This is a genomic window from Pseudomonas sp. Marseille-QA0332 (assembly GCF_054950175.1).
The window spans coordinates 3,259,926-3,317,596 of the sequence record NZ_CM143106.1 but is presented as its reverse complement, the minus strand read 5'-3'; the positions used below and the strand labels follow the sequence as shown (position 1 = coordinate 3,317,596).

The window sequence follows — 57,671 nt, the reverse complement described above, 5'->3', positions numbered from 1 at the left end:
ATGTAGCCGCGCGCCTGGGCAATGTCCGCGCCGTCCAGACGTGGAATGGACTGACGCAGGGCCTCGGTTTCCAGAATCATCCGCAACCCATAGCTGTCGACGGCGTCTTCGCCGATCAGTGGCGCGACCACCGCGCCCTTGTGCATGACCACCTGCAACAAGGACTGCGCTTCGAGCTGGCGCAATGCTTCACGCACGGGCATGCGGCTGACGCCGAACAGGGTGGCCAGCTCCTGCTGGCGCACGGCGGTGCCCGGTGGCAGGCGCCCGTCGAGAATGGCATTGCGCAAGCGCTCTTCGATCACGCTGCGTGCCAGGTGCGGCGGGACCTGTTCGCTGCCCAGTACGGCACTCAGGAGTTTGGGTTTGTTGGCCACTGAACGTATGCCTTGATGCTAAGTTATATTGGATCCAATACCGTAGGCGCGGACCTGCTGCTTGTCAAACGACGACGGGCATGGCAGTGGCGCCAGTACGAAAGGTTCTATCGTGAAGCAAGTCGCAGGCCTTGAAAAGCAGGCATACTGCCACCTGATCGCAGGCTGACTGCAGTATGTCGGCATGATCGCAAGGTGCCATTGTCTTTTCCCGCCGGAGGTCGCACCATCGCCGTTTTCGACAGGTCTTCTCGAGCATTGGCCGTGGCGATACCCCGGTTCTTCAATCTGACCCTGCGACGCGTTGGTCAAGCCGTATTGCTGGGCTTGCTGCTGCTGGGCGGCCTGCATGCCGATTGGGATTTTTCCCAGATCAGTCGTCGTGCGCAAGCCTTGTATGGTTCGCTGGGCACTGGCCAGGCACGCATCGACGCCTGGCAGAGCCTGCTCGCCACCCAGAACCAGGGCAGCGAGCTCGACCGCCTGCAGGCCGTCAACCGATTCTTCAACCAGCAGCTGCGCTATGTCGAGGACATCGATCTCTGGCACGAAACGGATTACTGGGCCACGCCCATCCAGGCGCTGATCAAGGGCGCGGGAGACTGTGAAGACTACGCCATTGCCAAGTATTTCAGCCTGCGACGCATGGGAATAGCCAGCGAGAAGCTGCGCATCACCTACGTCAAGGCATTGCGTCAGAACCGTGCCCACATGGTGCTGACCTACTATTCCAGTCCCGAGGCCATGCCACTGGTCCTCGACAGCCTGATGGAGGCCATCCGGCCGGCCAGCCAACGCCCGGACCTGCTGCCGGTCTATGCCTTCAATGGCGAGGGCCTGTGGCTGACGGGCAGCGCCGGCAACAGGAAAGTCGGTGACACCAAGCGTCTTTCGCGCTGGCAGGATTTGCTGAAGAAAATGCAGGCCGAAGGATTTCCGGCCGAACCGGTCTACTGAGGAGCACAGATGTCACTGTTCAAACAATTGCTGCTGGCTATTTGCCTGTTCCTGGTGGTGGCCTTCGCCGGCAGCTTCATGGTCAGCCTGGAAAGCTCACGCAACCAGTATGTCAACCAGCTGCGTTCCCATGCCCAGGATGCCGCCACGGCGCTGGCGCTGTCGCTGACTCCGAACATCGATGACCCGGCCATGGTCGAGCTGATGGTCAGCTCGATCTTCGACAGCGGCTACTATTCGAGCATCAAGGTCGTCGATCTTGCCTCCAATGCGGTGCTGGTGGAAAGGCATGCCGAGCCTGGCAGCAATGGCGTCCCGAGCTGGTTCATCCGGCTGACCGGCCTCGGCGCCGCCGGCGGCGACGCGATCGTCAGCCGCGGCTGGCAACAGGCCGCGCGGGTAGAGGTGGTCAGCCATCCCATGTTCGCACTGGCCAAACTCTGGCAAAGCGCGCTCGGCAGCCTGGGCTGGCTGCTGCTGTGCGGGGCGGTCAGTGCCGTACTAGGAGCCTTGCTGCTGCGCCGCCAGCTCAGGCCGCTGGACTACATGGTCGCGCAGTCCCATGCCATTGCTCGGCGCGAGTTCCTGAGCCTGCCGGACCTGCCGCGCACGCCGGAATTGCGGCGGGTGGTCCAGGCGATGAACCAGATGGTCGAGAAGCTCAAAGCGCTGTTCCAAGAACAGGCCGAGCGCAGCGAGCGGCTGCGCGTGGAGTCCTACCAGGACAGCCTGACCGGCCTGGCCAATCGCCGTTATTTCGAGATGCAACTGGCGGCGCGGGTCAGCAACCTCGAAGAGGCACGCCAAGGCTACCTGCTGCTGCTGCGGGTCAAGGACCTTGCCGGCCTCAACGCCCGGCTCGGCGGACAACGTACCGACCAGTTGCTTCAGGCTGTCGGCGAGCAACTGCGGCGTACCTGCGCGAACTATCCGGAAACTAACGACCTGATCACCCGTAGCCGTGGTGGCGAGTTCGCCGTGCTGGCGCCCGGCATGGTCCACGACGAGGCGATACAGCTCGCCCAGGCCCTGGAGGTGACCCTGCACAGCCTGCACGAGACCGGTGCCAGCGATGTTACCCCTGTCGCCTGCATCGGCATGGCTCCGTTCAATCCAGGCGATGCGCCGCAGGCATTGTTGAAGCTGGCCGACGAAGCGCTGGCCCGGGCCGAGAGCCAGCCCACGCCAGGCTGGGTATGCCTGGAGCAGGGCATCGCGCCTCAGGCAGTCGACAGTCATCACGAATGGCACACACGTCTGGACCAGGCGCTGAGCAACGGACAGTTCCAGCTGTTCTTCCAGCCCGTGGTCGCCAGCCGGGACCCTGCCAAGCTGTTGCACTACAAAGTCATTTCTCGCCTGCAAGACAGCGACGGCCAGGCGCTGGCGGCCGGACGCTTCCTGCCCTGGCTGGAGCGTTTCGGCTGGTCGTCGCGGCTGGACTTGCTGATGCTGGACAAGGTGCTTGGCCATCTGCACAAGCACCAGCAGCCTCTTGCGCTGAACCTGTCGGCAGCTACCCTGGCCGACCCCGGTGCATTGCAGAAGGTCTACGACCTGCTCGGCCAGCACCGCGCCGCGGGTTCACGGCTGACCTTCGAGCTCGGCGAAGAGCAACTGCCTGACCAGGCCACGCTCGAACAATTGACTCGACGCTTGCGCGCGCTGGGCTTCAGCCTGGCGCTGCAGCGCTTCGGCGGACGCTTCAGCATGATCGGCAACCTGGCCCACCTGGGCCTGGCCTACCTGAAGATCGATGGCAGCTACATTCGCAACATCGACCAGGAACAGCACAAGCGGCTGTTCATCGAAGCCATCCAGCGGGCAGCGCACAGCATCGACCTACCGCTGATCGCCGAACGGGTCGAAACCGAAGGCGAGCTTGAGGTGCTGCGGGAGATGGGCGTGCAGGGGATCCAGGGCCAGCTGGTCGGGGCACCTTCGCCCTGGCGGTGAACAGCGGGCGGTTCAGATCAGGCCGCCTTCGCTGTCCTCTTCGATCAGGTTGTTCAGGCCGCCCAGCGCCTTGCGCGCCGTGGACCGATTGAGCAGCTTGGCCTGGGCGCCAGGGGGCAGGTCGGTGATCTTGAACACGCCCTTGGCCGTGAGCACCTCGATGAGATCCTCGAGCACCCGGATCATGTCCAGGTCGCTTTGCTTGAGTTGCCGGAGGCTGTTTTCCACGGCATCGTCGGCGAACCAGGTCTGGATCTCGGCGTTGTCGGCCGGCAGTATTTCCGTATATTCGGCGTACGGCGCTGCTTCCACCCGCAGCAACTCGCCTTGGGCGCCGCGTTGCACGTAGAACATGGCATCGTTCCTCGTCACATGATTTCCCTTGATCGACTGACAGCAGCATAGGCGAAAGTTCACCGGGCCGAGTAGCCCGGCGAACCAGTATGCGCCGTGGAAAGGCAGCTGGGGAAGCCCTGGCTCCGCGGCGGCCGATGTCGGCTACCGGAGAGCCGGGCCATCAGCTGTCGTTGTTGTGAATCTTGATGGTCGGGTCGGCACCGCTGATCAACGAATTGATGGTGGTGTTGGACCAGTTCACGCCCTCCAGCTTGATGGTCACGTCGGCATTGGCGAGCCCGCCGGCGGCATTGAGCTTGCCTTCGGAACTGACCTGCAAGGTCGTGTCGCCACCTGCCGTGGTGATCTTCAGGAAGTTGTCGATGGTGCTGGCCTTCTCGCCCTGCAGCAGATCCTTCAGGTCGAGGCGATCACCTTCACTGGCCTTGAAGTCCTTGATCACGTCGCTACCGGTATCGCCGGCCTTCCACACGAAGGTGTCGGCGCCACTGCCACCGGTCATGGTGTCGTTGCCCTTGCCACCGATCAGGATGTCGTCGCCTTCGCCACCGAGCAGGGTATCGCTGCCCGCGCCGCCGAGCAGGATGTCGTTGCCCTTGCCACCGTCGAGGTAGTCGTTGCCACCTTGGCCGAAGATGATGTCGTCGCCATTGCCACCGTTGAGGATGTCGCCGCCGTCGTTGCTACGCGAGACATCGAACTCGGTGTAATGCTCGGAAACGTACTGGTGCATCGTTCGCGCATCGACACTGCCTGCGTCCACGCCCAGCTTGGCCGCGACGTAGCCCTGGACCGCCTCGACACCGGTGCCCGCCACGGAGCTGAAGGTGACCAGGTCGCCGAACAGGATGTCGTTGCCATCGCCGCCGTTGATCGTGTCGTTGCCCGGCACGGTGGTTTCGGTATGGCCGAGGATGGCATCGGCCAGCTTGCTCGGGTCGATGTTGGTCTGCGGCTTCTGGTCGGAGTCGTAGGCCTTCAGGTCGTTGGCGCTGATGTCGCTGTTCAGGCCGATCGCCTCGACATTGGACAGGCCCGAGAGCAACTTGAAGCTGCTCAGCGAGTTGCTCAAGGTCGCATCGTCGGTGGAGCTGCCCGTGCCGTAGCGGCTGGACAGTTCATAACCGCCGTTGCCTTCGGCGTGGATTTCGCCAGTCAGCACGGTTTTCATGTAATAGCCGGTCCAGAAAGACCAGGTTTTGGTGCTGACCGACAGGACACCGTTGTCGACACTTACGTAGGTATTGCTATCGAGATAGCGGCCCGCGATCGATCCCCCCGATTGATAGCCATAGCTGCTCAGGTAGGCGTCCATCGTGACACCGGACGAACCGAGCGTCGGATTGGTATTTTCATTGCTCTGATAGAACGTCGGCTGCCCATCCGTGACGAAGTAGGTCTGGTTGCTACCCGAGTTACCGGCGTCCTTGAGGTTCTGGAACCAGTTCGCCGTAGTCTTGAAGGCATCCTCGTAGTTGGTACCGCCGCCCGCGCTCATGGTCGAGAGGCTGTTGAGCAGGGTCTTGAGCCCCGCATCGTTCAGCGTGACCGACACATTGCTCTTCACCTGGCTGGCGAAGTCCACCAGCAGAACGTTGACGGTCCCCGACATGGAGCCCTTCACGCTGGCCGCCAGGGTCTTGAACACCGACTCGAGCGAGCTTTTCGCTGCGTTCACGCCAGCGCTGCCCATGCTGCCGGAGGTGTCGACGATGAAGGCGATGTTGTAGTCCTTGCCCGCTACCACATGCAGACCGGTGACGTCGGCCACGATGATGTCGCTGCTCGTGCCGCCGGTGTAGGTGTCGCTCTCGGAGGTCAGGTTGGTCGTGGTGTAGCTGTCCGGGTAGACCGTGACCTTGAGCGTCCCCTCGCTGCTGGCCGTGCTGCCGCCGACGCTTTCCGAGGAGGTCGCGGAAACCTTCACGTCGAACTGGCCGTAGTAGTAGGCCGGTGGCTTGATCGCCAGGCTGCCCAGGTTCCAGCCGGTCACGTCCACCGCGCTCGCGCCGACGGTGACACTGTGGCCGGCATTGTCGCTGAGCACCGAGCCCGAAGGGATGCCGCCAAGCTTGACGCTCAGGCTCTCGGAGCCATCGGTATCGGTCAGCGCGGAACTGATGCCGACCAGCTTGACGCTGCCGTTCTCCGGACCTTCGTTGAGCTTGTAACCGTCGTAGTAGGTCTGGCCATTGCCGTTGGTATGCGCGTCCGAAGGCGTCAGGCCCGCCCCGGTCATCTCGCCCAGGCTCTGGTACATCGGGAAGTTGGCGCTGTTCAGGTCGGTGACCGCGCCATTGCCTACCTTGACATTCAGGTCATAGCTGCCTGGACCGGACTGGTTGGCATGATAGACCTCGATGGGGTAGTAGCCACTGGTCGCCGGAGTGAAGCTGCCGGAGATGGAGCCACCGGCACCCCATGTGGCCGTGACGACCGACTTGCCACCGAGGGTCACGTACAGGCTGTCATCGGCCGTACCGCTGAAGGTATAGACCTTGCCAGCCTCCAGGTAGATCAGGCCCGAGGTCTTGGAACCGGTCTGGGCCGTCACGCTGCTGTCGGACTGCACATTGGTGGTGGTTTCGCTCTTGCTGGCACTGCCGGAGTTGGCGAACACGGTCTTGAGCGCTTCGCCGGTAAGGCCGTTGCCGTTGGTCCCCAGCCCGTTGAGGCTGGTCCAGGTTTCCTTGGTCAGCCCGAGCGAATTGACGGTGTTGCTGGCAATGTTCAGGGCCGGCTGGTCGGCCACCGGCGCGATATCGATCTTCAGCGTCGCCTCGGCACCCAGGTTGGTACCGTCGTTGGGCTTGAACTTGACCTGCGCATAGTCGGCCTGCTTGTTGCCGACGCCCGAGCCACCATAGCCATCCACGCCGGACTGGTTGGCCAGCGGGACGAACTTCAGGTAACCCTTGCCGATATCCGCCTGGCTGACCGTCTGGTTCAGCGAAACGTCCACCCAGGCGCTGCCATTGAAGAACTTCAGCGAGCCGAGGTCCGGCAGCTTGGTGATGGTCACGTTCAGGCCGGTATTGCCATCGGCATCGGTGACCTTGAAGTTGTCCCAGGTGAAGACGTAGTCGGTGTCTTCCTTGCCCGTGACCGCGCCGCCGGTAGAGACTGGAGCATTGTCGTTGTCGATGATCGTGGTGGTGACGCTGGACTTGCCGGCGTCCATGGCCAGGTTCTCGAAGTTGCCACCGGTAGCGCCGGCGATCTTGACGACGAAGTTCTCCGAGCCTTCGACCAGTGGGTCGTCGATGGTCTTGATGTCGAAGCTGGCGCTGCTGGCATTGGCCGGGATCTTCACGGTGGTCACACCGGTATAGTCCTGGCCGTTGCTGGCGGTGCCGCTGTAGCTCAAGGTAACGGTAACTTCGCTCTTGGCCGGGTTGCTCAAGGTGAGCGTGTAGTGCGCCGTGGCACCTTCGATTACCGAGCTGTCGCCGGTGATGGCCAAGGTGGTCAGATCGCCCTGGCCAGCCGCCTCATCGGTCACGCTGGTCGTGCGCGTCTCGCCGCCGAGGGTGAGCTTTTCGAAATTCTCGCCGCCACTGACCGAGACCAGCTTGTTGACGATATCGGCCTGGCCACCGGTGTAGGCATCGTCCTTGACCGTGATCGTCGCGCTGCCACTGGTGCTGCCTGCGGCCACCTTGACCAGCGTGCCGTCGCTCAGCGTGAAGCTCAGGCCGTTGTGGCCGCCAACTGGCAGGCCTTGGGCATTGCTCAGGTTCACGGTGTAGGTCAGCTGACCGCCTTCGGTGACCGTGGTCTTGTCGGCGGTCAGGGTCGCCACCACTTCGTTGATGGTGTCGCTGATCTGCACCGTGGCGCTGCTGTTGATATCGAGGTTCTCGAAGGACTTGCCGACCACTGCGGCATCCTGGACGCTCAAGGTCAGCGAGCCGGCATCCTTGAACACGTCCTCGCCCTGCACGGGTGCCTTGTACTCGACCTGGGTCTGGCCAGCCTCGATGACCACCTGCGCGCCATTGCTGAGCGTGACGGTGAGCGGCTGGTCGAGCTTCTGGCTGACCTTGACGGTGAATGAAGGCTGCTGGGCTTCGGTGACATCGCCATTGCCGACGATCGAGACCGACACCTTGTCGCCCTGGTTGCCAGCGCCTGGTACGCCACTGCCGGATTCATCCTTGACGGAGGTGAAGACCTCGTCCTGGCTCATCGTCAGTTTTTCGAAGATATCGCCACCCGCCACGGTGACCAGCTTGTTGACGATGGTGGCGTGACCACCGATGAACACGTCGTCAGGCGCGGTCACCGTGGCGCTGCCCGAAGCGCTGCCTGCGGCGATGGCGACCTTGGTGCCGTCGGACAGGGTAAAGGTCAGGCCATTGTGGCCAGTGACCGGCAGGCCCTGGGCATTGGTCAGGGTGACGGTGTAGGTGAAGGTGTTGCCTTCGATCACCGAGGCCTTGTCGGCACTGAGGGTCGCGATCACTTCGCTGGTCGTGTCGCTGATCTGGACCGTGGCGGCGCCGCCGAGCTGCAGGTTCTCGAATGCCTTGCCAGTGACGGCGGCATCCTTGATGCCGACCGTCAACGAGCCGGCGTCCTTGAACACGTCCTCGCCCTGCACGGGCGCCTTGTATTCGACCTGCGTCTGGCCTGCGGCAATGACGACCTTGGCGTCGTTGCTGAGCGTGACGGTAAGGTCCCGGTCGAGCGCCTGGTTGACCTTGACGGTGAACGAAGGCTGCTGGGCTTCGGTGACATCGCCATTGCCAACGATGGTGACCAACACCTTGTCACCCTGGTTGTTGCTACCTGGAACTCCCGAGCCTGGCTCGTCGATGACGACGGTGGTGCGCGTCTCGCCGCCGAGGGTGAGCTTCTCGAAGCTCTCGCCGCCGCTGACCGAGACCAGCTTGTTGACCATGTCGGCCTGGCCACCGGTGTACACATCGTCCTTGGCCGTGACGACCACGCTACCGCTGGCGCTGCCGTTGGCGATCAGTACCTTGCTGCCATCGCCGAGCGTGAAGGTCAGTCCGCCATGGCCGGTGACTGGCAAGCCTTGGGCGTTGCTCAAGGTCACGGTGTAGGTGACCTGGCCGCCTTCGGTGACGGTGCTCTTGTCGGCAGTCAGGGTGGCGACCACCTCGTTGGTGGTGTCGAGCACTTGCAGCGAAGCCTTGGTGGCATCGATCTGCAGGTTTTCGAAGCTCTTGCCACCGACATCGACGGCGCTCTTCACGCCGAGCTGGAGGGTTTCGCCGTCCTTGAACACGTCCTCGCCTTGGGCCGCCAGGGTATAGCGCGCAGTCGTCTCGCCGGCCTTGACCGTGACGACCGAGCCGTTGGTCAGGGTGACGGTCAGGTCGCGCTCCAGCGCGCGGTTGAGCGTCACGGTGAAGGTGGCCGGCTTGTCTTCGGTGACCGAAGGCTGGTCGGCGGCGATGCCGACCGTGACCAGGTCGCCGCCGTTCGGCGTGCCCGTGCTGCCTGGGTTGTTCGGGGTACCGAGTTCGTCGGTGACGATGGTGCAGGTACTGCCCGAGGTCGAGAGCTTCTCGAACACGTTGCCGCCGGTGATCCCGGTGATGGACTTGACGATGCTCGCCTGGCCGCCGACATAGACATCGTCGGCCGTGGTCAGCACATAGCTGCCGCTGGCCTTGCCGGCTTCGATGGTTACCACGCCACCACCTTCGAGGGTGAAGGTCATGCCCTTGTGACCGGTGACCGGCAAGCCATCCTTGCTGACCAAGGTCACGGTATAGGTGACCTGGCCACCTTCGGTGACGGCGGTCTTGTCGGCGGTGAGCTTGGCAACCACTTCGTTGACGGTGTCTTCGATGGCCAGCGACGCCTTGGTCGGGTCGATCTGCAGGTTCTCGAAGCCCTTGCCGCCAACGTCGACAGCGGTTTTCACGCCAAGCTCAATGGTCTGGCCATCCTTGAACACGTCCTCACCCTGGGCTGCCAGGGTATAGGTCGCGGTGAGCGCGCCGGCCTTGACCGTGACGCTGTCGCCGTTGGTCAGGGTGACGGTCAGGTCGCGCTCCAGCGCGCGGTTGAGCGTTACGGTGAAGGTGGCCGGCTTGTCTTCGGTGACCGAAGGCTGGTCGGCGGCGATGCCGACCGTGACCAGGTCGCCGCCGTTCGGCGTGCCCGTGCCACCCGGATTGTTCACAGTACCCGCTTCATCGATGACGGTGGTGGTGACGTAACCCGAAGTCGAAAGCTTCTCGAACACGTTGCCGCCGGTGATTCCGGTGATGGACTTGACGATGCTCGCCTGGCCGCCGACATAGACATCGTCGGCCGTGGTCAGCACATAGGTGCCGCTGGCCTTGCCGGCTTCGATGGTTACCACGCCACCACCTTCGAGAGTGAAGGTCATGCCTTTGTGGCCGGTGACCGGCAGGCCGTCCTTGCTGATCAAGGTCACGGTATAGGTGACCTGGCCACCTTCAGTGACGGTGGTCTTGTCGGCGGTGAGGGTGGCAACTACCTCGTTGATCGTGTCGTTGATCTGCAGCGAAGCCGGCGTGGTGTCGATCTGCAAGTTCTCGAAGCTCTTGCCGCCAGCGTCCACGGCGTCTCTTACGCCAAGCTGCACGGTCTGACCGTCCTTGAGCACGTCCTCGCCCTGGGCCGCCAACGTATAGGTACCGGTCAGGGAACCGGCCTTCACGACGGTGGTGTCACCGTTGCTCAAGGTGACGGTAAGGTCGCGCTCGAGGGCGCGGTTGAGCGTGATGGTGAACGTGGCCGGCTGGTCTTCGGTGACCGAAGGCTGGTCGGCAGCGATGGATACGGTAACCGCATCCCCGCCGTTCGGAGTGCCAGGGGTGCCCGGATTGCTCGGGGTGCCGGTCTCGTCGGTGATGGTGGTGCTGGTGCTGCCGGTGGTGACCAGGTTCTCGAACCGCTCGGTTCCGGTCACGCCGGTGATGCTCTGGGCGATGGCCGGTTGCCCGCCTACGAACACGTCGTCAGCCACGGTGATGGTGGCGGTGCCGGTGGCGCTGCCTTTGGTAATTTCCACGACGGTGCCATCGGTCAGGGTGAAGCGCAGGCCATCGTGACCGGTCACCGGCAAGCCGTCCGCATTGCTCAGGGTGACGGTGTAGGTGATCTGACCGCCTTCGGTAACGGTGGTCTTGTCAGCGGTCAAGGTCGCCACGACATCGCTGATGGTATCGGCGATCTGTACGGTGGCCGAACCACCGAATTGCAGGTTCTCGAAGCTCGCACCCTCGACAGTGGCTTCGCGCACGCCGAGGGTGAGCGAGCCGGCGTCCTTGAACACATCGTCGCCCTGGGCGTCGGCGCGGTAGACCGCTTCAGTCTGGCCGGCCGCGATCACCACCTTGGCGCCATTGGTCAGGGTAACGGTGAGGTCGCGGTCCAGGGCCTGGTTCACGCGCACGGTGAAGGCGGGCTGCTGGGCTTCGGTGACATCGCCATTGCTGGCGATCGAGACGGTGACTGTATCGACACTATCGTTAATGGAAGTGCTGATCGGCGCCAGATTCGGTACCAGGTTCTCGAAGTTGCCACCGGTCGCACCTGTGATCGACGTGGTCACCGTGCTGCCGTTGACATAGACGTCGTTGGCTGGGGTCTGGAAATCGACGCTGCCAGTGGTCTGGCCGGCAGCGACAGTGATGGTCTGGCCATTGGACAGGGTGACGGTGACGGGGGTCTGCGCCGGGTTGCCCAGGGTGACGGTGTAAGTGATCACACCACCTTCGGTGACCGAAGGCGTAGCGGTCAGGGTCGCCGTGGTGGTATCGATCGAGTCACCGATGGCGGTGCTGACCGGCGCCGGGTTCGGCACCAAGTTCTCGAAGTTGCCACCCGTCGCACCCGTGATCGACGTGGTCACGGTACTGCCGTTCACATACACATCATTCGCTGGCGTCTGGAAGTCCACGCTGCCAGTGGTCTGGCCAGCATTAACCGTAATGGTCTGGCCATTGGACAAGGTGACGGTCACCGGGGTCTGCGCTGGGTTGTCCAGGGTCACGGTGTAAGTGATCACACCACCTTCGGTGACCGAAGGTGGGGCGGTCAGGGTCGCCGTGGTGGTGTCGATCGAGTCACCGATGGCGGTGCTGACTGGTGCCGGGTTCGGTACCAAGTTCTCGAAGTTGCCGCCGGTGGCGCCAGTGATGCTGGTCGTGACCGTGCTGCCGTTGACATAGACGTCGTTGGCTGGCGTCTGGAAATCGACGCTGCCAGTGGTCTGGCCGGCATCGACGGTGATGGTCTGTCCGTTGGACAGGGTGACGGTGACCGGCGTCTGCGCCGGATTGTCCAGGGTGACGGTGTAGGTAATGACGCCGCCTTCGGTGACGCTCGGGGTAGCTGTCAGCGTGGCGGTGGTGGTGTCGATCGAATCGCCGATGGCGGTGTTGACCGGCGCCGGGTTCGGTACCAGGTTCTCGAAGTTGCCGCCGGTGGCGCCGGTGATGCTGGTCGTGACCGTGCTGCCGTTGACGTAGACGTCATTGGCCGGGGTCTGGAAGTCCACGCTGCCGGTAGTCTGGCCAGCACCGACCGTAATGGTTTGGCCATTGGACAAGGTGACGGTCACCGGCGTCTGCGCCGGATTGTCCAGAGTCACGGTGTAGGTGATCACGCCACCCTCGGTCACGCTCGGGGTAGCCGTCAACGTGGCCGTGGTGGTGTCGATCGAGTCACCGATGGCGGTGCTGACCGGCGCTGGGTTCGGTACCAGGTTCTCAAAGTTGCCGCCGGTGGCGCCAGCGATTGACGTGGTCACCGTGCTGCCATTGACGTACACGTCGTTGGCTGGGGTCTGGAAGTCCACGCTGCCAGTGGTCTGGCCAGCACCGACGGTAATGGTCTGGCCGTTGGACAGGGTCACGGTCACCGGCGTCTGCGCCGGATTGTCCAGAGTCACGGTGTAGGTGATCACGCCACCCTCGGTCACGCTCGGGGTAGCCGTCAACGTGGCCGTAGTGGTGTCGATCGAGTCACCGATGGCGGTGCTGACTGGTGCCGGATTCGGTACCAAGTTCTCGAAGTTGCCGCCGGTGGCGCCCGTGATCGACGTGGTCACGGTGCTGCCGTTGACGTAGACGTCGTTGGCCGGGGTCTGGAAATCGACGCTGCCGGTAGTCTGGCCGGCATCGACCGTAATGGTTTGGCCATTGGACAAGGTGACGGTCACCGGCGTCTGCGCCGAATTGCCCAGGGTCACGGTGTAGGTGATCACGCCGCCTTCGGTGACCGAAGGTGTGGCGGTCAGGGTCGCCGTAGTGGTGTCGATCGAGTCACCGATGGCAGTGCTGACCGGTGCCGGGTTCGGCACCAGGTTCTCGAAGTTGCCACCCGTCGCGCCCGTGATCGACGTGGTCACGGTGCTGCCGTTGACGTAGACGTCGTTGGCCGGGGTCTGGAAATCGACGCTGCCGGTAGTCTGGCCGGCAGCGACGGTGATGGTCTGGCCGTTGGACAGGGTCACGGTGACCGGCGTCTGCGCCGGATTGTCCAGGGTGACGGTGTAAGTGATCACACCACCTTCGGTGACCGAAGGTGTGGCGGTCAGGGTCGCCGTGGTGGTGTCGATCGAGTCACCGATGGCGGTGCTGACCGGCGCCGGATTCGGTACCAGGTTCTCGAAGTTGCCGCCGGTGGCGCCGGTGATACTGGTCGTGACGGTGCTGCCGTTGACATAGACGTCGTTGGCTGGGGTCTGGAAGTCCACGCTGCCAGTGGTCTGGCCAGCACCGACCGTAATGGTCTGTCCGTTGGACAAGGTGACGGTGACCGGCGTCTGCGCCGGATTGTCCAGGGTGACGGTGTAAGTGATCACACCACCTTCGGTGACCGAAGGTGTGGCCGTCAGCGTGGCGGTGGTGGTGTCGATCGAGTCGCCAATAGCGGTGTTAACCGGCGCCGGATTCGGCACCAGGTTCTCGAAGTTGCCGCCGGTGGCGCCGGTGATGCTGGTCGTGACCGTGCTGCCGTTGACGTAGACGTCGTTGGCTGGCGTCTGGAAATCGACGCTGCTAGTGGTCTGGCCGGCAGCGACGGTGATGGTCTGGCCGTTGGACAGGGTGACGGTCACCGGGGTCTGCGCCGGATTGTCCAGGGTGACGGTGTAAGTGATCACACCACCTTCGGTGACCGAAGGTGTGGCCGTCAGCGTGGCGGTGGTGGTGTCGATCGAGTCACCAATGGCAGTGCTGACCGGTGCCGGGTTCGGCACCAGGTTCTCGAAGTTGCCGCCTGTCGCACCCGTAATCGATGTGGTCACGGTACTGCCGTTGATGTAGACGTCGTTGGCCGGCGTCTGGAAGTCCACGCTGCCGGTAGTCTGACCGGCACCGACCGTAATGGTCTGGCCGTTGGACAGGGTCACGGTGACCGGGGTCTGTGCCGGGTTGCCCAGGGTCACGGTATAGGTAATGACGCCACCTTCGGTCACGCTCGGGGTAGCCGTCAGCGTGGCGGTGGTGGTGTCGATCGAGTCACCGATGGCAGTGCTGACCGGTGCCGGGTTCGGCACCAGGTTCTCGAAGTTGCCACCCGTCGCGCCCGTGATCGACGTGGTCACGGTGCTGCCGTTGACGTAGACGTCGTTGGCCGGGGTCTGGAAATCGACGCTGCCGGTAGTCTGGCCGGCAGCGACGGTGATGGTCTGGCCGTTGGACAGGGTCACGGTGACCGGCGTCTGCGCCGGATTGTCCAGGGTGACGGTGTAAGTGATCACACCACCTTCGGTGACCGAAGGTGTGGCGGTCAGGGTCGCCGTGGTGGTGTCGATCGAGTCACCGATGGCGGTGTTAACCGGCGCCGGATTCGGTACCAGGTTCTCGAAGTTGCCGCCGGTCGCGCCGGTGATGCTGGTCGTGACCGTGCTGCCATTGACGTAGACGTCGTTGGCCGGAGTCTGGAAGTCCACGCTGCCGGTAGTCTGGCCAGCACCGACCGTAATGGTTTGGCCATTGGACAAGGTGACGGTCACCGGCGTCTGCGCCGGGTTGCCCAAGGTCACGGTATAGGTAATGACGCCACCTTCGGTGACCGAAGGCGTGGCGGTCAGGGTCGCCGTGGTGGTATCGATCGAGTCGCCAATGGCAGTGCTGACCGGCGCCGGGTTCGGCACCAGGTTCTCGAAGTTGCCGCCGGTGGCGCCGGTGATACTGGTCGTGACGGTACTGCCGTTGACGTAGACGTCGTTGGCTGGGGTCTGGAAGTCCACGCTGCCAGTGGTCTGGCCAGCACCGACGGTAATGGTCTGGCCGTTGGACAGGGTCACGGTCACCGGCGTCTGCGCCGGGTTGCCCAGGGTGACGGTGTAGGTGATGACGCCGCCTTCGGTCACGCTCGGGGTAGCCGTTAGCGTGGCGGTGGTAGTGTCGATCGAATCGCCAATGGCAGTGCTGACCGGCGCCGGGTTCGGCACCAGGTTCTCGAAGTTGCCGCCGGTGGCGCCGGTGATGCTGGTCGTGACGGTACTGCCGTTCACATACACATCATTGGCTGGCGTCTGGAAGTCCACGCTGCCGGTAGTCTGGCCAGCACCGACCGTAATGGTTTGGCCATTGGACAAGGTGACGGTCACCGGCGTCTGCGCCGGATTGCCCAGGGTGACGGTGTAAGTGATCACACCACCTTCGGTGACCGAAGGTGTGGCGGTCAGGTTCGCCGTGGTGGTGTCGATCGAATCGCCGATGGCAGTGCTGACCGGCGCCGGGTTCGGCACCAGGTTCTCGAAGTTGCCGCCAGTCGCACCCGTAATCGATGTGGTCACGGTACTGCCGTTGACGTAAACGTCGTTGGCCGGGGTCTGGAAGTCCACGCTGCCGGTAGTCTGGCCAGCACCGACCGTAATGGTTTGGCCATTGGACAAGGTGACGGTCACCGGCGTCTGCGCCGGGTTGCCCAAGGTCACGGTATAGGTAATGACGCCACCTTCGGTGACCGAAGGCGTGGCGGTCAGGGTCGCCGTGGTGGTATCGATCGAGTCGCCAATGGCAGTGCTGACCGGCGCCGGGTTCGGCACCAGGTTCTCGAAGTTGCCGCCGGTGGCGCCGGTGATGCTGGTCGTGACCGTGCTGCCGTTGACATAGACGTCGTTGGCTGGCGTCTGGAAGTCCACGCTGCCAGTGGTCTGGCCAGCACCGACGGTAATGGTCTGGCCGTTGGACAGGGTGACGGTGACCGGGGTCTGCGCCGGATTGCCCAGGGTGACGGTGTAAGTGATCACACCACCTTCGGTGACCGAAGGCGTGGCGGTCAGGGTCGCCGTGGTGGTGTCGATCGAGTCACCAATGGCGATGCTGACCGGCGCCGGGTTCGGCACCAGGTTCTCGAAGTTGCCGCCAGTCGCACCCGTAATCGATGTGGTCACGGTACTGCCGTTGACGTAAACGTCGTTGGCTGGCGTCTGGAAGTCCACGCTGCCGGTAGTCTGGCCGGCACCGACCGTAATGGTTTGGCCATTGGACAAGGTGACGGTCACCGGCGTCTGCGCCGGGTTGCCCAAGGTCACGGTATAGGTAATGACGCCACCTTCGGTGACCGAAGGCGTGGCGGTCAGGGTCGCCGTGGTGGTATCGATCGAGTCGCCAATGGCAGTGCTGACCGGCGCCGGGTTCGGCACCAGGTTCTCGAAGTTGCCGCCGGTGGCGCCGGTGATACTGGTCGTGACCGTGCTGCCGTTGACATAGACGTCGTTGGCCGGAGTCTGGAAGTCCACGCTGCCAGTGGTCTGGCCAGCACCGACGGTAATGGTCTGGCCATTGGACAGGGTCACGGTGACCGGGGTCTGTGCCGGGTTGCCCAGGGTGACGGTGTAGGTGATCACGCCGCCTTCGGTCACGCTCGGGGTAGCCGTCAGCGTGGCGGTGGTGGTGTCGATCGAGTCACCGATGGCGGTGCTGACCGGCGCCGGATTCGGTACCAGGTTCTCGAAGTTGCCGCCGGTGGCGCCGGTGATACTGGTCGTGACGGTGCTGCCGTTGACGTAGACGTCGTTGGCCGGGGTCTGGAAGTCCACGCTGCCGGTAGTCTGGCCGGCACCGACGGTAATGGTTTGGCCGTTGGACAGGGTCACGGTCACCGGCGTCTGCGCCGGGTTGCCCAGGGTGACGGTGTAGGTGATGACGCCGCCTTCGGTCACGCTCGGGGTAGCCGTTAGCGTGGCGGTGGTAGTGTCGATCGAATCGCCAATGGCAGTGCTGACCGGCGCCGGGTTCGGCACCAGGTTCTCGAAGTTGCCGCCGGTGGCGCCGGTGATGCTGGTCGTGATTGTACTGCCATTACCATTGACGTAGACGTCATTGGCCGGGGTCTGGAAGTCCACGCTGCCGGTGGTCTGGCCAGCACCGACGGTAATGGTCTGGCCATTGGACAAGGTGACGGTCACCGGGGTCTGCGCTGGGTTGTCCAGGGTAACGGTGTAGGTAATGACGCCACCTTCGGTCACGCTCGGGGTAGCCGTCAGCGTGGCGGTGGTGGTGTCGATCGAATCGCCAATGGCAGTGCTGACCGGCGCCGGGTTCGGCACCAGGTTCTCGAAGTTGCCGCCGGTGGCGCCGGTGATACTGGTCGTGACCGTGCTGCCGTTGACATAGACGTCGTTGGCTGGCGTCTGGAAGTCCACGCTGCCAGTGGTCTGACCAGCACCGACGGTAATGGTCTGGCCGTTGGACAGGGTGACGGTGACCGGGGTCTGCGCCGGATTGCCCAGGGTGACGGTGTAAGTGATCACACCACCTTCGGTGACCGAAGGCGTGGCGGTCAGGGTCGCCGTGGTGGTGTCGATCGAGTCACCAATGGCGATGCTGACCGGCGCCGGGTTCGGCACCAGGTTCTCGAAGTTGCCGCCAGTCGCACCCGTAATCGATGTGGTCACGGTACTGCCGTTGACGTAAACGTCGTTGGCTGGCGTCTGGAAGTCCACGCTGCCGGTAGTCTGGCCGGCACCGACCGTAATGGTTTGGCCATTGGACAAGGTGACGGTCACCGGCGTCTGCGCCGGGTTGCCCAAGGTCACGGTATAGGTAATGACGCCACCTTCGGTGACCGAAGGCGTGGCGGTCAGGGTCGCCGTGGTGGTATCGATCGAGTCGCCAATGGCAGTGCTGACCGGCGCCGGGTTCGGCACCAGGTTCTCGAAGTTGCCGCCGGTGGCGCCGGTGATACTGGTCGTGACCGTGCTGCCATTGACGTAGACGTCGTTGGCCGGAGTCTGGAAGTCCACGCTGCCAGTGGTCTGGCCAGCACCGACGGTAATGGTCTGGCCATTGGACAGGGTCACGGTCACCGGCGTCTGCGCCGGATTGCCCAGGGTGACGGTGTAGGTGATGACGCCGCCTTCGGTCACGCTCGGAGTAGCCGTTAGCGTGGCGGTGGTAGTGTCGATCGAATCGCCAATGGCAGTGCTGACCGGCGCCGGGTTCGGCACCAGGTTCTCGAAGTTGCCGCCGGTGGCGCCGGTGACGCTGGTCGTGATTGTACTGCCATTACCATTGACGTAGACGTCATTGGCCGGGGTCTGGAAGTCCACGCTGCCGGTGGTCTGGCCAGCACCGACCGTAATGGTTTGGCCATTGGACAAGGTGACGGTCACCGGCGTCTGCGCCGGATTGTCCAGGGTAACGGTGTAGGTAATGACGCCACCTTCGGTCACGCTCGGGGTAGCCGTCAGCGTGGCGGTGGTGGTGTCGATCGAATCGCCAATGGCAGTGCTGACCGGCGCCGGGTTCGGCACCAGGTTCTCGAAGTTGCCGCCGGTGGCGCCGGTGATACTGGTCGTGACCGTGCTGCCGTTGACATAGACGTCGTTAGCTGGCGTCTGGAAGTCCACGCTGCCGGTAGTCTGGCCGGCACCGACCGTAATGGTTTGGCCATTGGACAAGGTGACGGTCACCGGCGTCTGCGCCGGATTGTCCAGGGTAACGGTGTAGGTGATCACGCCACCTTCGGTCACGCTCGGGGTAGCCGTCAGCGTGGCGGTGGTGGTGTCGATCGAGTCACCGATGGCGGTGCTGACCGGCGCCGGATTCGGTACCAGGTTCTCGAAGTTGCCGCCGGTGGCGCCGGTGATACTGGTCGTGACGGTGCTGCCGTTGACGTAGACGTCGTTGGCCGGGGTCTGGAAGTCCACGCTGCCGGTAGTCTGGCCGGCACCGACGGTAATGGTTTGGCCGTTGGACAGGGTCACGGTCACCGGCGTCTGCGCCGGGTTGCCCAGGGTGACGGTGTAGGTGATGACGCCGCCTTCGGTCACGCTCGGGGTAGCCGTTAGCGTGGCGGTGGTAGTGTCGATCGAATCGCCAATGGCAGTGCTGACCGGCGCCGGGTTCGGCACCAGGTTCTCGAAGTTGCCGCCGGTGGCGCCGGTGATGCTGGTCGTGATTGTACTGCCATTACCATTGACGTAGACGTCATTGGCCGGGGTCTGGAAGTCCACGCTGCCGGTGGTCTGGCCAGCACCGACGGTAATGGTCTGGCCATTGGACAAGGTGACGGTCACCGGGGTCTGCGCTGGGTTGTCCAGGGTAACGGTGTAGGTAATGACGCCACCTTCGGTCACGCTCGGGGTAGCCGTCAGCGTGGCGGTGGTGGTGTCGATCGAATCGCCAATGGCAGTGCTGACCGGCGCCGGGTTCGGCACCAGGTTCTCGAAGTTGCCGCCGGTGGCGCCGGTGATACTGGTCGTGACCGTGCTGCCGTTGACATAGACGTCGTTGGCTGGCGTCTGGAAGTCCACGCTGCCAGTGGTCTGGCCAGCACCGACGGTAATGGTCTGGCCGTTGGACAAGGTGACGGTCACCGGGGTCTGCGCCGGATTGCCCAGGGTCACGGTGTAGGTGATCACGCCGCCTTCGGTGACCGAAGGTGTGGCGGTCAGGGTCGCCGTAGTGGTGTCGATCGAATCGCCGATGGCGGTGTTGACCGGCGCCGGGTTCGGTACCAGGTTCTCGAAGTTGCCGCCGGTGGCGCCGGTGATGCTGGTCGTGACCGTGCTGCCGTTGACGTAGACGTCATTGGCCGGGGTCTGGAAGTCCACGCTGCCGGTAGTCTGGCCAGCACCGACCGTAATGGTTTGGCCATTGGACAAGGTGACGGTCACCGGCGTCTGCGCCGGATTGCCCAGGGTCACGGTGTAGGTGATCACGCCGCCTTCGGTGACCGAAGGTGTGGCGGTCAGCGTGGCGGTGGTGGTGTCGATCGAGTCGCCAATGGCGGTGCTGACTGGTGCCGGGTTCGGTACCAGGTTCTCGAAGTTGCCGCCAGTCGCACCCGTAATCGATGTGGTCACGGTGCTGCCATTGACGTAGAAGTCGTTGGCTGGCGTCTGGAATTCCACGCTGCCGGTGGTCTGGCCAGCATTAACCGTAATGGTCTGGCCGTTGGACAAGGTGACGGTGACCGGGGTCTGCGCTGGGTTGCCCAGGGTCACGGTATAGGTGATCACGCCGCCTTCGGTGACCGAAGGTGTGGCCGTCAGCGTGGCCGTGGTGGTGTCGATCGAGTCGCCAATGGCAGTGCTGACCGGCGCCGGGTTCGGCACCAGGTTCTCGAAGTTGCCGCCGGTGGCGCCGGTGATACTGGTCGTGACCGTGCTGCCATTGACGTAGACGTCGTTGGCCGGAGTCTGGAAGTCCACGCTGCCGGTAGTCTGGCCGGCAGCGACGGTGATGGTCTGCCCGTTAGAAAGGGTCACGGTCACCGGCGTCTGCGCCGGATTGCCCAGGGTGACGGTGTAGGTAATGACGCCACCTTCGGTCACGCTCGGGGTAGCCGTCAGCGTGGCGGTGGTGGTGTCGATCGAGTCACCAATAGCGGTGTTAACCGGCGCCGGATTCGGTACCAGGTTCTCGAAGTTGCCGCCGGTGGCGCCGGTGATACTGGTCGTGACGGTGCTGCCGTTGACATAGACGTCGTTGGCTGGCGTCTGGAAGTCCACGCTGCCGGTAGTCTGGCCAGCACCGACCGTAATGGTTTGGCCATTGGACAAGGTGACGGTCACCGGCGTCTGCGCCGGGTTGCCCAAGGTCACGGTATAGGTAATGACGCCACCTTCGGTGACCGAAGGCGTGGCGGTCAGGGTCGCCGTGGTGGTATCGATCGAGTCGCCAATGGCAGTGCTGACCGGCGCCGGGTTCGGCACCAGGTTCTCGAAGTTGCCGCCGGTGGCGCCGGTGATACTGGTCGTGACCGTGCTGCCGTTGACATAGACGTCGTTGGCCGGAGTCTGGAAGTCCACGCTGCCAGTGGTCTGGCCAGCACCGACGGTAATGGTCTGGCCATTGGACAGGGTCACGGTGACCGGGGTCTGTGCCGGGTTGCCCAGGGTGACGGTGTAGGTGATCACGCCGCCTTCGGTCACGCTCGGGGTAGCCGTCAGCGTGGCGGTGGTGGTGTCGATCGAGTCACCGATGGCGGTGCTGACCGGCGCCGGATTCGGTACCAGGTTCTCGAAGTTGCCGCCGGTGGCGCCGGTGATACTGGTCGTGACGGTGCTGCCGTTGACGTAGACGTCGTTGGCCGGGGTCTGGAAGTCCACGCTGCCGGTAGTCTGGCCGGCAGCGACGGTGATGGTCTGCCCGTTAGAAAGGGTCACGGTCACCGGCGTCTGCGCCGGATTGCCCAGGGTGACGGTGTAGGTAATGACGCCACCTTCGGTCACGCTCGGGGTAGCCGTCAGCGTGGCGGTGGTGGTGTCGATCGAGTCACCAATAGCGGTGTTAACCGGCGCCGGATTCGGTACCAGGTTCTCGAAGTTGCCGCCGGTGGCGCCGGTGATACTGGTCGTGACGGTGCTGCCGTTGACATAGACGTCGTTGGCTGGCGTCTGGAAGTCCACGCTGCCGGTAGTCTGGCCAGCACCGACCGTAATGGTTTGGCCATTGGACAAGGTGACGGTCACCGGCGTCTGCGCCGGGTTGCCCAAGGTCACGGTATAGGTAATGACGCCACCTTCGGTGACCGAAGGCGTGGCGGTCAGGGTCGCCGTGGTGGTATCGATCGAGTCGCCAATGGCAGTGCTGACCGGCGCCGGGTTCGGCACCAGGTTCTCGAAGTTGCCGCCGGTGGCGCCGGTGATACTGGTCGTGACCGTGCTGCCGTTGACATAGACGTCGTTGGCTGGCGTCTGGAAGTCCACGCTGCCAGTGGTCTGACCAGCACCGACGGTAATGGTCTGGCCGTTGGACAGGGTGACGGTGACCGGGGTCTGCGCCGGATTGCCCAGGGTGACGGTGTAAGTGATCACACCACCTTCGGTGACCGAAGGCGTGGCGGTCAGGGTCGCCGTGGTGGTGTCGATCGAGTCACCAATGGCGATGCTGACCGGCGCCGGGTTCGGCACCAGGTTCTCGAAGTTGCCGCCAGTCGCACCCGTAATCGATGTGGTCACGGTACTGCCGTTGACGTAAACGTCGTTGGCTGGCGTCTGGAAGTCCACGCTGCCGGTAGTCTGGCCGGCACCGACCGTAATGGTTTGGCCATTGGACAAGGTGACGGTCACCGGCGTCTGCGCCGGGTTGCCCAAGGTCACGGTATAGGTAATGACGCCACCTTCGGTGACCGAAGGCGTGGCGGTCAGGGTCGCCGTGGTGGTATCGATCGAGTCGCCAATGGCAGTGCTGACCGGCGCCGGGTTCGGCACCAGGTTCTCGAAGTTGCCGCCGGTGGCGCCGGTGATACTGGTCGTGACCGTGCTGCCATTGACGTAGACGTCGTTGGCCGGAGTCTGGAAGTCCACGCTGCCAGTGGTCTGGCCAGCACCGACGGTAATGGTCTGGCCATTGGACAGGGTCACGGTCACCGGCGTCTGCGCCGGGTTGCCCAGGGTGACGGTATAGGTAATGACGCCACCTTCGGTCACGCTCGGGGTAGCCGTCAGCGTGGCGGTAGTGGTGTCGATCGAATCGCCGATGGCGGTGTTGACCGGCGCCGGGTTCGGCACCAGGTTCTCGAAGTTGCCACCCGTCGCGCCCGTAATCGAAGTGGTCACGGTGCTGCCATTGACGTAGAAGTCGTTGGCGGGCGTCTGGAAATCGACGCTGCCAGTGGTCTGACCGGCACCGACCGTAATGGTCTGGCCATTGGACAAGGTGACGGTCACCGGCGTCTGCGCCGGATTGTCCAGGGTGACGGTGTAAGTGATCACACCACCTTCGGTGACCGAAGGTGTGGCCGTCAGCGTGGCGGTGGTGGTGTCGATCGAGTCACCAATGGCAGTGCTGACCGGCGCCGGGTTCGGCACCAGGTTCTCGAAGTTGCCGCCGGTGGCGCCGGTGATACTGGTCGTGACGGTGCTGCCGTTGACGTAGACGTCGTTGGCTGGCGTCTGGAAGTCCACGCTGCCGGTAGTCTGGCCGGCACCGACCGTAATGGTTTGGCCATTGGACAAGGTGACGGTCACCGGCGTCTGCGCCGGATTGCCCAGGGTCACGGTGTAGGTGATCACGCCGCCTTCGGTGACCGAAGGCGTGGCGGTCAGGGTCGCCGGGGTGATGTCGACCGAATCAGCGATCACGGTGGTTGCTGCTGCCGGATCAGCTACCAGGTTCTCGAAATTGCCACCTGTGGCAGCCGTGATCGTGGCGCTGAGCGTACCGCCATTGACGTAGACGTCGTTCGCTGGGGTCTGGAAGTCGACCGAACCGCTGCTGGCACCTGCGGCAATGGTGATGACCTGGCCATTGGAAAGGGTGACCGTGACGGCAGTCTGGGCTGGATTGGACAGGGTGGCGGTATAGGTGATCACGCCGCCTTCGGTCACGCTCGGGTTAGCCGCAAGACTGATCACCGTGGTGTCGATGGTATCCGTGATCTGGGTCACTGCTGGCGTATCGTCGATATTGACTGTCAAGCCGCCACCGCTGGCGCCGGTAATGGTGGCGGAAATCTCGCTGCCATCGATGTAGACCGTGTCGTTTGCAGCGATGTCGACGTTCACCGAGCCACTGGTCTGGCCCGCGCCAATGATGATCGTGGCCCCGTTGGACAGAGTGACTGTCAGGTCACTGGATGGTGCCTGGCCGACCGTCGCGGTATACACGACAACCCCACCGGCCTCGGTGATCGACGGTGTCGCGCTGAGTGCCACTGCGGTGGTTGCAGGTACCGGCGTGGGCGTGGCGGCTGCCGTGGCGCCATTGCCGTCCACGCCACCGATTTCCTGGGCCTGCAGTGTGGCTCCGGAGCTCAGGCCTTCGGTCGGGTAGCCCACGGTAGGGTCTACCACACCGGCGGTTTCCTCCTGGATGACGAAGGTATGCCCGCCACCGGCGGCGCCTCCGGTACCCGGGTTTCCAGGTCCGGCGGCTGGCGCTTCGAGGTCGGTGGTCGGGTCGGCACCGGCGGCAATGGCTTGTTGGAGTTCTTCGACCGAGGGCGCGCTCTGGGCAGTGGCGGCACTCAAGTCGGTACTGCTGGCAGGCGCGTCGGCGCTCCATTGGGAATCGCGACCAAGGTCGAGCATGCGGCCATCGGCCAGTTCCAGCGTGACGGCACCACCTGGCCCCGTCAGGACCTGTTCGCCAGCAAACAGACGGTCACCCTCGACGAGCACCCGCCGAATACCTTCTGGAGAAACTGCGATGACTTGGCCAACAATGCTTTTGACGATGGCAACAACACTGCTCATTGGATTCTCCGGGTGACCTTTTACTTGGCTTCCATGCTCCAGCTGGCGTAAAGCCGCTTTTCGATGGAATGATCAAAAAGTTTGACGCTTTTTTTCGTCAATATAATGGCAACAATAACGGTGCGTAGGGCCCCTGCCAAAGTATTGACCTCATAAAAAGTATCGTAATCAATTGGCAAGGTAATGTCACATTGATATTCGTCTGCAAAACCCGCTTTCCAGGGCGCTTCAGCTAGCTTTAGACAGGGTTTCGGACGTACGGTTACAGGCCCGCTGTCTCGCCCATGAAACGGCTGTCGCACGGGCTTATCAAATGGTCGACTTCAAGCACAAACCTTGCCTGAATGGGCTGCCCGCCGAAGCGAGCAGGTCCATGTTTCATAAGGGTTTGTTCAATAAGGAAATTAGCCTTGCATGTTTCCGACAAGTGGTGGGTTAGAGAGTTCTTGTTGGCTTCGCGTCAAGATTTACGGCAAGAGGCGTCAACGATCCGACTGCCACGAGTAAACTATCTGACCCTGTTGATGGTCCTTGAGCCGACTGGCGTACGGACTGGCATGAATCTTCCATCCAGATCAGTCCGTCAAACGCTCGTCGCAGGATTGATCGGGCGGTGACTGCCGTCCTAGAGCAAGCTGAGCGCATTTGACGCTTGCGCTGGAGCTATCCAAGGTTAGTCTTGCAGTGACATGGTTTTGCCAGCAGTGAACGAGCGTGGCCGTCTAGCCGAGCTGATGGGCAAACGATCACTGGAAAAATGAACCCTGTCTGACATTGGTCGTCAGCAGGTTAAAGGTAGAACGACGGTAGCCTGCCTGGCCTTGGGTCAGTTACAGGCTTTCCGAGGAATGACTCATCCAGGGGAGCATGCGGGCCGCGGCTCGTGGCTCTGCTGGCCATACCAACGCAAGGAATAGAGAGCACCGCGTGGAATCTGAAGTCAGTCGAGTCCAACTCAGCCATGATCCACGTAGTCAGCATGACGATCCATTACTGGACAGTCTCCTGACACTGTGCGTCTTGCATCAGCGGCCCGCCAGCCGAGCCATGTTGACCACTGGGTTGCCGCTTCCCTCGCAACGGCTCACTCCCGAGCTGCTGCCTCGCGCCGCTGCCAGGGCGGGCCTGCAGGGGCGTCTGCTGCAACGCAAGCTCGAGCAGATCCCCGGTATCGCCATGCCGGCGATGCTGTTGCTCAAGGATGGCCGCAGCGCCGTGCTGCTGGGCTGGGAAAGCGCCGACATCGCGCGCCTGCTGCTCAGCGAGAGCGATGGCGGTGAAGTACGGATCAGTCGCCAGAAGCTGCTCGACGAATACAGTGGCCGGGTCTTCTTCGCCCAGCCCCAGCACAAGTTCGACGTCAACCACGGCAACCTGATCCCTCGGGCCCGGTCATGGTTCCGCGACACCTTGATGCGCAGTCGCTGGCTGTACATCGATGCCATTGCCGCCAGCCTGGTGATCAACCTGATCGCCCTGGCCGCGCCGCTGTTCGTCATGAACGTGTACGACCGCGTCGTCCCGAACCAGGCCACCTCCACCTTGTGGGTGCTGGCCATAGGCATTACCGGGGCCTATGTATTCGACCTGATCCTCAAGGGCTTGCGCAGCCTGTGCCTGGACCTGGCCGGCAAGAAGACCGACCTGATCATCTCGGCCACCTTGTTCGAACGGATCGTCGGCATGTCCATGAAATACCGGCCTGCGCGGGTCGGCAGCTTCGCCCAGAACATCCATGAGTTTCAGGGGCTGCGGGACTTTCTCGCCTCGCTGACGTTGACCAGCCTCATCGATCTGCCGTTCACGGTGCTGATCCTGCTGGTCATCGCCATCATCGGTGGACACCTGGTGTGGATACCGATCATCGCTTTCCCATTGGCGCTGGGTATCGGCTACGCCTTGCAAAAGCCCCTGATGGCGACCATGGAAAGAACCATGGCCCTGGCTTCCGAACGTCAATCGAGCCTGATCGAGACGCTGGCCGGCCTCGATGCGGTCAAGGTCAACAACGCCGAAAGCGAGCGCCAGTACATGTGGGAGCAGACCCTCGGCACCCTCAGCCGCCTGGAGCTGCGCGTCAAGATGCTCTCCGGCCTGGCCATGAACATCACCCTGCTCATCCAGCAACTGGCTGGCGTGGCGATGATCTGCGTAGGGGTCTACCTGATCATCGATGGCAACCTCAGCATGGGTGGCCTGGTCGCCTGCTACATGCTCAGCGGCCGCGCCCTCGGGCCGCTGGGACAACTGAACGGCCTGCTGGCTCGCTACCAGCAGGCCAAGGTCACCATGAGCGCGACCAACCAGATGATGGAGCTGCCGCAGGAGCGCAACTTCGAGGAGCGGCCGCTGAGCCGCCAGGTATTGCAAGGCGCCGTGGAATTCCGTGGCGTCGACTTCACCTATCCGAACCAGCAGAACATGGCGCTCAAGGGGATCAACCTGGTGATCCGGCCGGGTGAGAAGGTGGGCATCATCGGCCGTAGCGGCTCGGGCAAGAGCTCGCTGGCCAAGCTGATCGTCGGCCTTTACGAGCCCGATGGCGGCTCGCTGCTGATCGACGGTGTCGACATTCGCCAGATCGACGTCAGCGAGCTGCGCCACAACCTGGGCTACGTTCCGCAGGATATCCAGCTGCTGGCCGGTACCTTGCGCGACAACCTGGTCAGCGGCGCACGTTACATCGAAGACGAGCTGGTCCTGCAAGCTGCCGAACTGGCCGGTGTGCACGAGTTTGCCCGCCTGCACCCGGAAGGCTATGAGCTGCAGGTCGGCGAGCGCGGGCAGAACCTCTCCGGCGGTCAGCGTCAGAACGTCGCGCTGGCCCGGGCACTCTTGCTCAACCCGCAGATCCTGTTGCTCGACGAGCCTACCGCGGCCATGGACAACACGGGCGAGGAGCGGCTGAAACAGCGTCTGCAAGCTGTCATCGAAAACAAGACCGTCCTGCTGGTCACCCACCGGGCCTCGCTGCTGTCGCTGGTGGACCGCCTGATCGTCATCGACCGCGGGCAAATCGTTGCGGACGGGCCGAAGGCAGCTGTCATGGATGCGCTGAAGAAGGGGCAGATCAGTGTCGCGTAAACTGGACATGGGACAGATCAGGAGCAGCCTGCGCCGCTATTTCAAAGGCTCGGACTCGCTCAGCGGCCAGCCGCTGCCTGAGGTCAAGAAAGCGGTCATCGAAGACGCGCCGCGTGTGGTGCGCCTGACCATCTGGGGCGTCATCGCCTTCTTCCTGTTTCTGATCGTCTGGGCCAGTTTCGCCCAGATCGACGAGGTCACGCGCGGCGAAGGCAAGGCCATTCCATCTTCCAAGGTACAGAAGATCCAGAACCTGGAAGGCGGTATCGTCGCCGAGATCTACGCCAAGGAAGGCCAGATCGTCGAGGTCGGTGACCCCTTGCTGCGCCTGGACGACACGCGCTTCGCTTCGAACGTCGGCGAGACCGAAGCCGATCGGCTGGCCATGGCCCTGCGTGTCGAACGACTGAGCGCCGAGGTCGAAGACCGCCCGCTGAAGATCGAGGAAGAGTTGCGCAAGGCTGCGCCGAGCCAGGCGGCTAGCGAGGAATCGCTGTATCAGAGCCGCCGCCAGCAACTGCACGACGAAATCGGTGGGCTGGAGCAGCAACTGGTGCAGCGTCAGCAGGAGCTGCGCGAGTTCACCTCCAAGCGCGCCCAGTACGCCAACAGCCTGCAACTGCTACGCCAGGAGATCTCCATGTCCGAGCCGCTGGTGGCAAAGGGGGCGATCTCCCAGGTCGAGGTGTTGCGCCTGCGCCGGGCGGAGGTGGAAAACCGTGGCCAGCTCGATGCGACCGCCTTGGCCATCCCGCGCGCCGAGGCCGCGATCAAGGAAGTGGCCAGCAAGATCGAGGAGACCCGAGGCAAGTTCAGGAGCGAGGCGCTGACCCAACTCAACGAGGCGCGCACCGAGCTGAACAAGGCTACCGCGACCAGCAAGGCCCTCGATGACCGGGTCAACCGCACCATGGTCACTTCGCCTGTACGCGGCGTGGTCAAGCAATTGCTGGTCAACACCATTGGTGGCGTGATCCAGCCAGGCAGCGACATCATCGAGATCGTGCCCCTGGACGATACCCTGGTGATCGAAGCCAGGATCCTGCCCAAGGATATCGCCTTCCTGCATCCTGGCCAGGAAGCCACGATCAAGTTCACTGCCTATGACTACACCATTTATGGCGGGCTCAAGGCCAAGCTCGAGCAGATCGGTGCCGATACCATCACCGATGAGGACAAGAAGACCACCTACTACCTGATCAAGTTGCGCACCGATCGCAGTCATCTGGGAACGGACGAGAAGCCCTTGCTGATCATCCCTGGCATGGTGGCTTCGGTGGACATCATGACCGGCAAGAAGACCATCATGGACTATCTGCTCAAGCCCATCATCAAGGCGCGCTCCGAGGCGTTGAGGGAACGTTGAGAGGCCAGCCGGGCACGCTGGTGCGAAGGGTGGTCGAGCAATGGGCGGGCAGCGTGGAGCCTTGCCAAGCTGTAGCGTCCAGGCTCATATGCTTATTTCTTAAAGGTATTTAAATAAACATACTTATGCGATTATAGTCTTTCTCACTGCGTACCTGCCGACCAATCGGCGCGCCGCACGACTTGAACCGATACAGGGAAACCCTGTGAGTTTCTGATCGATGCGCGCCTGGTCGCGCACTGCGTGGGAGTGAGAAATGTCAGCTGCCTTCAACGCCTTGTCGTTCAACGACAGCGCACCGCCGCAAACCTTCGAGATTCGTCCTTTCCCAGCGGCCGTCGGTGCCGAGGTGAATGGCCTGGACCTGGCCAGACCGATCGGTGCCGAGGATTTCGCCCGTATTCAACGCGCTCATCTGGACCACCACGTCCTGGTCTTGCGCGATCAGCACATCACCCCTGGCCAGCACATCGCCTTCAGTCGGCGCTTCGGCGAGCTGCAGATCCATGTACTCAAGCAGTTCCTGCTCGAAGGGCATCCGGAAATCCTGATCGTTTCGAACATCGTCGAGGATGGCCGCAACCTAGGCCTCGGCGATGCTGGCAAGTTCTGGCATTCGGACCTGTCCTACAAGGAGCTGCCAAGCCTGGGTTCGATGCTGCATGCACAGGAGCTTCCGAGCGAAGGCGGCGACACGCTCTTTGCCGACATGCACAGGGCCTGGGACGCCGTGCCGCAAGCGCTGCGCAAGGTCGTGCAAGGGCGTAGCGCGGCGCATTCCTATACCGCCCGCTATGCCGAAACCAAGTTCGAAGGCAACTGGCGCCCGACCTTGACCGCCGACCAGCTGGCCCAGGTACGGGAGGTGATTCATCCGATCGTGCGCACGCATCCGGAGACTGGCCGCAAGGCGTTGTTCGTTAGCGAAGGGTTCACCACGCGCATCATTGGCCTGCCTGAGGACGAAAGTCGTGATGTCCTGCAGCAGCTTCACGCCCTGAGCGTGCTCGAGCAGAACGTCTACCGCCATCAGTGGCAAGCCCACGACTTGGTGTTCTGGGACAACCGTTCGCTGATCCACCTGGCCACCGGCTGCCCCGCCCACCTGCGACGCAAGCTGTATCGCACCACCATCCAGGGCGATGCCCCGTTCTGAAGACCAGGAGTCGACACCATGCGCAAATCCATCAGCCGCCTGGCGGCGAGCATCGGCCTGGGCGTCAGCCTGGCCACCGGCAGCCTGGTCGTCCCTGGCGTGGCCCAGGCGGAAGGCAAGATCCGTATCGCCGAACAGTTCGGCATCGTCTACCTCTTGCTCAATGTCGTCCGCGACCAGCACTTGATCGAAAAACATGGCAAGGCGCAAGGGCTGGATATCGAAGTGGACTGGACCCAGTTGTCCGGCGGAGCGGCGGTCAACGATGCGCTGCTGTCCGGCTCGGTGGATATCGCCGGGGCCGGCATCGGCCCGCTGCTGACCGTGTGGGATCGCACCAAGGGGCGGCAGAACGTCAAGGCAGTGGCTTCGCTGGGCAACTTCCCGACCTGCCTGGTCAGCAGCAATCCCGCCGTCAAGACCATCGCCGATATCTCCGACAAGGACCGTATCGCCGTGCCAGCGGTGGGGGTTTCGGTGCAGTCGCGCTTGCTGCAATACGCCGCGGCGAAGCAGTGGGGCGACGAGCAATACGCGCGCCTGGACAAGTACACCCTGGCCGTACCCCATCCCGATGCCACCGCGGCGCTGCTGGCAGGCGGCACGGAGCTCAACGGCCACTTTTCCAGCCCACCGTTCCAGGACCAGGTATTGGCCAACAAGAACGTGCATGTGGTGCTCGACAGCTATGACCTGCTTGGGCCCAACTCGCCAACCTTGCTGCTGGCCACCGAGAAATTCCGCGAGCAGAACCCCAAGACCTACAGGGCGTTCGTCGATGCCTTGGCCGAGGCGGCGGACTTCGCCCAGCATGACAAGGCGGCCGCGGCCGATACGTATATCCGCGTGACCAAGGCCAGCATCGATCGTGAAGCATTGATCCGGCTGATCGACGATCCACGCTACGAATTCACCATCACGCCGAAGAATACCTACCCCCTGGCAGCGTTCCTTTACCGGGTCGGCGCGATCAAGAACAAGCCTGAATCATGGAAGGACTATTTCTTCCAGGACGACCGCCCATTGCAGGGGAGCTGAAGCCCATGTCCGTTCCATTGCCAGGCCACGCGGCCAGCAACCTGAGTCGTGTCGCGACTTCATCGCTGCTGCAGGTCGATCGCCTGAGCCTCGAGTACCGCACCGCGCAACGTGTGGTGCGGGCTACCCATCAGGTCAGCTTCGAAATCGACCAGGCCGATCGCTTCGTCCTGCTCGGCCCCTCGGGTTGCGGCAAGTCCACCTTGCTCAAGGCGGTCGCCGGATTCATCGCGCCCAGCGAAGGCCAGATACTGCTCGAAGGCGCCCGGGTCACGGGCCCAGGCCCTGATCGTATCGTGGTGTTCCAGGAATTCGACCAGCTCCCGCCCTGGAAAACGGTCAGGCAGAACGTGGTCTTTCCGCTGCTGGTCGGCGGCAAGCTCAAACGCAGGGAAGCCGAAGAACGCGCCATGCACTACTTGCACAAGGTAGGTCTGGCTGGCTTCGCCGATGCCTATCCCCATACGCTTTCGGGAGGCATGAAGGCTCGGGTTTCGATTGCCCGCGCGCTGGCCACCCAGCCGAAGATCCTGCTGATGGATGAGCCTTTCGCCGCGCTCGACGCACTGACCCGGCGCAAGATGCAGGAGGAGCTGCTGCTGCTTTGGGAAGAGGTGCGCTTCACCTTGCTGTTCGTGACTCATTCCATCGAGGAGGCGCTGGTGGTCGGCAACCGGATATTGCTGTTGTCACCCCATCCCGGACGCGTCCGCGCCGAGGTGCATAGCCATCAGTACGACCTGGGCAGCCTGGGCGGCATCGGGTTCCAAACCGCCGCCCAGCGTGTCCATCACCTGCTGTTCGACCAAGCCGTGGCACCGGAACAAAAGCCTGCCTTGAACCTCAGCGATATTCGCATCGCCTACTGATCGGAGTTTCACATGACCACTCGACCTGCAAGACAGGAATACGAGGTCCAGCTGGAACCATTGCCTGGTGTCTCGCTAGAACGCCGTCTACCCTTGGCGCAGCGGCTCTGGCAGCAAGGCTGGTTGCGCAAGGCCGTGATCCTGCTGGTGCTTGCCGCGGCCTGGGAGGCCATTGCCCGCTACCAAGGCAACGACCTGCTGCTGCCCGGCTTCGTGCAGACCAGCGCGGCCTTGTGGGAGGGCCTGGCCACGGGCGAGCTGCCAGCCAAGGTCGGCGTCTCGCTGGTGATCCTGCTCAAAGGCTATCTGCTGGGCATCATCCTGGCGTTCGGCCTGACCAGCCTGGCCGTCTCGACCCAGCTGGGTCGGGACCTGCTCGGCACCCTGACCTCGATGTTCAACCCGCTCCCGGCGATCGCCCTGCTGCCGCTGGCCCTGTTGTGGTTCGGCCTGGGCGACAACAGCCTGATCTTCGTGCTCGTGCATTCGGTGCTCTGGGCCCTGGCGCTGAACACCTATGCCGGTTTCCTCGGGGTCTCGGAAACCCTGCGCATGGCCGGGCGCAACTATGGATTGCGTGGTCTGCGCCTGGTCATGTACATCCTGGTGCCGGCAGCCTTGCCCTCGATTCTCTCCGGGCTGAAGATTGGCTGGGCCTTCGCCTGGCGGACATTGATCGCCGCCGAACTGGTCTTCGGTGCCAGTAGCGGCAAGGGCGGCCTGGGCTGGTACATCTTCCAGAACCGCAACGAGCTGTATACCGACAAGGTCTTCGCCGGCCTGGCGCTGGTGATCCTGATCGGCCTGTTGGTGGAAGGCCTGGTGTTCGACAGCTTGGAGCGTGTCACCGTGCGCCGTTGGGGCATGCAGCGCTAGCAACGCATTACAGCTGCCACGCTAGTCCGCCGGCAGGTAACGGGCAGCCGCGCTGCGCAGAATCCGCGCGATTTCCTCGCGCAGCGGCAACGGCTGCTCGACGACCAGGTCGTCGCCCTGGCTGAGCAGCCACCAGCGCAAGGAAACACCATCGCTCACCGTGGCTTGAAGCCGGTGGCCCTGGTCCAGGGCCGTAAGCTGCATGTCGGCGGCCAAGGGCGCATCGCGCAACTGACGGGCCAAGACGTCGCTGATCCAGGCCTGCAACTCGATGCCCGCTTCCTTGTCTGCTTGTAGAGCACGGTTGCGCAGATAACCGTGCAGATCGAAATTGCCACGCAGCTCTGCTCCAGCATTGGCGGACCAATGCCAGCCGAACGGAATGCTCTTGTCGTTGCGCTCCAGCGGGAAGATCAGCGACAGCTCGTTGAGGTCACGCTCCACGGTGCGCTTGCTGATGTGAAAGCCTACATCACGCAGGCGCCAGACCAGTTCGGCACTGGTGATCCCGGGGGAGCGACTGGGAAGCTGGCGCAGGAGCGCCCATTGGCGGCTGAGGGTGGCGCGGGTGGTAGCAAGGGGCAAAAGGTAACGTCCTCGTCTGAGCTGGCGCCGATAGGATGGATTCACGAAATACACATGGCAATTAGCCATGCCTGGCTCAGATCAAGTAACGGACGATTGGTTGCCTCGTACCGGTTCGTTCGCGACAAGTTTTGTCGCCAGGACCCGCAGAATCACCGTTCACAGGCTCCGCGGTGGGACCACGGGATCGTTCAATGAGGATGAACATGTCGGTTGTCAGCAACATCCACCCGCTACTGGGGCGCCTGCTCCCCGAGCGGATCGTGCCCCTGGCCACGCACGCCGGTCGCAAGCGTCTGTTCGGCGGTGTCGGCATGCCCAGCCAGCGGGTCATGCTAGGAGGGCGCTTCACCTTGGCCGAGCGGCTCGACGAAGCGGCCGATATCCCGGCGATCTATGCCGAACTGCGTCGTCAGGCACTGGCCGGCCATGCAACGGCGCTCAACGACCTGGGCTGGGTCTGGCTCAATGGCAAGTACTGGCATGCCGAGCCCCAGCTGGCTGGCCGCCTGTTGCGCATGGCTGCCCTGCAAGGCAGCGCGGCGGCCTGGTTCAACCTGGGCCAGCAGCATTACTTCGGCAAAGGAGTCGAAGTGTCTTATTCACAGGCTGCGTATTTCTACCAGCGCGCGTTCGAGCATGGCATCGACCACGCCGCGGCAACGCTTGGCGACCTGTTCGAGGAAGAAGTCTGCGATTCGGCTGTTGCTTGGCAGGTCGACCAGCACGAAGCCTATCGCTGGTTCCTGCAAGGTGCCCAGCGAGGCGAGGCGCGTTGTCGCTTCGAAGTCGGGCACAGGTTGCTGCATGGCTTGTACGTCGAGGCGGACGTGCTGGCGGCCCTGTCCTGGCTGGAGCTTGCCGCGGGAGCCGGCGTGATGCAGGCCGCCGAAGAGTTGGCGGTGCATTATGGCGAGAGTGACGAGGTCCGCTATGTGCACTGGCGCGACCAGGCGATCCTGCTTGGCAGCGATCTGGCGTGGAGCATGAAGCTCAAGGACCAGATTCGACGCTAGACGATCGCTTGTCGCCAACGGTTGACGATGGGGGGCATGATGACGGTATATTGATAGTTAGCAAACTATGAATAACGGATGCCCAATGTCCCTCGATGTACTGCGCCTGAAAGTCAGCAGCGGCATGGTCGTTGCCGTTCGCCATTGGCGGCGCATCTGCCATGGTGCCTTGACCACCTATGGCATCTCGGAGGCCTGTGCCGTGCCGTTGCTGATGATCGTGCGCCTGGGCGACGGGGTCCACCAGGTGGCCGTGGCCCAGGCCGCTGGTCTGGAAAGCCCCTCGCTGGTCCGCCTGCTCGACCAGCTGTGCAAGGCTGGCCTGGTCTGCCGCAGCGAAGACCCGGCGGATCGGCGGGCCAAGGCCCTGAGCCTGACCCGCGAAGGCCGTAAACTGGCCGACTCGATCGAGACCGAGCTGGCCCGCTTGCGCCGCGAGGTCCTGGGCGGCATCGACCAGGCCGACCTGGAAGCCACCTTGCGCGTCATCCGGGCGTTCGAGGATGCCAGCCAGCCTTCGCCAGGTGACCTGGCATGAACGGCTTCTTCAGTTCGGTACCGCCTGCCCGCGACTGGTTCTATGGGGTACGCACCTTCGCTGCCTCGATGATCGCCTTGTACATCGCCTTGCTCATGCAGCTGCCACGGCCGTATTGGGCAATGGCCACCGTCTACATCGTCTCCAGCCCCTTCGTCGGCCCGACCAGTTCCAAGGCCCTGTACCGTGCCTTGGGTACCTTGCTCGGCGCTGGTGGGGCAGTACTGCTGGTGCCGCCACTGGTCCAGTCACCCTTGTTGCTGAGCGTCGCCATCGCCTTGTGGACCGGGACTTTGCTGTTCCTGTCGCTGAACCTGCGAACGGCCAACAATTACCTGCTGATGCTGGCCGGCTATACCTTGCCGATGATTGCGCTGGCCGTGGTCGACAATCCGCTGGCAGTCTTCGATGTGGCTTCGTCGCGAGCGCAGGAGATCTGCCTTGGCATCGTCTGCGCGGCCGTGGTCGGCGCGATCTTCTGGCCGCGCCGGCTGGCACCGGTGCTGGTCGGCGCGACCGGCAACTGGTTCAACGAAGCGATCCGCTACAGCGATACCCACCTGGCTGGCGAAGCAGGCGCCGAGCAGGTGGGCCCCATGCGCGCCTCGATGGTCGCGACCTTCAACAGCCTGGAAATGATGATCGGCCAGGTCGGTCATGAGGGGGCCGGTCCGCATACGGTGAAAAATGCGCGGGAATTGCGCGGTCGGATGATCCACCTGCTGCCGGTGATCGACGCGCTGGATGACGCCCTGGCTGCCTTGGCTGCCCGCGCACCGACCGAATACGCCAGGCTGCAGATCGTCCTGGACGCAGCCCGTGTCTGGCTGCAGGAAACCGCCGAACAGGCACCGGTGGCACGCTGGACTGCGCTGCGCGAGCAGATCGAGCATTTGCAGCCCGATCCGCGCACGCTGGGGCAGCGCCCGGCCTTGCTGCTGTCCAATGCACTGTACCGGCTCACCGAGTGGGTCGACCTCTGGCAGGACTGCTGCACGCTGCAGCATGCCTTGCGTCGGGACGATGCCGCGCCTTGGCGTGCGGTGTACCGGCACTGGCGCCTGGGTCGCCTGACACCGTTCTTCGACCGTGGCCTTATGTTCTATTCGGTGTTCTCCACCGTGACCGCCATCATCGTCGCCTGCGGCCTATGGATCGTGCTGGGCTGGAAGGATGGCAGCAGCGCGGTCATTCTGGCCGCGGTGGCCTGCAGCTTCTTTGCCGCGATGGACGATCCGGCGCCGCAGATCTACCGCTTCTTCTTCTGGACACTGATGTCGGTGATCTTCTCCAGTGTCTACCTGTTCCTGGTCCTGCCGAACCTGCACGACTTCCCGATGCTGGTGCTGGCCTTTGCCGTGCCGTTCATCTGTGTCGGCACGCTGACGGTACAGCCGCGCTTCTATCTGGGTACCTTGCTGACCATCGTCAACACCGCGACCTTCATCAGCATCCAGGGCGCCTATGACGCTGACTTCCTGACGTTCATCAATGCCAACCTCGCCGGCCCCGTGGGGCTGCTGTTTGCCTTCATCTGGACCCTGCTGCTGCGTCCGTTCGGCGTCGAGCTGGCTGCCAAGCGCCTGACCCGCTTCAGCTGGCGCGACATCGTCGAAATGACCCGGCCGGCCACCCTGGCCGAGCAGCGGCAGGTCGGTGTGCAGATGCTCGACCGCCTGATGCAGCACCTGCCGCGCCTGGCGCAGACCGGACAGGACAGTGGCGCGGCCCTGCGTGACCTGCGTGTCGGGTTGAACCTGCTGGATCTGCTCGCCTACCTGCCAAGGGTCGGCCCGCTGCCTCGCGAATGCTTGCAGCAAGTGCTCCAGAAGGTTGGCGCTCACTATGCGGCCTGCCTGCGGGCCGGCGAGCGCCTGCCTGCGCCCGATGCCTTGTTGCGCGACATGGACCAGGCACGTCAGGCCCTGGCGCAGGACGGGCCGAACGACCGCAGCGATGCCAGGGTCCATCTGTTGCACGCGCTCAGCGGCCTGCGCCTGGCCTTGCTACCAGGCATGGAAGTGGTCATCGACCCGGCTGGACGACAACCGCAACTGCCCCAGGGCATCGATGGAGCTGCGCTGTGATCGGTGAAGTGGATATCAGCGGGGTATTCCTGCCCACGCTGCTGGTGATGATGGTGTTCACCTACCTGCTGTTCCTCGGCGTGCATGCGGTGCTGCTGCGCCTTGGTTTCTATCGCCTGGTCTGGCACCGGGCGTTGTTCAACGTTGCCCTCTACGCCGTGCTGCTTGGTGCGGTGGATCATTTCTGTCGAAGCCTGATGCTGCCATGAAAAAACCTTTGCTGACCCTGGGCCGCGTGGTCCTGACCTTGCTGGTGGTGGCCTTCGCGGCCGTGCTCGTCTGGCAGATGGTCGTCTACTACATGTTCGCCCCCTGGACCCGCGACGGGCATATCCGCGCCGACGTGATCCAGATCGCTCCGGACGTGTCCGGCCTGATCCAGAAAGTCGAGGTTCGCGACAACCAGATGATCAAACGCGGCGATGTCCTGTTCACCATCGACCAGGATCGCTTCAGCCTGGCCTTGCGCCAGGCCCGTGCCACGCTGGCCGAGCGCCAGGAGATCCTGGCCCAGGCAGCGCGCGAGACCCGGCGCAACCGCAAGCTGGGCAACCTGGTGGCGGCCGAGCAGCTGGAAGAAAGCCAGTCTCGCGAGGCGCGTGCCCGCTCGGCGGTCAGCCAAGCCCAGGTCGCCGTCGATACGGCGCAGTTGAACCTCGATCGCTCGGTAGTCCGCAGCCCGGTGGACGGCTACCTCAATGACCGTGCGCCGCGCGCACACGAGTTCGTCAGCGCCGGCCGCCCGGTCCTGTCGGTGGTCGACAGCGCCTCCTATCACGTCGACGGTTATTTCGAGGAAACCAAGCTCGGCGCCATCCATGTCGGTGATGCGGTGGACATCCGGGTCATGGGCGACGGTACCCCCCTGCGTGGCCATGTGCAGAGCATGGCCGCGGGCATCGAGGACCGCGACCGTAGCAGCGGGGCCAACCTGCTACCCAATGTCAATCCAGCCTTCAGTTGGGTACGCCTGGCCCAGCGTATCCCTGTGCGAATCGCCTTCGACGAGGTACCAGCGGACTTTCGCATGATTGCCGGGCGTACCGCCACCGTGTCGATCATCGAGGGCCAGCAGCCATGAGAGGCCTGATGCTGGCAGGGCTGGCGCTGTCCCTTGGCGCCTGCGCGATGGTCGGTCCGGACTATCAGTTGCCCAAGGACGCGGCCGTGCAGCGTGGCGATCTCAATGGCCCGTTGCGTCAGGATGCTGGCAGGGTGGCCTCGGCTCCGGTGCCGGAAGACTGGTGGCGGCTGTACCAGGACCGTCGTCTCGATGAACTGGTGCGTCAGGCGCTGGCCGCCAATACCGAGTTGCGGGTAGCCACGGCGAACATCGCCAAGGCGCGCGCGCAGCTCGAAGTGGCACAGGCTCAGGGTGGTTTCAGCGGGGGCGCCAAGGCCGCTGCGCAGCGCCTGCAGGAGTCCGGCGAGGCTTTCCTGCTTCCGGACAAGGTTCCAGTGGCGAACATCGGAGAAGTGATTCTCAGCGCCTCCTACCAGTTCGATCTGTGGGGCACCTTCAAGCGGGGCACCGAGGCCGCCCAGGCCAACGCCGATGCCGTGCAGGCCGCCGCCGACACTGCTCGGATCACCTTGGTCGCGGACGTGGTCAAGGCCTATACCCAGGTCTGCTCGGCCAATGAGGAATACCATATCGCCCGCCAGTCGCTGGATCTGCAGGAGCAGGGCGTGCGGCTGACTCAGCGCCTGCGTGACGCCGGGCGGGGCGACGAAACCCAGGTGACCCGCAGCCAGACCCAGTTCAAATCCCTGCGTGCCGAGCTGCCGCGCTTCGAGGCCGAGCGCGAGGCCGGCCTCTATACCCTGGCCGCGCTGCTGGCCAGGCCCGTCGAGCAATTGCCGGCCGGTACCGCCGACTGTGCCGAGCTGCCTCGGCTTGCCCAACTGATCCCGATCGGCGATGGCGCCGCGCTGCTCAAGCGCCGCCCCGACGTGCGCCAGGCCGAACGCCAGCTGGCTGCCGCCACTGCCGGCATCGGCGTGGCGATCGGTGCGCTGTACCCGAACATCAGCATCGGTGCCCAGGTCGGTACCATCGGCATCCTCGACAACCTTGGCGAGCCGTCGACCAATCGCTGGGGCTTTGGCCCGCTGGTGAACTGGACCATCCCCACCAACGGTACCCGCGCGCGCATCCGCGAGGCCGAGGCCTCGACCCAGGCAGCGCTGGCGCATTTCGACGGTGTGGTACTCAATGCCATCCGCGAAACCCAGACCCGCCTGGCGCAGTACAGCGCGCTGCTGGATCGCCGTGATGCCTTGGCCGAAGCGGAGCGTTCGGCCAAGGAGGCAGCCGAGCAGACCCACCGCTTCTACCAGGCTGGACGCGCCTCGTTCCTCGCCGACCTGCAGGCGATGCGGACCTATACGGACATGCGTGGCCAGTTGGCGGCAGCCAATACGCAGGTAGCGATGGGGCAAATCGGCGTGTTCCTGGCGCTTGGCGGTGGCTGGAAGCAAGCGCCTGGCGAGCACTGATCAAGGCGCTGTTGCCGGAGCGCCTCTGGATGCCATCTGACATTTTTACCAGTAGTTCGTCGTAGCGGTTTCGTTATGCTGCTCTTGAAAAAGTTCGGGGTGTGGCCTAGGTATGGCGGCCCCGTCTCCAAGGGGCACGATATGAATCCATTGTTTTTCTATCAGCGAAACCACTTGATCAATGAAGTTGATGACGACGCCAGGTCTCGAATCTTTCGTGATGCGCATCAGGCGCTTGCTCACTGTCAGGCGTGCGACCGAATCTGGCTGTTGGCTACTGATCGAGCTTATTCCACATTGCAGACGATTGGCTCAGCGACGGCCATGACTTTCGTTTATCTGCCGTACGGTTATCGTCCGGCGGCGAACAGCCCAGCCGGCTTGCCAGGCTTCGATGGCGAGCGCTTGGATCCTGTTCTTGGAGGTTATCATCTCGGAAACGGCTATCGGATGTTCAGCCCTGGGCTGATGCGTTTCTACAGTCCAGACAGTCTGAGTCCGTTTGGCGAGGGGGGCATGAACGCTTATGCGTATGCCAAGGGCGACCCCGTCAATCTGCACGATCCGACCGGACATATGCCGAAAAGATTGCCCAGGAGCCCCAAGAAGCCCAAGAGACCTGCGAGTTTGGCTGTGCCAGGCTCCAGTCAAAGCGAAAAGACGGAGCGTTGGACTTATTCGGATGACAAGGCAAAGCACGTCCAGCAGTTGTCACCCTCCGAAGAGGAGACGTTCCAAGCCTTCAAGCAGCTGATCCAGAATGAAGGCTATCACCCGAAAGAGGCTGCAAAGCTCATCGGCGACACCAACTTCAAGCAACTGGACAAAAAAACCAACCTTTATCAGATTCGGCTCAGCCAAAAAAACCGAGTGACATTTGTCATCAACGACAAGAATGTCGAAATTCGTCATGTCGGGGGGCACACCTGAGTTCATGTCTGAACCCGGATGTGCCAAAGGCGCCCTTGCAGAACCTCTGACGCATCGAGGCGGCTTGCCGAGCGTCTGCCGGGGAGCTATCGCAGAATGCGTGCTGGTTCATCCGGCGGAAGATGGTTGCGTGGAGCAGGGTGCAGCTCCGGTGGCATCACGCCGACCAACTGTTCGGCCAGCTGCTTGGTCACGTCCAACCCCAATGCCTTCGACACCTCGCGTACCACCTTCGGACGATTGAGCGTTACCCGGCCGTCCCGGCTGCCGACCAGCTTGGTGTCCTGCCCCTCGCCCATGGCCGTGAAGGCCGAGGTGATTTCGTAGGTGCGGGTATTGATCAGGCTGAAATCGGCTACCAGGGTCAGGCCGAGGATCGCCGAGTAGCTGCTGGTATTGTCGATCGAGGTGACATCGCGCTGGAAATCGATATCCGAAAGGGTACCGAACAGCACATAGTCGGCACCCTTGAACGCGCCATTTTTGATACGCCTGATCACATCATGCACATCTTCGCTGGAAGCCGCGGTGTACGGCGTTCCCTGGACCAGCTGGAACATGCCGGACTTGAGGATCTCGCCCTTGATGTCGCCGCTGAACTTGCGTAGCTCGGTCTGCTCGATATAACTCTGGCTGCTTTCGAACTCGCTGTAGCTCGACGAGCTGCTGGCGTTGTACTGGCTGGCGTGGCTGCCGTTCTGTGCCGAGACCATGTGCACGTAGTCTTCCACGCGCGTCTGGTAGGCCAGGTCGGTCACCGCGAGTTTCGGGGCCGCCTGCGCGCCGAAGGCGCACAGCAGGCCAAGGATACCCATCCATGCACGCATCGATCAGCGCTCCGTGGTCTTGCGAATTTCTTTTTCGTCCATCCATTCGGCCAGACCGCTCTCCACGTCGACCAGCTGCAGGCTGAATTTGTAGAACACGTCCTTGTAGTCGCTGCTGCGCTTGACGATCGAGCTGATCGAACCTTCCAGGCGATACTTGGCGGCGATCATGTTGCCAGTCCTGGCCGTGGTGCTCTTCTTGTACAGGCCGGTCTGGTTCTGCAGCTTGAGCTGGTCGACCTGGCTCTGCATGTCGGCATTGTCGCTGGCGAAGCGGGCAGTGCCGGACTTCATCAGTTGGGTCTTGATCGACGTGGTGATCTCGCGGGTATCGATGTACTCGCTGGTCTTGTTCTTCACATCGTAGACCTGAACCACCGGGCGTCCCTGCAGGACACCGGACTGTGCCAGGGAGCGCGTCATGCTTTCAGCGATCATCTGCAGGTCGGTGGAGCCGAACTCGTTGGTCACCAGCTCGATGCCCTTGCTGTCGCCATAACTGGTGTGCTTGCCGCCGATGACCGGCGAGGAGGTGCTGCAACCGCTGACCAGGGCAATGGTGACGGCGGCGAGGGTAAAACGTGCGAGCATGGAATACTCCAGAGGGAAATTACCGGGACTGGACTTCGATACGGAAGTCGGTGGCCTGGGGAACCGGCGCGATGGCCGGCAGCACGCTGGCTTGCTTGCCGTACAGGGTCAGGCTTTTCCAGCTTTCTTCACCCGCGACCGGGAAACCATCGTTGCCCAGCCAGGCGAAGCGGTAGTACAGCGTCTGGTTGCTGCGACTGGTGTTGTCCAGCGATACCTTGACGGTCAGGAAGCCGTTTTCGCGTGCGACGCGCATCGGGCCGATGTCGATGTCGTCCAGCGAGCCCATGACCACGACCTTGCTGGCAGCGCTGCCCGGCGCGGGTGGTGGCGGGGTGGCGCAGCCGGCCAGTACGGCTGCCGCGGCAAGGGCGAGGAAAGTCTTGCGCATATCGATCCTTGAGGGTTACTTGAGTGTGGCGATGGCCTGGGCTTGCATGCCTGGCTCGACCTTGGCCGCAGGGCCGCCGGCGAAGACTTGCTGGCCGACCACGCGCAGGGGCACGACCTGGTAGGGACGATCGATGTCGATCGTGATCCGGCTGCCGCCGAGGGCCGACGGCAGGCTCAGCTGATGTTCTCCCTGCTTGAGCCGAAGGCGAACCACCTGGGTTTCGTTCGGCAGCGTGCGCCAGGTACGCGTGTCGGCGCCTTCGACGATGGCCGAGGCGATGCCCATGGCCAGGCCGGCCAGGGGGCTGGTCTCGTTCATCTTCTTCTGCGCGACGCCACGGCTGATGGCACGCACGCTGGTGCGCAGGATGATGCCCGGCAGGTCGTCGCGCAATGCGCGGCGTGACATGGCACTGGTGCTGTTGAGCGAAGTGAGGGCCACGGCCTTGCCGTTGAGGTAAAGCTCGCCGATATGGGCTGTCGAGACGTCCTCCCGGATCACCGGGAAGGACAGCGGAGTGATCACCAGGTTACCGTCGATGGGCAGCGGCAGCGGGATACGCATGGAGTCGCGGGCTGGCGCCAGGCCGCTCTGCACGACGATCAGCACATCGCTTTCCCCGGTTTTGCTGTGCTTGCGGTCCAGGCCCAGCAGGGCCTGTTCCAGCAGCGGCGTGTTCGGCCGCAGCTCCGCCGCCTTGCGATAGCCCGGCGCGGCCAGGCCCTTTTCACCGAGCGCCTCGTAGACGTAGCCGGCCAGGTAGTGGCTGAACGCACTCTGGTAGCTGTTCTTCAGGCCGATCACCTCGGGGGCGTCGAGGCTGGCTACCGGGTAGCCCTGAAGATCCTTGTACTCGGTCCTGATTCCTTTCTTCTCCGACTCCTGCTCGCGCTTGAGGTATTCCTTGTCGCGCAGCGCGGCGATGACTGCTTCGCGCTCATGAGTCTTCTTGATCTCGGTCCGGGCACCTTCGAAATCGTTCAGCGCCAGCAGGTTCAAGGCCATCTGCGTGGTCAGCATGACTTTCTCGTAGTCGTAGCCTTCGTAACGACGAACCTTGTCGTTGACCAGGTAGCTGCCGAACTGGCTCAGGTACTTCTCGGTATCGAGCTTGACCGACTCTTCCCAGCGGAACACCGCATCATCGGCCGAACGCCAGGCTTGCTGGCTGCCTTGAAGATCCCCCTTGGAACGCAGCAGCTCGCCCTTCTCGAAATAGTAGAGAAGGTCCTTGTCGGCGCTTCTGTTGTTCTTTTCGAGCAGCTCCAGTGCCGCATCCACGTTGCCTGCGGTCAGCTGCTGGTTGGTCTGCTGGAGTTCGCTGTCGTAGCTGCGAAAAGCAGCGCAGCCGGTCAGCTGCAGGGTAGCGACCAAGGTCGCCAGGGTGAGGGCGCGCGAGACCATCTGAACTTCTTCCATGAGTCGTGGGAGGCCGCATCGGCGGGGCGGCGTTCCCAGGCTGTCGTCAAATTCCTCTTGAGCGAGGTGCCTTGATGCATGCTCGCCATGACGAGCGGGGCGCAAGTATAAACAGATTCACAAGCAAAATAATGGCTTTTTGATACCGAATATTCGCTTTGAGAGGTAGGAAAGATCAATAAGCCGGGGTGCGGCGCCTGCGTCATGAACGACGGTCTGCGGCGGCCATCGGTGAAGGTCGATTGATACGCCGGTCGGGGCCAAGGATACTGAAGCCTTGTTCGGTCTTCAGGTAACTGTTGCATGCGTATATGGATCGATGCCGATGCGTGTCCCAAGGCCGCGAAGGAACTGGTGGTCAAGTTCGCGCTCAAGCGCAAGTTGCAGGTCATGCTGGTGGCCGGTCAGCCCCAGACCAAGCCGGCGCTGGCCTGCGTGCGCCTGATCGTGGTACCCAGCGGCATGGATGCGGCCGACGACCATCTGGTCGAGCACGCCCTGCCAGGGGAGCTGGTGATCTGCAGCGACGTCCCGCTGGCCGATCGACTGCTGAAGAAGGGCGTCGCGGCCCTGGATCCACGAGGGCGCGAGTTCGACGAGCGCAACATGGGGGACAGGTTGGCGGTGCGCAACCTGTTCACCGAATTGCGCGAGCAGGGGCAGGCCGGCGGTGGCCAGCCGCCTTACGGCGAGCGGGACAAGCAGGCCTTTGCCAATTCGCTGGACCGGATCCTGACGCGCCTGGCGCGCCAGGCAGGTCCGGGGTGAATCGACCGTTACCGATCGCCTTCATGGGTCATTTCCAGGACCCGGTCGACCAGCTTGTAGATGCCCCCGGCCGCTTCGCTGATGGACTGGGCGAGCATGTAGGCAGGCGTGGTGACCAGTTTGCGCTGGGTATCCTCGACGATGTCATGGACATCGCACTGCTCGTGGGTAGCCCCCATCTTCACCATGGCTGCGCTGGTGTCGGCATCGTTGCCGATGGTGCAGACCACGCCCGGACCGTAGATCTTCGCCGCCATGGCCGGGGCGATACAGATCAGGCCAACCGGCTTGCCGGCTTCGGCGAATGCTTCGGCCAAGGCCAGCACGTCTGGATGGACGCTGCAGTCGCTGCCCTCCAGGGCGAAGTTGGAAAGATTCTTGGCCGCGCCGAAACCGCCTGGCACGATCAGCGCATCGAACTGCTCGGCATTGGCTTCGCGCAGGTCCTTGACCTGGCCGCGAGCGATGCGCGCCGACTCGACCAGGACGTTGCGCGACTCGGGCATGGTCTGGCCAGTGAGGTGATCGATCACATGCAGTTGCGCAATGTTCGGCGCGAAACACTGCACCTGGGCGCCGCGCTGGTCCAGGCGCAGCAAGGTGATCACGCTTTCCTGGATCTCGGCGCCGTCATACACGCCGCAGCCGGAGAGAATCACCGCAACTTTCTTTGTCATGCTCAGTACTCCAGTATCTAGGCGTCGATGACCCTAGTGTGGCAGATATGCCCAGGGTTACCCAGCATTGGCGAGGCCTGCCGGATGTCGGATCAGGGCTCGTGCTTGCCTTGCTCGGCCTGGCGTGTGGCCAGTGCCTGCGCGGCAGCCTTGCGTTCGGCGCGAACGGTGCGGAACCGGCGACGTATCCACAGCAACGCGCCCAGTACCAGCAAGCCACCGAGCACCCACAGCTCGTACTTCTTCACGTTGCCAAGCAAGCCTTCGAGAATCGCGCCGAAGTGATAGGCCGCGACACCCAGCGCCAATGCCCACACCGCGGCGCCGATGCCGTTCAGCAGAAGGTAGCGCCGCGGTGGATAGCCGGACAGGCCGATGGCCACCGGCATGACCGTGCGCAGCCCGTAGACGAAGCGGAAGCTCAACACCCAGATATCCGGATGCCGACGGATGTGTTCCAGCGCGCGATCGCCCATGGCCTGCCAGCGCGGCTTGCGTGCCAGCAAAGCGCGGCCGTGCCGACGGCCCATGAAGTACCACAGCTGGTCCCCAGCATAACTGCCGCAAAACGCGGTCAGCACTACCAGGTTGATGTCCATGTATCCGCGGAACGCGAGGAAGCCCGCAAGAACCAGAATGGTCTCGCCTTCAAAAAACGTGCCGAGAAAAAGGGCAAAGTAGCCGAAATCCTGCAGGAATTGTTGAAGCATGTCATGGGTGCTGGCGAAATGAACGCGCAGCCTACCCCTTCGCGCAGATTCGCGAAAGTGTCCAAATGTGTCTCGAGGTGAACGGTTTCCAAGGAACAATCATTGTCGCCATCAGTCGCAGGCTTGCGACGGCCTGTCATGCCGGCGTCATAATGGACGCCTATAACTATCGCGCCGGCCCGCCTGCGCGGGGCCGGGCGTGCACCATGAACTTGCCTTCGGTGCATGGGCCTTGCTTCATCGGCTTGCCTGGCTGTCGGCGAGGCGTCCGTTGCGCTGCGGGTCGGCAAACCCACGCCACTGCCGATGCTCTGACCTGTTCGCCGATGGGCACATAAATGCCTGCCCATTATGCCCTTCACGCTGGCTGGCTCGGCAAGGCCGTCGATCTTTGCCCTTGACCGCTTTCAAGCGGACAGGCGCTGATGGCATCCTGAGCCATTTCGCCGTTCGTGCCGCTCAACCGATGAAAGGGCAGCCAGCCCTCCAGGACGTTCCGATGAATAACGAAGTGCCCACACCTGTCGAAAACAAGGAAGCCCAGGCGCTCCCCAGCGAACTGCTGCAGACGCCTGCGAACCTGCCCGCCGAACCGGTGGCCGAGGCCGCAGCGCCAACTCCGGCGCCAGCGCCCGCTCCGGTGGTCAGCATTCCGGGGCTGGACGACAGCAGCCTGTACATTCATCGCGAGCTTTCACAGCTGCAGTTCAACATTCGTGTGCTGGAGCAGGCGCTGGACGAGTCCTATCCCTTGCTCGAGCGCCTGAAATTCCTGCTGATCTTCTCGAGCAACCTGGACGAGTTCTTCGAGATCCGTGTCGCCGGTCTGAAGAAGCAGATTGCCTTCGCTCGTGAGCTGGCCGGGGCCGATGGCCTGCAGCCACACCAGGCCCTGGCACGGATCAGCGAACTGGTGCATATCGAGGTCGAGCGTCAGTACGCGATCCTCAACGACGTGCTGCTGCCGGAACTGGAGAAGCACCAGATCCGCTTCATTCGTCGCCGCTACTGGACGCCCAAGCTCAAGACCTGGGTCCGTCGCTATTTCCGTGACGAGATCGCCCCGATCATCACGCCGATCGGCCTCGACCCGACCCATCCGTTCCCGTTGCTGGTCAACAAGAGCCTGAACTTCATCGTCGAACTCGAGGGTGTCGATGCCTTCGGTCGCGATTCGGGTCTCGCCATCATTCCCGCGCCGCGCCTGCTGCCCCGGGTGATTCGCGTGCCAGAGGAGGTCGGCGGGCCGGGTGCCAACCATGTATTCCTTTCCTCGATGATCCATGCTCATGCCGATGACCTGTTCCAGGGCATGAAGGTCAAGGGCTGCTACCAGTTCCGCCTGACCCGCAACGCCGACCTGGCTCTGGACTCCGAAGACGTCGAGGACCTCGCCCGGGCCTTGCGCGGCGAACTGTTCTCGCGCCGCTATGGTGACGCGGTGCGCCTGGAAGTGGCCGATACCTGTCCGAAACACCTGTCCGACTACCTGCTCAAGCAATTCAGCCTCAGCGAGAGCGAGTTGTACCAGGTCAATGGCCCGGTCAACCTGACGCGCCTGTTCAGCATCACCAGTCTGGACAGCCATCCCGAGCTGCAGTACACCCCCTTCACGCCCGCCATCCCCAAGCTGCTGCAGAACGCCGACAACATCTTCAGCGTAATCAGCAAGCAGGATGTGCTGCTGATGCACCCGTTCGAATCCTTCACGCCAGTGATCGACCTGCTGCGCCAGGCGGCCAAGGATCCGCACGTGCTGGCCGTGCGCCAGACCCTCTACCGCAGCGGGGCCAATTCCGAGATCGTCGACGCGCTGGTCGATGCCGCGCGCAATGGCAAGGAGGTCACTGCGGTGATCGAACTGCGGGCGCGCTTCGACGAAGAGTCCAACCTGCAGATGGCGAGCCGGCTGCAGGCCGCTGGCGCGGTGGTCATCTATGGCGTGGTGGGCTTCAAGACCCACGCCAAGATGATGCTGATCCTGCGTCGCGAGGCTGGCGAGATCGTGCGCTATGCTCACCTCGGCACCGGCAACTACCATGCTGGCAACGCTCGCCTGTACACCGACTACAGCCTGCTGACCTCCGACGACGCCTTGTGCGAGGACGTCGGCAAGCTGTTCAGCCAGCTGATCGGCATGGGCAAGACCCTGCGCATGAAAAAGCTCATGCATGCGCCGTTCACCTTGAAGAAAGGCATGCTCGACATGATTGCCCGGGAGACCCAGTTCGCGGCCGAGGGCAAGCCGGCGCACATCATCGCCAAGTTCAACTCGCTGACCGATGCCAAGGTCATTCGCGCACTCTACAAGGCCAGCCAGGCCGGCGTGCGCATCGACCTGGTGGTGCGTGGCATGTGCTGCCTGCGTCCGGGGATACCTGGCGTCTCCCACAACATCCAGGTGCGCTCGATCGTCGGGCGCTTCCTGGAGCATACGCGGGTGTTCTACTTCCTCAATGGCGGCGAGGAACAGATGTTCCTCTCCAGCGCCGACTGGATGGAGCGCAACCTCGACAAGCGGGTCGAGACCTGTTTCCCGGTCGAAGGCAAGAAACTGATCATGCGGGTCAAGAAGGAGCTGGACAGCTACCTGACCGACAATACCCACGCCTGGATCCTGCAGTCCGATGGGCGCTACGTGCGCAGCACGCCAACCGGCAACCAGAACCCGCGCAATGCCCAGGCGACCCTGCTGGAGCGCCTGAGCAACCCGGTCCTCAGCGTACGCTGAGGACGAAGCCGACCCGGGCCAGCCACTCCGCCTCGTTGGCGAAGTCGGCCTGGGTCAGCTGGTTCTGCTCCAGCCAGCCTTCGGGAAACACCACGTCCAGCCGATCCTGGCCCGCCTGCAGCTCCACGGCAGGCATCTGCTGAGTGCCGCGGATGTGGTGAAAGAGGATGGCGAAACGCAGCAGGACACAAAGACGAATCAGCGCCGCACCCGCTTCGCCGAATTCGGCGAAACGGTCCCTGGGAATGTTGCGGCGGTGGCCGCGCACCAGCAGCGCCAGCATCTGCTGGTCCTCGCGAGAGAAGCCTGCCAGGTCGGAATGCTCGATCAGGTAGGCGCCATGCTTGTGGTAATGGTAGTGGGCGATGTCCAGGCCCACTTCATGGACCTTCGCCGCCCAACCCAGCAGGTCACGCCAGTTGCCCTCGGCCAGGCCCCAGGCTTCGGCCACCTGGTCGAAGGCATGCAGGGCCTTGCGCTCGACCCGTACTGCCTGGCCCTGGTCGACGTGATAGCGCTCCATCAGCGAGCTCAGGGTGCGCTCGCGCACGTCTTCATGCTGGTGACGCCCGAGCAGATCGTAGAGCACGCCCTCGCGCAGCGCGCCGTCGCAATGCTCCATGCGTTGCAGCTCGAGCGCATCGAAGATCGCTTCGAGGATGGCCAGGCCGGCCGGAAAGATCGCCCGCCGGTCTGGCTTGACGCCCTCGAAGTCGATCTTGTCGGTCTCGCCCAGCTTGAACAGCTTGCGCTTGAGCCAGGCCAGCCCGGCGGCATTGACCTCGCCGCTACCCTGGCCGCCGGCCTTGATCGCCGAACCGATGGCGCGGATGGTGCCAGACGAGCCGATGGCCTCGTCCCAGCCCAGGCGATGCAGGCCGTTCTCGATGCTCATCAGTTCTAGGCGCGCCGCGGTGTAGGCCTGGGCATAGCGGGCAGGGGTGACCTTGCCGTCGCGGAAATAACGCTGGGTGAAACTCACGCAGCCCATCTGCAGGCTTTCGCGCAGCAACGGCTCAAAACGCTGGCCGATGATGAATTCGGTGCTGCCGCCGCCGATGTCGGCCACCAGGCGCTTGCCGGGTGTATCGGCGAGCGTGTGCGACACGCCCAGGTAGATCAGCCGGGCTTCCTCGCGCCCGGAAATGACTTCCACCGGATGCCCTAGGATGGCCTGGGCGCGCTGGATGAACTCGGCCCGGTTGCGCGCCTCGCGCAGGGCGTTGGTGCCGACGATCCGCACGGAGCCGTCCGGCATGCCGTTTATCAGCTGGGCGAAGCGCTTGAGACAATCGAGGCCGCGCTGCATGGCCTCTTCGCTGAGCAGGCGGTCCTCGTTGATGCCGGCGGCCAGTTGCACCTTTTCGCCCAGCCGTTCGAGAATCCGGATCTCGCCATGATGGGCCTTGGCCACGACCATGTGGAAACTGTTGGAGCCAAGGTCGATGGCGGCGATGAGGGACAGGTTCTTCGCTTTGGTATGCGGCATGGTCTCGGTGGTCTCGGTCGTGTACCTGGCAATCGTGCCACGATCCTGGGCGCTCGCCAACGCGTGGCGTCGCCAGGCTTGCTGCTGGGCACGCAGGCCCAGGAATGCTATGACAGCCGTGTTACGGTTTCGATTGGTCTGGTCATGCACAACTATAGTTACACTCAATCGGCCTTCGCTTCCTGTCACGCCTCCGGGCAGATATGATGGTCCAGTTTTTTTCTTGCTTACGATCTGGAGATATCCATGAGCAGCGATCTTATCAAACACGTCACCGACGCCACCTTCGAGGCCGAAGTGCTGCAGGCCCAAGTCCCGGTGCTGGTCGACTACTGGGCCGAATGGTGCGGTCCATGCAAGATGATCGCGCCGGTACTGGACGACATCGCCTCCACCTACGAAGGCAAGCTGACCATCGCCAAGCTGAACATCGATGACAACCAGGATACGCCGGCCAAGCATGGCGTGCGCGGCATTCCGACCCTGATGCTGTTCAAGAACGGCAATGTCGAGGCGACTAAGGTCGGCGCCCTGTCCAAGTCTCAGCTGCAGGCGTTTCTCGACGCCCACCTGTGATGTGGAAAAAGCCCCGGAAAATCCGGGGCTTTTCTTTTCAAGACCACTAGACGTCCAAAAAAGCAAGTGTTACATTCGGCCTCGCACTGCTTCTCCAGTGCCCTCTGCACGCCGTCGCCGACGCATCCCTAATTCGAATCAGTACGCGATCCTGTCGCCTTCTTGCGGCGCGGCTTCATTAAGCCAGAAGCTTAATTCTCCCTTCTTACATGATTACGTCACTCCCCTTATGAACCTGACTGAACTCAAGCAAAAGCCGATTACCGATCTGCTGGAAATGGCCGAACAGATGGGCATCGAAAACATGGCCCGTTCGCGCAAGCAGGACGTGATTTTCGCCCTGTTGAAAAAACATGCGAAAAGCGGCGAGGAGATCTCGGGTGACGGCGTGCTGGAGATTCTCCAGGATGGATTCGGTTTCCTGCGTTCGGCCGATGCGTCCTACCTGGCCGGCCCCGACGACATCTATGTCTCGCCTAGCCAGATCCGCCGCTTCAACCTGCGCACCGGCGATACCATCGTCGGCAAGATCCGCCCGCCCAAGGAAGGCGAGCGTTACTTCGCGTTGCTGAAGGTCGATACCATCAATTTCGACCGCCCGGAAAACGCCAAGAACAAGATCCTCTTCGAGAACCTGACGCCGCTGTTCCCCAACGAGCGGTTGACGATGGAGGCCGGCAACGGCTCCACCGAAGACCTCACCGGTCGTGTCATCGACCTGTGCGCCCCTATCGGCAAGGGCCAGCGCGGCCTGATCGTCGCCCCGCCGAAGGCGGGCAAGACCATCATGCTGCAGAACATCGCGGCCAACATCACCCGTAACAATCCCGAGTGTCATCTGATCGTCCTGCTGATCGACGAACGTCCTGAAGAAGTGACCGAGATGCAGCGCACCGTGCGTGGCGAAGTGGTCGCCTCGACCTTCGACGAGCCGCCGACCCGCCACGTACAGGTCGCCGAGATGGTCATCGAGAAGGCCAAGCGCCTGGTCGAGCACAAGAAGGACGTGGTGATCCTGCTCGACTCCATCACCCGTCTGGCGCGCGCCTACAACACCGTCATCCCGAGCTCCGGCAAGGTCCTGACCGGTGGTGTCGACGCCCATGCCCTGGAGAAGCCCAAGCGTTTCTTCGGCGCTGCCCGCAATATCGAGGAAGGCGGTTCGCTGACCATCATCGCCACCGCGCTGGTCGAAACCGGCTCGAAGATGGACGAGGTGATCTACGAGGAGTTCAAGGGCACTGGCAACATGGAGCTGCCGCTTGACCGCCGCATTGCCGAGAAACGCGTGTTCCCGGCCATCAACATCAACCGTTCGGGCACCCGTCGCGAAGAGCTGCTGACCGCCGACGACGAGCTGCAGCGCATGTGGATCCTGCGCAAGCTGCTGCACCCGATGGACGAAGTCGCCGCCATCGAGTTTCTGGTCGACAAGCTCAAGCAGACCAAGACCAACGACGAGTTCTTCCTGTCGATGAAACGCAAGTAAGCTCATTCGACACTTGAAATGACGCCGGGGCTGCCACGCAGCCCATCGCGGTCGCTCCGGCCGCGGTGGGTCGCGTGGTGGCCCCGAGTCGTTCCAGGCATTCGTATTACCCTCCTATCGGCGATACACTCTGCATCCCGACCGATACGGCCAACACGAGGCTCACGCATGCAGTATCGCGATTTACGCGACTTTATCCGTGGCCTGGAACAGCGCGGCGAGCTCAAGCGCATCCAGGTTCCGATCTCGCCCATCCTGGAAATGACCGAGGTCTGCGATCGTACCTTGCGCGCCAAGGGCCCGGCATTGCTGTTCGAGAAACCCACCGGCTTCGACATGCCGGTACTCGGCAACCTGTTCGGTACCCCCGAGCGAGTGGCCATGGGCATGGGCGCCGAGTCGGTCGAGGAGCTGCGCGAGATCGGCAAGCTGCTGGCCTTCCTCAAGGAGCCCGAGCCGCCCAAGGGGCTCAGGGACGCCTGGTCGAAGCTGCCGATCTTCAAGAAGGTCGTGTCGATGGCGCCCAAGGTGGTCAAGGACGCGGTCTGTCAGGAGGTCGTGGTGGAGGGCGAGGACGTCGATCTCGGCCAGCTGCCGATCCAGCACTGCTGGCCAGGTGATGTCGCACCCTTGATCACCTGGGGCTTGACCGTCACGCGGGGGCCCAACAAGGAACGACAGAACCTGGGCATCTATCGCCAGCAGGTGATCGGCCGCAACAAGGTCATCATGCGTTGGCTGAGCCATCGCGGCGGCGCCCTGGACTATCGCGAGTGGTGCGAGAAGCACCCGGGCCAGCCCTTCCCCGTGGCGGTCGCGCTTGGCGCCGACCCGGCTACCATCCTCGGGGCCGTCACGCCGGTGCCTGACACCTTGTCCGAATATGCCTTCGCCGGCCTGCTTCGCGGCAATCGCACCGAGCTGGTCAAGTGTCGCGGCAGCGACCTGCAGGTGCCGGCCACCGCCGAGGTCATCCTCGAGGGTGTCATCCATCCGGGCGAGACCGCGCCGGAAGGTCCCTATGGCGATCACACCGGGTACTACAACGAAGTCGACACCTTCCCGGTATTCACCATCGAGCGCATCACCCACCGGCGCCAGCCGATCTATCACAGCACCTACACGGGGCGACCACCGGACGAGCCGGCGATCCTCGGCGTGGCCTTGAACGAAGTGTTCGTGCCGATCCTGCAAAAGCAGTTTCCGGAGATCACCGACTTCTACCTGCCGCCGGAAGGCTGCTCGTACCGCATGGCCGTGGTGACCATGAAGAAACAGTACCCTGGCCATGCCAAGCGCGTGATGCTGGGTGTCTGGTCTTTCCTGCGCCAGTTCATGTACACCAAGTTCGTCATCGTGACCGACGACGACATCGATGCGCGCGACTGGAACGACGTGATCTGGGCGATCACCACCCGCATGGACCCCAAGCGTGATACCGTGATGATCGAGAACACCCCGATCGACTACCTCGACTTCGCGTCGCCGGTCTCGGGCCTGGGGTCGAAGATGGGCCTGGACGCGACCCACAAGTGGCCAGGCGAAACCTCACGCGAGTGGGGACGAGCCATCGTCAAGGACGAAGCCGTCACCCGCCGTATCGACGAGTTGTGGGACCAGCTGGGAATAGATTGAATGCAGGTGACCTTGCAGCCGTCCGGGGCCGTATTGGCGGTCGAACCGGGTGAAAGGATTCTGGATGCGGCACGCCGCCTGGGCTATGACTGTCCACAGAGCTGCCGCAACGGCAACTGCCATGTGTGCGCGGCGCTGCTGGTCGAAGGTCGGGTACGGCAGGATGGGGAGGTTCGTGATCATGGCGAGCTGTATACCTGCATCGCCGAGCCGCTGGAAGATTGCGTACTGCTCTGGGACGGTGTACTGGCGCTGGGTGAACTGCCCGTGCGTGAGCTGGCCTGCACGGTGAGCGAGTGCCGCGAGGTCGGAGGCGACGTCTGGCGGGTCCGCCTGCGTGCGCCTGCCGGCAAGGCGCCGCGCTACCACGCCGGGCAGTACTTGCTGGTCGAGCGCGAGGGGGCCGGCAAGGCCGCCTTTTCGCTGGCGTCCGCTCCCCATTGCGGGCGCGAGCTGGAACTTCATGTGCTGGCGCGCGAAGACAGTGCCCGGCAACTGATCGCCCAGTTTCAGCGCAATGGCGTGGCGCGGGTCGAATTGCCTTTCGGCGATACCCACCTGGCCGAGCTGCCGGACGGGCCGCTGGTGCTGATCGCCGCCGGAACCGGCATGGGTCAGATGCACAGCCTGATCGAGCATTGTCGGGCCAAGGGCTTCGAGCATCCTGTCCACCTCTACTGGGGAGTGCGCCGTCCAGAGGACTTCTACGACATCGAGCACTGGCCCGAGTGGGAAAGGCTGCCCAACCTGTACCTGCACAAGGTGGTAAGCGACCTGTGCGGCTGGGAAGGGCGCTGCGGGCTGCTGCACCAGGCCGTTTGCGAGGACATCAGCGACCTGAACCAAGTGCACGTCTACGCCAGCGGCTCGCCGAACATGGTGTACGCCACCCTCGATGCGCTGGTGGAGGCCGGGATGGATGCGCATCGCATGCGCGCCGATGTATTTGCCTACGCGCCGCGTGGTTGATGCAGGTATCAACCCAGCCCCTGGTACTTGGATTCCTTCAAGCGGCCTTCGCCCGTCATATTCATGAATGACCAGCCGCTCGTGCTCCGTGCCTTTCATGAACACGCAGACGTAACCGGAGCGCAGGACGCGCAGGGTGTAGGCCGAGCGTTGCAGCGGTGGCAACCCCGCTCCGAAGGCTGGGCGTAGCGGACACCGGTATTTCGGGATCACGGGGAACGATGGCGTAGCGAATCGGCAGGATGGGGATACCTGCGCCGGCACAAGCCGGATCCAGGCATTGGGCTTGGTGCGCGAATGCCACCGGCCTCGTTATGGCGCAAACCTGCCCGAAGTCTGAGTGGCCTGGCCTCCTGGGTCGACCTATTGCTTCGTTGGTCGCAGCCGATAACAGGCTCAAGGCGTGTCTCGGTGGTTTGGCAGGGTTCGACGAGCGACCATCGAAGCGGTATCGGGTTTGATCAATGTGTCGGTTATGCTGGCGTTACTTGCATGAGGAGCGAATGTTGAAAGCGTGGATCTTGATGGTGCTGGCCCTGTCCTTGCCAGTGACGGCCATGGCTGCCGAAGAAGAAAAGGAAGGGGCTCCTAAGGTGGCCTATATCAGCTTGACGCCCCCATTGGTAGGCAACTATGCGCTCGACGGTGGGCCACGCCTGCGCGTGTACAAGGCCGATGTAGCCCTGCGGGTCACGGGCGATGCGTCGGCGGCAGCGGTCAAGCACCACGAGCCACTGATCCGCAATCAGCTGGTGGCTTTGTTCGCCCAGCAGACCGTGGACAGCCTAGGCAGCGTGGAGGCCAAGGAGAGGTTGCGCCAGGAAGCCCTCAAGCAGGTCCGGCAGGTCCTGGAAGCGGAAGAGGGCAAGCCGGTGGTCGAGGATCTGTTGTTCAATAACCTGATCGTGCAGTGATCAGCGAACGAGCGCGACGATCACGCGCCATTGTTCGGGCGTGACCGGCATGATCGAAAGCCGGCTGCCTTTCTTTACCAATGCCAGCTCCGCCAGTGCCGCCTGCTGCTTGAGCAGGCCGAGACCGAGCACTGCCGGGAAGGTTTGCACGTGGCTCACGTCCACGGCGCTCCAGGGGTTGCCAGCGGGGCTGGCCTTCGCGTCGAAATAGACGCTGCTCGGATCCAGCGCGGTGGGATCGGGATATGCCGTGGCGGTAATGCGTCCGATGCCGGCGATGCCCGGTTGCGCACAGCTGGCATGATAGAAGAAGAACTCGTCGTCCAGGCTCATGGTCCTGAGAAAATTGCGCGCCTGGTAGTTGCGTACGCCGTCCCAGCGCGCCTGGCCGATACGGTCCAGGGCCTGGATGGAAAGCTCGTCGGGTTCTGATTTCATCAGCCAATAGGCCATAGGTGCGGTCCTGACAATGTTTGAAATAACTCGTTGCATCAAACCGACGGTTGGTTGGCCCCAGCATTTGCTTTGTCGACGCGGCTTGACGGAGAATGCGCCGATTTTCAGGGCTACCGTGCCTGCGACCATCCTGGGCGCGGGGCTTAATCAGTTTGCCTGAGGGGGCAATCGATGAATCGACGCAAGACGGACCCGCTATGGGTCCTGGTGTTCATTTTCGGGCTGGGCGTGGTCACTACCGGTTATGCGCAAAGTTTTCTCGAGCGAAAGGTAGACGCTGCCTACCAGGCGAGCGCGCCCTCCCAGCCGCAGCGCTGAATCGCCTCGCTGGCGCCGTTCAGCCTGGCGCCAGGTACCATCCACGGTCCGACACCGTTCCCCGCAGGGGCACATCCCAGCTTGCCTGGTCCAGTCGCCGGACCTTCTGGCACTCGTGGGCAAGCCCGAGCAGGATGGGCTTCTTCCATGTCTTGCGACGCCCCTGGTAGGCCAGGCTTCGATCATAGAAGCCGCCACCCATGCCCAGGCGCCCCCCCATCTCGTCGAACCCGACCAGCGGCAAGAGAATCAGGTCCAGCGCCCAGATCGGTCGCTGGCGCCTGCGATCCACCAGCGGCTCGGAAATGCCGAAGCGATTGGCACGCAGTCGCTCGCCCCGATCGAAGCGCTGGAACACCATGCGTGTACGCGGCCAGGCGTGCAGTACCGGCAGGTAGGTACGCTTGCCGCGTCGCTGCGCCTCGCGCAGCAGCGGGCCTGGATCGATCTCGCCGTCATTGGGCAGGTACAGGGCGATGTGGCGCGCGCGTCGGAACAGTGGGTCCTGCGCCAGCCGACGGTACAGGCCGAGCGAGGCCTGGCGTTGCTGGGAGGGGGTCAAGGCACGACGCGCGGTACGTAGCAGGCGACGAAGCTGGGGACGGGTGAGTGGCGCGGTATCGGTCATGGCAAAGGCGATCCCGGTTGTGCTGGCTTTTGCTGATGGCCAAACAAAATGCCCGCCATGAAGGCGGGCAATGCAGAATGCGGGCTCCCCAATGAAACCGCTATCGGTGTAGCCCTTGAACCCGAAAGTTCAAGGTGGAGATTGCAGGGGGCTTTAAGGCTTTCCGTCAGGCGGACATGCACACCGGCCCCAGCGTGCAACCCCCGTGGTTGTGCGTATCGGCTCAGGGACATGACCGACTGGCGCGTTCCCCAGGGAGTGTTGCCAGTATACGCAAACTCAACCGGTTTTTGTACCCGTGTCGTCGCTCAGCGCCTGGTCGACCCGTTCGAGCAGGTCGCGGACCTGCTCGCGCGAGGTGCCGCTGGGCGGGGCATCGGGACGTTCCTGTCGGTGCAGCAGGTCGTGGGTGATATTGAGCGCAGCCATCACCGCGATGCGGTCGGCGCCGATCACCTTGCCGCTGCTGCGGATCTCGCGCATCTTGGCGTCCAGGTAGCGTGCGGCGCTGACCAGATTGTTGCGTTCCTCGGGCGGACAGATGATCGAGTAATCCTTGTCGAGGATCTGGACGGTGACGCTATTGCTTGAACTCATGAGTCTTGCTCCAGGGCCTTGAGGCGCAAGATCATCGATTCGACCTTGCGACGGGCGGTCTCGTTCTTTTCGATGAGATGGGCGCGCTCCTCGCGCCAGGATCTTTCCTGAGCTACTAGGAGTGCGTTTCGCCGTTTTAGTTGCTCCACGCGCTCGATCAGCAGTTCGAATCGGC

The 57,671-nt window shown here is 63.1% G+C and carries 38 protein-coding genes and 1 other RNA gene (2 of these 39 cut by a window edge); 23 read left to right on the top strand and 16 right to left on the bottom strand.

The genetic code is table 11. The features are described 5' to 3' along the window. Positions 1-377 carry the 5' portion of a GntR family transcriptional regulator gene (locus ACY8GK_RS15280; RefSeq protein WP_196181582.1) on the bottom strand. It extends 316 nt beyond the left edge of the window, so 377 of the gene's 693 nt are visible here — the first part of the coding sequence; the start codon lies at positions 375-377; the stop codon falls past the left edge of the window. Between the two features lie 195 nt (positions 378-572). Here ACY8GK_RS15280 and lapG point away from each other — a divergent pair, with 195 nt between their 5' ends. Together lapG and lapD are read left to right on the top strand one after the other, a co-directional pair. Beyond that, positions 573-1,334, top strand: a complete 762-nt coding sequence (gene lapG / locus ACY8GK_RS15275; RefSeq protein ID WP_462401567.1) for a cysteine protease LapG — start codon at positions 573-575, stop codon at positions 1,332-1,334. Positions 1,335-1,343: 9 nt separating this feature from the next. Further along, positions 1,344-3,290: a cyclic di-GMP receptor LapD gene (gene lapD, locus ACY8GK_RS15270; protein WP_196181584.1), complete on the top strand. Its 1,947-nt coding sequence runs from the start codon at positions 1,344-1,346 to the stop codon at positions 3,288-3,290. Positions 3,291-3,302: 12 nt separating this feature from the next. On the opposite strand, the gene ACY8GK_RS15265 is transcribed toward lapD, so the two are convergent. Both ACY8GK_RS15265 and ACY8GK_RS15260 read right to left on the bottom strand, forming a co-directional pair. After that, complete coding sequence (locus ACY8GK_RS15265) at positions 3,303-3,644, bottom strand: tryptophan synthase subunit beta (RefSeq protein WP_196181585.1); 342 nt, start codon at positions 3,642-3,644, stop codon at positions 3,303-3,305. Positions 3,645-3,807: 163 nt separating this feature from the next. Next, complete coding sequence (locus ACY8GK_RS15260) at positions 3,808-24,264, bottom strand: immunoglobulin-like domain-containing protein (protein ID WP_462401566.1); 20,457 nt, start codon at positions 24,262-24,264, stop codon at positions 3,808-3,810. 927 nt (positions 24,265-25,191) lie between these two features. Between ACY8GK_RS15260 and ACY8GK_RS15255 the strand changes: the two genes are divergently transcribed. The 6 genes from ACY8GK_RS15255 to ACY8GK_RS15230 all read left to right on the top strand — a co-directional run bounded on the left by ACY8GK_RS15255 (position 25,192) and on the right by ACY8GK_RS15230 (position 32,653). Next, positions 25,192-27,348 (top strand): type I secretion system permease/ATPase, encoded by a 2,157-nt coding sequence (locus tag ACY8GK_RS15255; protein WP_196180965.1) that lies wholly within the window; start codon positions 25,192-25,194, stop codon positions 27,346-27,348. A gap of 7 nt (positions 27,349-27,355) precedes the next feature. After that, positions 27,356-28,714 (top strand): HlyD family type I secretion periplasmic adaptor subunit, encoded by a 1,359-nt coding sequence (locus ACY8GK_RS15250; RefSeq protein ID WP_462403029.1) that lies wholly within the window; start codon positions 27,356-27,358, stop codon positions 28,712-28,714. A gap of 256 nt (positions 28,715-28,970) precedes the next feature. Next, on the top strand, positions 28,971-29,870 hold the full coding sequence (locus ACY8GK_RS15245) for a TauD/TfdA dioxygenase family protein (protein WP_462401565.1): 900 nt from the start codon (positions 28,971-28,973) through the stop codon (positions 29,868-29,870). 18 nt (positions 29,871-29,888) lie between these two features. Continuing rightward, entirely contained in the window at positions 29,889-30,908 is a 1,020-nt protein-coding gene (locus ACY8GK_RS15240; RefSeq protein ID WP_196180960.1) for an ABC transporter substrate-binding protein, read from the top strand. Positions 30,909-30,913: 5 nt separating this feature from the next. Beyond that, the gene (locus ACY8GK_RS15235; RefSeq protein WP_196180959.1) at positions 30,914-31,777 is read left to right on the top strand and encodes an ABC transporter ATP-binding protein; all 864 of its coding nucleotides are present in this window, start codon (positions 30,914-30,916) and stop codon (positions 31,775-31,777) included. Positions 31,778-31,789: 12 nt separating this feature from the next. Next, on the top strand, positions 31,790-32,653 hold the full coding sequence (locus ACY8GK_RS15230) for an ABC transporter permease (protein ID WP_196180957.1): 864 nt from the start codon (positions 31,790-31,792) through the stop codon (positions 32,651-32,653). A 21-nt stretch (positions 32,654-32,674) separates the two neighbouring features. Here ACY8GK_RS15230 and ACY8GK_RS15225 read toward each other — a convergent pair whose 3' ends face one another. After that, entirely contained in the window at positions 32,675-33,238 is a 564-nt protein-coding gene (locus ACY8GK_RS15225) for a WYL domain-containing protein (RefSeq protein ID WP_196180955.1), read from the bottom strand. A 206-nt stretch (positions 33,239-33,444) separates the two neighbouring features. On the opposite strand from ACY8GK_RS15225, the gene ACY8GK_RS15220 reads away from it, so the two are divergent. The 7 genes from ACY8GK_RS15220 (at position 33,445) to ACY8GK_RS15190 (ending at position 40,308) form a co-directional block, all read left to right on the top strand. Then, positions 33,445-34,254: a tetratricopeptide repeat protein gene (locus ACY8GK_RS15220; protein WP_462401564.1), complete on the top strand. Its 810-nt coding sequence runs from the start codon at positions 33,445-33,447 to the stop codon at positions 34,252-34,254. 85 nt (positions 34,255-34,339) lie between these two features. Further along, positions 34,340-34,792 carry a MarR family winged helix-turn-helix transcriptional regulator gene (locus ACY8GK_RS15215; protein WP_462401563.1) on the top strand — a complete coding sequence of 151 codons (453 nt, stop codon included), beginning with the start codon at positions 34,340-34,342 and terminating at the stop codon, positions 34,790-34,792. Next, positions 34,789-36,879: an FUSC family protein gene (locus ACY8GK_RS15210; protein WP_462401562.1), complete on the top strand. Its 2,091-nt coding sequence runs from the start codon at positions 34,789-34,791 to the stop codon at positions 36,877-36,879. Before ACY8GK_RS15215 ends, ACY8GK_RS15210 begins: the two co-directional genes overlap by 4 nt. Continuing rightward, positions 36,876-37,088, top strand: a complete 213-nt coding sequence (locus ACY8GK_RS15205; RefSeq protein WP_196180951.1) for a DUF1656 domain-containing protein — start codon at positions 36,876-36,878, stop codon at positions 37,086-37,088. Before ACY8GK_RS15210 ends, ACY8GK_RS15205 begins: the two co-directional genes overlap by 4 nt. Next, positions 37,085-37,960, top strand: coding sequence for an efflux RND transporter periplasmic adaptor subunit (locus tag ACY8GK_RS15200; protein ID WP_462401561.1), 876 nt, complete (start codon positions 37,085-37,087; stop codon positions 37,958-37,960). Before ACY8GK_RS15205 ends, ACY8GK_RS15200 begins: the two co-directional genes overlap by 4 nt. Beyond that, positions 37,957-39,378, top strand: a complete 1,422-nt coding sequence (locus tag ACY8GK_RS15195; RefSeq protein ID WP_462401560.1) for an efflux transporter outer membrane subunit — start codon at positions 37,957-37,959, stop codon at positions 39,376-39,378. The genes ACY8GK_RS15200 and ACY8GK_RS15195 overlap by 4 nt, the downstream gene beginning before the upstream one ends. Positions 39,379-39,519: 141 nt before the next feature. Beyond that, positions 39,520-40,308, top strand: a complete 789-nt coding sequence (locus tag ACY8GK_RS15190) for an RHS repeat-associated core domain-containing protein (protein ID WP_230376192.1) — start codon at positions 39,520-39,522, stop codon at positions 40,306-40,308. A gap of 86 nt (positions 40,309-40,394) precedes the next feature. Here the strand turns inward: ACY8GK_RS15190 and ACY8GK_RS15185 are convergent, their stop codons facing one another. The 4 genes from ACY8GK_RS15185 to ACY8GK_RS15170 are packed head-to-tail and all read right to left on the bottom strand — an operon-like array spanning position 40,395 to position 43,524. Then, positions 40,395-41,135 carry a penicillin-binding protein activator LpoB gene (locus ACY8GK_RS15185; protein WP_196180947.1) on the bottom strand — a complete coding sequence of 247 codons (741 nt, stop codon included), beginning with the start codon at positions 41,133-41,135 and terminating at the stop codon, positions 40,395-40,397. A 3-nt stretch (positions 41,136-41,138) separates the two neighbouring features. Then, positions 41,139-41,726 (bottom strand): penicillin-binding protein activator LpoB, encoded by a 588-nt coding sequence (gene lpoB / locus ACY8GK_RS15180; RefSeq protein WP_196180946.1) that lies wholly within the window; start codon positions 41,724-41,726, stop codon positions 41,139-41,141. Between the two features lie 19 nt (positions 41,727-41,745). Next, complete coding sequence (locus ACY8GK_RS15175) at positions 41,746-42,117, bottom strand: YcfL family protein (protein ID WP_196180945.1); 372 nt, start codon at positions 42,115-42,117, stop codon at positions 41,746-41,748. 15 nt (positions 42,118-42,132) lie between these two features. Continuing rightward, positions 42,133-43,524 (bottom strand): COG3014 family protein, encoded by a 1,392-nt coding sequence (locus tag ACY8GK_RS15170; RefSeq protein ID WP_196180943.1) that lies wholly within the window; start codon positions 43,522-43,524, stop codon positions 42,133-42,135. Positions 43,525-43,842: 318 nt separating this feature from the next. Between ACY8GK_RS15170 and ACY8GK_RS15165 the strand changes: the two genes are divergently transcribed. Further along, complete coding sequence (locus ACY8GK_RS15165) at positions 43,843-44,307, top strand: YaiI/YqxD family protein (RefSeq protein WP_196180941.1); 465 nt, start codon at positions 43,843-43,845, stop codon at positions 44,305-44,307. A gap of 8 nt (positions 44,308-44,315) precedes the next feature. Here the strand turns inward: ACY8GK_RS15165 and elbB are convergent, their stop codons facing one another. After that, complete coding sequence (gene elbB / locus ACY8GK_RS15160) at positions 44,316-44,984, bottom strand: isoprenoid biosynthesis glyoxalase ElbB (protein ID WP_196180939.1); 669 nt, start codon at positions 44,982-44,984, stop codon at positions 44,316-44,318. 92 nt (positions 44,985-45,076) lie between these two features. After that, on the bottom strand, positions 45,077-45,694 hold the full coding sequence (locus ACY8GK_RS15155) for a DedA family protein (RefSeq protein ID WP_196180937.1): 618 nt from the start codon (positions 45,692-45,694) through the stop codon (positions 45,077-45,079). A gap of 499 nt (positions 45,695-46,193) precedes the next feature. Here ACY8GK_RS15155 and ppk1 point away from each other — a divergent pair, with 499 nt between their 5' ends. Beyond that, on the top strand, positions 46,194-48,425 hold the full coding sequence (ppk1, locus tag ACY8GK_RS15150; protein ID WP_196180935.1) for a polyphosphate kinase 1: 2,232 nt from the start codon (positions 46,194-46,196) through the stop codon (positions 48,423-48,425). On the opposite strand, the gene ppx is transcribed toward ppk1, so the two are convergent. Further along, a complete protein-coding gene (ppx, locus tag ACY8GK_RS15145) occupies positions 48,412-49,914 on the bottom strand; it encodes an exopolyphosphatase (RefSeq protein ID WP_196180934.1) in 1,503 nt (500 codons plus the stop codon). The genes ppk1 and ppx overlap by 14 nt on opposite strands. A gap of 246 nt (positions 49,915-50,160) precedes the next feature. On the opposite strand from ppx, the gene trxA reads away from it, so the two are divergent. The 5 genes from trxA (at position 50,161) to ACY8GK_RS15120 (ending at position 55,497) form a co-directional block, all read left to right on the top strand. Next, entirely contained in the window at positions 50,161-50,490 is a 330-nt protein-coding gene (gene trxA, locus ACY8GK_RS15140; RefSeq protein ID WP_196180932.1) for a thioredoxin TrxA, read from the top strand. 229 nt (positions 50,491-50,719) lie between these two features. Next, entirely contained in the window at positions 50,720-51,979 is a 1,260-nt protein-coding gene (gene rho, locus ACY8GK_RS15135; protein ID WP_196180931.1) for a transcription termination factor Rho, read from the top strand. 168 nt (positions 51,980-52,147) lie between these two features. Further along, positions 52,148-53,614: a 4-hydroxy-3-polyprenylbenzoate decarboxylase gene (gene ubiD, locus ACY8GK_RS15130; protein ID WP_462401559.1), complete on the top strand. Its 1,467-nt coding sequence runs from the start codon at positions 52,148-52,150 to the stop codon at positions 53,612-53,614. Next, the gene (locus ACY8GK_RS15125; protein WP_462401558.1) at positions 53,615-54,583 is read left to right on the top strand and encodes a CDP-6-deoxy-delta-3,4-glucoseen reductase; all 969 of its coding nucleotides are present in this window, start codon (positions 53,615-53,617) and stop codon (positions 54,581-54,583) included. It begins immediately after the preceding gene. A gap of 506 nt (positions 54,584-55,089) precedes the next feature. After that, positions 55,090-55,497 carry a flagellar basal body-associated protein FliL gene (locus ACY8GK_RS15120; protein WP_196180907.1) on the top strand — a complete coding sequence of 136 codons (408 nt, stop codon included), beginning with the start codon at positions 55,090-55,092 and terminating at the stop codon, positions 55,495-55,497. On the opposite strand, the gene ACY8GK_RS15115 is transcribed toward ACY8GK_RS15120, so the two are convergent. Beyond that, entirely contained in the window at positions 55,498-55,950 is a 453-nt protein-coding gene (locus tag ACY8GK_RS15115; RefSeq protein WP_462401557.1) for an EVE domain-containing protein, read from the bottom strand. Between the two features lie 174 nt (positions 55,951-56,124). Between ACY8GK_RS15115 and ACY8GK_RS15110 the strand changes: the two genes are divergently transcribed. Continuing rightward, positions 56,125-56,271: a hypothetical protein gene (locus ACY8GK_RS15110; RefSeq protein ID WP_196180903.1), complete on the top strand. Its 147-nt coding sequence runs from the start codon at positions 56,125-56,127 to the stop codon at positions 56,269-56,271. A 19-nt stretch (positions 56,272-56,290) separates the two neighbouring features. Here the strand turns inward: ACY8GK_RS15110 and ACY8GK_RS15105 are convergent, their stop codons facing one another. The 4 genes from ACY8GK_RS15105 to ACY8GK_RS15090 all read right to left on the bottom strand — a co-directional run. Further along, positions 56,291-56,899: a 5-formyltetrahydrofolate cyclo-ligase gene (locus ACY8GK_RS15105; protein WP_462401556.1), complete on the bottom strand. Its 609-nt coding sequence runs from the start codon at positions 56,897-56,899 to the stop codon at positions 56,291-56,293. An 81-nt stretch (positions 56,900-56,980) separates the two neighbouring features. Beyond that, positions 56,981-57,160, bottom strand: a non-coding RNA gene (ssrS, locus tag ACY8GK_RS15100) — 6S RNA. Between the two features lie 18 nt (positions 57,161-57,178). Next, positions 57,179-57,496 carry a cell division protein ZapA gene (locus ACY8GK_RS15095; protein WP_196180899.1) on the bottom strand — a complete coding sequence of 106 codons (318 nt, stop codon included), beginning with the start codon at positions 57,494-57,496 and terminating at the stop codon, positions 57,179-57,181. Next, positions 57,493-57,671 carry the 3' portion of a TIGR02449 family protein gene (locus ACY8GK_RS15090; protein WP_196180898.1) on the bottom strand. It continues 31 nt past the right edge of the window, so only the last 179 of its 210 coding nucleotides appear in the window; its start codon lies beyond the right edge, outside the window; the stop codon is at positions 57,493-57,495. Before ACY8GK_RS15090 ends, ACY8GK_RS15095 begins: the two co-directional genes overlap by 4 nt.

Excerpts from the sequence above, each read along its gene's own strand:
- lapD (WP_196181584.1), top strand. The coding sequence starts at position 1,344 with ATGTCACTGTTCAAACAATTGCTGCTGGCTATTTGCCTGTTCCTGGTG.
- ACY8GK_RS15265 (WP_196181585.1), bottom strand. The coding sequence starts at position 3,644 with ATGTTCTACGTGCAACGCGGCGCCCAAGGCGAGTTGCTGCGGGTGGAA.
- ACY8GK_RS15260 (WP_462401566.1), bottom strand. The coding sequence starts at position 24,264 with ATGAGCAGTGTTGTTGCCATCGTCAAAAGCATTGTTGGCCAAGTCATC.
- ACY8GK_RS15250 (WP_462403029.1), top strand. The coding sequence starts at position 27,356 with ATGGGACAGATCAGGAGCAGCCTGCGCCGCTATTTCAAAGGCTCGGAC.
- ACY8GK_RS15245 (WP_462401565.1), top strand. The coding sequence starts at position 28,971 with ATGTCAGCTGCCTTCAACGCCTTGTCGTTCAACGACAGCGCACCGCCG.
- ACY8GK_RS15240 (WP_196180960.1), top strand. The coding sequence starts at position 29,889 with ATGCGCAAATCCATCAGCCGCCTGGCGGCGAGCATCGGCCTGGGCGTC.
- ACY8GK_RS15235 (WP_196180959.1), top strand. The coding sequence starts at position 30,914 with ATGTCCGTTCCATTGCCAGGCCACGCGGCCAGCAACCTGAGTCGTGTC.
- ACY8GK_RS15230 (WP_196180957.1), top strand. The coding sequence starts at position 31,790 with ATGACCACTCGACCTGCAAGACAGGAATACGAGGTCCAGCTGGAACCA.
- ACY8GK_RS15220 (WP_462401564.1), top strand. The coding sequence starts at position 33,445 with ATGTCGGTTGTCAGCAACATCCACCCGCTACTGGGGCGCCTGCTCCCC.
- ACY8GK_RS15215 (WP_462401563.1), top strand. The coding sequence starts at position 34,340 with ATGTCCCTCGATGTACTGCGCCTGAAAGTCAGCAGCGGCATGGTCGTT.
- ACY8GK_RS15210 (WP_462401562.1), top strand. The coding sequence starts at position 34,789 with ATGAACGGCTTCTTCAGTTCGGTACCGCCTGCCCGCGACTGGTTCTAT.
- ACY8GK_RS15200 (WP_462401561.1), top strand. The coding sequence starts at position 37,085 with ATGAAAAAACCTTTGCTGACCCTGGGCCGCGTGGTCCTGACCTTGCTG.
- ACY8GK_RS15195 (WP_462401560.1), top strand. The coding sequence starts at position 37,957 with ATGAGAGGCCTGATGCTGGCAGGGCTGGCGCTGTCCCTTGGCGCCTGC.
- ACY8GK_RS15190 (WP_230376192.1), top strand. The coding sequence starts at position 39,520 with ATGAATCCATTGTTTTTCTATCAGCGAAACCACTTGATCAATGAAGTT.
- ACY8GK_RS15185 (WP_196180947.1), bottom strand. The coding sequence starts at position 41,135 with ATGCGTGCATGGATGGGTATCCTTGGCCTGCTGTGCGCCTTCGGCGCG.
- lpoB (WP_196180946.1), bottom strand. The coding sequence starts at position 41,726 with ATGCTCGCACGTTTTACCCTCGCCGCCGTCACCATTGCCCTGGTCAGC.
- ACY8GK_RS15175 (WP_196180945.1), bottom strand. The coding sequence starts at position 42,117 with ATGCGCAAGACTTTCCTCGCCCTTGCCGCGGCAGCCGTACTGGCCGGC.
- ACY8GK_RS15170 (WP_196180943.1), bottom strand. The coding sequence starts at position 43,524 with ATGGTCTCGCGCGCCCTCACCCTGGCGACCTTGGTCGCTACCCTGCAG.
- ACY8GK_RS15165 (WP_196180941.1), top strand. The coding sequence starts at position 43,843 with ATGCGTATATGGATCGATGCCGATGCGTGTCCCAAGGCCGCGAAGGAA.
- elbB (WP_196180939.1), bottom strand. The coding sequence starts at position 44,984 with ATGACAAAGAAAGTTGCGGTGATTCTCTCCGGCTGCGGCGTGTATGAC.
- ACY8GK_RS15155 (WP_196180937.1), bottom strand. The coding sequence starts at position 45,694 with ATGCTTCAACAATTCCTGCAGGATTTCGGCTACTTTGCCCTTTTTCTC.
- ppk1 (WP_196180935.1), top strand. The coding sequence starts at position 46,194 with ATGAATAACGAAGTGCCCACACCTGTCGAAAACAAGGAAGCCCAGGCG.
- ppx (WP_196180934.1), bottom strand. The coding sequence starts at position 49,914 with ATGCCGCATACCAAAGCGAAGAACCTGTCCCTCATCGCCGCCATCGAC.
- trxA (WP_196180932.1), top strand. The coding sequence starts at position 50,161 with ATGAGCAGCGATCTTATCAAACACGTCACCGACGCCACCTTCGAGGCC.
- rho (WP_196180931.1), top strand. The coding sequence starts at position 50,720 with ATGAACCTGACTGAACTCAAGCAAAAGCCGATTACCGATCTGCTGGAA.
- ubiD (WP_462401559.1), top strand. The coding sequence starts at position 52,148 with ATGCAGTATCGCGATTTACGCGACTTTATCCGTGGCCTGGAACAGCGC.
- ACY8GK_RS15125 (WP_462401558.1), top strand. The coding sequence starts at position 53,615 with ATGCAGGTGACCTTGCAGCCGTCCGGGGCCGTATTGGCGGTCGAACCG.
- ACY8GK_RS15115 (WP_462401557.1), bottom strand. The coding sequence starts at position 55,950 with ATGGCCTATTGGCTGATGAAATCAGAACCCGACGAGCTTTCCATCCAG.
- ACY8GK_RS15110 (WP_196180903.1), top strand. The coding sequence starts at position 56,125 with ATGAATCGACGCAAGACGGACCCGCTATGGGTCCTGGTGTTCATTTTC.
- ACY8GK_RS15105 (WP_462401556.1), bottom strand. The coding sequence starts at position 56,899 with ATGACCGATACCGCGCCACTCACCCGTCCCCAGCTTCGTCGCCTGCTA.
- ACY8GK_RS15095 (WP_196180899.1), bottom strand. The coding sequence starts at position 57,496 with ATGAGTTCAAGCAATAGCGTCACCGTCCAGATCCTCGACAAGGATTAC.